Annotated in this window: 46 protein-coding genes and 1 pseudogene; 25 read left to right on the forward strand and 22 right to left on the reverse strand. The window is 74.0% G+C overall.

The features are described 5' to 3' along the window. Positions 1–566, reverse strand: a 566-nt coding sequence (locus tag HLB15_RS07065; RefSeq protein WP_171104598.1) for a UdgX family uracil-DNA binding protein, incomplete at its 3' end; no start/stop codon positions are given. 128 nt (positions 567–694) lie between these two features. Between HLB15_RS07065 and HLB15_RS24745 the strand changes: the two genes are divergently transcribed. From HLB15_RS24745 to HLB15_RS07095, 6 genes are all read left to right on the forward strand, one after another. Continuing rightward, positions 695–2,203, forward strand: a complete 1,509-nt coding sequence (locus HLB15_RS24745; RefSeq protein WP_171104599.1) for a BadF/BadG/BcrA/BcrD ATPase family protein — start codon at positions 695–697, stop codon at positions 2,201–2,203. Between the two features lie 53 nt (positions 2,204–2,256). Beyond that, a complete protein-coding gene (locus HLB15_RS07075; protein WP_171104600.1) occupies positions 2,257–3,294 on the forward strand; it encodes a DUF4037 domain-containing protein in 1,038 nt (345 codons plus the stop codon). Between the two features lie 63 nt (positions 3,295–3,357). Beyond that, positions 3,358–3,945 carry a TetR/AcrR family transcriptional regulator gene (locus tag HLB15_RS07080; RefSeq protein WP_171104601.1) on the forward strand — a complete coding sequence of 196 codons (588 nt, stop codon included), beginning with the start codon at positions 3,358–3,360 and terminating at the stop codon, positions 3,943–3,945. Between the two features lie 71 nt (positions 3,946–4,016). Continuing rightward, positions 4,017–5,531 carry a DUF3375 domain-containing protein gene (locus HLB15_RS07085; RefSeq protein ID WP_171104602.1) on the forward strand — a complete coding sequence of 505 codons (1,515 nt, stop codon included), beginning with the start codon at positions 4,017–4,019 and terminating at the stop codon, positions 5,529–5,531. Continuing rightward, positions 5,524–6,195, forward strand: coding sequence for a DUF4194 domain-containing protein (locus HLB15_RS07090; protein WP_171104603.1), 672 nt, complete (start codon positions 5,524–5,526; stop codon positions 6,193–6,195). Before HLB15_RS07085 ends, HLB15_RS07090 begins: the two co-directional genes overlap by 8 nt. After that, positions 6,192–9,566: an ATP-binding protein gene (locus HLB15_RS07095; RefSeq protein ID WP_171104604.1), complete on the forward strand. Its 3,375-nt coding sequence runs from the start codon at positions 6,192–6,194 to the stop codon at positions 9,564–9,566. The genes HLB15_RS07090 and HLB15_RS07095 overlap by 4 nt, the downstream gene beginning before the upstream one ends. A 22-nt stretch (positions 9,567–9,588) precedes the next feature. Here the strand turns inward: HLB15_RS07095 and HLB15_RS07100 are convergent, their stop codons facing one another. Further along, a complete protein-coding gene (locus HLB15_RS07100; protein ID WP_171104605.1) occupies positions 9,589–10,290 on the reverse strand; it encodes an SDR family oxidoreductase in 702 nt (233 codons plus the stop codon). Positions 10,291–10,398: 108 nt separating this feature from the next. Between HLB15_RS07100 and HLB15_RS07105 the strand changes: the two genes are divergently transcribed. Then, the gene (locus tag HLB15_RS07105; protein WP_171104606.1) at positions 10,399–10,866 is read left to right on the forward strand and encodes a winged helix-turn-helix transcriptional regulator; all 468 of its coding nucleotides are present in this window, start codon (positions 10,399–10,401) and stop codon (positions 10,864–10,866) included. Positions 10,867–10,873: 7 nt separating this feature from the next. On the opposite strand, the gene HLB15_RS07110 is transcribed toward HLB15_RS07105, so the two are convergent. From HLB15_RS07110 to HLB15_RS07120, 3 genes are all read right to left on the reverse strand, one after another. Further along, on the reverse strand, positions 10,874–11,539 hold the full coding sequence (locus HLB15_RS07110; protein ID WP_171104607.1) for a GntR family transcriptional regulator: 666 nt from the start codon (positions 11,537–11,539) through the stop codon (positions 10,874–10,876). 57 nt (positions 11,540–11,596) lie between these two features. Beyond that, entirely contained in the window at positions 11,597–12,163 is a 567-nt protein-coding gene (locus HLB15_RS07115) for a hypothetical protein (RefSeq protein ID WP_171104608.1), read from the reverse strand. 188 nt (positions 12,164–12,351) lie between these two features. Next, entirely contained in the window at positions 12,352–13,362 is a 1,011-nt protein-coding gene (locus HLB15_RS07120) for a ThuA domain-containing protein (protein ID WP_171104609.1), read from the reverse strand. A 141-nt stretch (positions 13,363–13,503) separates the two neighbouring features. Between HLB15_RS07120 and HLB15_RS07125 the strand changes: the two genes are divergently transcribed. Then, positions 13,504–14,541 (forward strand): LacI family DNA-binding transcriptional regulator, encoded by a 1,038-nt coding sequence (locus HLB15_RS07125; RefSeq protein ID WP_171104610.1) that lies wholly within the window; start codon positions 13,504–13,506, stop codon positions 14,539–14,541. 80 nt (positions 14,542–14,621) lie between these two features. Here the strand turns inward: HLB15_RS07125 and HLB15_RS07130 are convergent, their stop codons facing one another. Further along, positions 14,622–15,326: a type I restriction enzyme HsdR N-terminal domain-containing protein gene (locus HLB15_RS07130; protein ID WP_171104611.1), complete on the reverse strand. Its 705-nt coding sequence runs from the start codon at positions 15,324–15,326 to the stop codon at positions 14,622–14,624. A gap of 148 nt (positions 15,327–15,474) precedes the next feature. Here HLB15_RS07130 and HLB15_RS07135 point away from each other — a divergent pair, with 148 nt between their 5' ends. Together HLB15_RS07135 and HLB15_RS07140 are read left to right on the forward strand one after the other, a co-directional pair. Further along, the gene (locus HLB15_RS07135) at positions 15,475–15,834 is read left to right on the forward strand and encodes an ArsR/SmtB family transcription factor (protein ID WP_171104612.1); all 360 of its coding nucleotides are present in this window, start codon (positions 15,475–15,477) and stop codon (positions 15,832–15,834) included. A 1-nt stretch (position 15,835) separates the two neighbouring features. Next, positions 15,836–16,348: an SRPBCC family protein gene (locus HLB15_RS07140; RefSeq protein WP_171104613.1), complete on the forward strand. Its 513-nt coding sequence runs from the start codon at positions 15,836–15,838 to the stop codon at positions 16,346–16,348. A gap of 57 nt (positions 16,349–16,405) precedes the next feature. Here the strand turns inward: HLB15_RS07140 and HLB15_RS07145 are convergent, their stop codons facing one another. Next, positions 16,406–17,680 (reverse strand): MFS transporter, encoded by a 1,275-nt coding sequence (locus HLB15_RS07145; RefSeq protein WP_212759593.1) that lies wholly within the window; start codon positions 17,678–17,680, stop codon positions 16,406–16,408. A gap of 75 nt (positions 17,681–17,755) precedes the next feature. Between HLB15_RS07145 and HLB15_RS07150 the strand changes: the two genes are divergently transcribed. The 3 genes from HLB15_RS07150 (at position 17,756) to HLB15_RS07160 (ending at position 21,641) form a co-directional block, all read left to right on the forward strand. Continuing rightward, positions 17,756–18,679 (forward strand): LysR family transcriptional regulator, encoded by a 924-nt coding sequence (locus tag HLB15_RS07150; RefSeq protein WP_212759594.1) that lies wholly within the window; start codon positions 17,756–17,758, stop codon positions 18,677–18,679. Positions 18,680–18,841: 162 nt separating this feature from the next. Then, positions 18,842–20,251: an MFS transporter gene (locus HLB15_RS07155; RefSeq protein WP_171104638.1), complete on the forward strand. Its 1,410-nt coding sequence runs from the start codon at positions 18,842–18,844 to the stop codon at positions 20,249–20,251. Between the two features lie 127 nt (positions 20,252–20,378). Then, entirely contained in the window at positions 20,379–21,641 is a 1,263-nt protein-coding gene (locus HLB15_RS07160; RefSeq protein ID WP_171104614.1) for an ATP-grasp domain-containing protein, read from the forward strand. A gap of 90 nt (positions 21,642–21,731) precedes the next feature. Here HLB15_RS07160 and rpmG read toward each other — a convergent pair whose 3' ends face one another. Genes rpmG through rpsN form a run of 4 tightly spaced genes read right to left on the reverse strand, consistent with a single transcriptional unit; the run spans position 21,732 to position 22,689 of the window. Continuing rightward, positions 21,732–21,899 (reverse strand): 50S ribosomal protein L33, encoded by a 168-nt coding sequence (gene rpmG / locus HLB15_RS07165; protein ID WP_171104615.1) that lies wholly within the window; start codon positions 21,897–21,899, stop codon positions 21,732–21,734. Continuing rightward, the gene (locus HLB15_RS07170; RefSeq protein ID WP_171104616.1) at positions 21,899–22,204 is read right to left on the reverse strand and encodes a type B 50S ribosomal protein L31; all 306 of its coding nucleotides are present in this window, start codon (positions 22,202–22,204) and stop codon (positions 21,899–21,901) included. Before HLB15_RS07170 ends, rpmG begins: the two co-directional genes overlap by 1 nt. 16 nt (positions 22,205–22,220) lie before the next feature. Then, a complete protein-coding gene (gene ykgO, locus HLB15_RS07175; protein WP_171104617.1) occupies positions 22,221–22,343 on the reverse strand; it encodes a type B 50S ribosomal protein L36 in 123 nt (40 codons plus the stop codon). 40 nt (positions 22,344–22,383) lie between these two features. After that, positions 22,384–22,689, reverse strand: a complete 306-nt coding sequence (gene rpsN / locus HLB15_RS07180) for a 30S ribosomal protein S14 (RefSeq protein ID WP_171104618.1) — start codon at positions 22,687–22,689, stop codon at positions 22,384–22,386. 142 nt (positions 22,690–22,831) lie between these two features. On the opposite strand from rpsN, the gene HLB15_RS24505 reads away from it, so the two are divergent. After that, the gene (locus tag HLB15_RS24505; protein ID WP_171104619.1) at positions 22,832–24,070 is read left to right on the forward strand and encodes a GTP-binding protein; all 1,239 of its coding nucleotides are present in this window, start codon (positions 22,832–22,834) and stop codon (positions 24,068–24,070) included. A 13-nt stretch (positions 24,071–24,083) separates the two neighbouring features. Here HLB15_RS24505 and HLB15_RS07190 read toward each other — a convergent pair whose 3' ends face one another. Together HLB15_RS07190 and HLB15_RS07195 are read right to left on the reverse strand one after the other, a co-directional pair. Beyond that, the gene (locus HLB15_RS07190) at positions 24,084–24,599 is read right to left on the reverse strand and encodes a GNAT family N-acetyltransferase (protein WP_212759595.1); all 516 of its coding nucleotides are present in this window, start codon (positions 24,597–24,599) and stop codon (positions 24,084–24,086) included. A 37-nt stretch (positions 24,600–24,636) separates the two neighbouring features. After that, positions 24,637–25,047, reverse strand: coding sequence for a DUF6234 family protein (locus tag HLB15_RS07195; protein ID WP_171104620.1), 411 nt, complete (start codon positions 25,045–25,047; stop codon positions 24,637–24,639). A 186-nt stretch (positions 25,048–25,233) separates the two neighbouring features. Here HLB15_RS07195 and HLB15_RS07200 point away from each other — a divergent pair, with 186 nt between their 5' ends. Next, complete coding sequence (locus tag HLB15_RS07200) at positions 25,234–25,578, forward strand: transposase (RefSeq protein ID WP_171104621.1); 345 nt, start codon at positions 25,234–25,236, stop codon at positions 25,576–25,578. Here the strand turns inward: HLB15_RS07200 and HLB15_RS07205 are convergent. The 3 genes from HLB15_RS07205 to HLB15_RS24510 all read right to left on the reverse strand — a co-directional run bounded on the left by HLB15_RS07205 (position 25,575) and on the right by HLB15_RS24510 (position 27,456). Next, positions 25,575–26,219 carry a LysE family translocator gene (locus tag HLB15_RS07205; RefSeq protein WP_171104622.1) on the reverse strand — a complete coding sequence of 215 codons (645 nt, stop codon included), beginning with the start codon at positions 26,217–26,219 and terminating at the stop codon, positions 25,575–25,577. The genes HLB15_RS07200 and HLB15_RS07205 overlap by 4 nt on opposite strands. 40 nt (positions 26,220–26,259) lie before the next feature. Next, complete coding sequence (locus tag HLB15_RS07210) at positions 26,260–26,919, reverse strand: DUF998 domain-containing protein (RefSeq protein WP_171104623.1); 660 nt, start codon at positions 26,917–26,919, stop codon at positions 26,260–26,262. An 81-nt stretch (positions 26,920–27,000) separates the two neighbouring features. Continuing rightward, on the reverse strand, positions 27,001–27,456 hold the full coding sequence (locus HLB15_RS24510; RefSeq protein WP_189087115.1) for an NUDIX hydrolase: 456 nt from the start codon (positions 27,454–27,456) through the stop codon (positions 27,001–27,003). Positions 27,457–27,509: 53 nt separating this feature from the next. On the opposite strand from HLB15_RS24510, the gene HLB15_RS07220 reads away from it, so the two are divergent. Beyond that, positions 27,510–28,220 (forward strand): NUDIX domain-containing protein, encoded by a 711-nt coding sequence (locus HLB15_RS07220; protein ID WP_212759596.1) that lies wholly within the window; start codon positions 27,510–27,512, stop codon positions 28,218–28,220. Positions 28,221–28,229: 9 nt separating this feature from the next. Next, complete coding sequence (locus HLB15_RS07225; RefSeq protein ID WP_171104624.1) at positions 28,230–29,030, forward strand: PP2C family serine/threonine-protein phosphatase; 801 nt, start codon at positions 28,230–28,232, stop codon at positions 29,028–29,030. Positions 29,031–29,037: 7 nt separating this feature from the next. On the opposite strand, the gene HLB15_RS07230 is transcribed toward HLB15_RS07225, so the two are convergent. Next, complete coding sequence (locus HLB15_RS07230) at positions 29,038–31,743, reverse strand: tetratricopeptide repeat protein (protein WP_212759597.1); 2,706 nt, start codon at positions 31,741–31,743, stop codon at positions 29,038–29,040. A 323-nt stretch (positions 31,744–32,066) separates the two neighbouring features. Here HLB15_RS07230 and HLB15_RS07235 point away from each other — a divergent pair, with 323 nt between their 5' ends. After that, entirely contained in the window at positions 32,067–33,164 is a 1,098-nt protein-coding gene (locus HLB15_RS07235) for a serine hydrolase domain-containing protein (RefSeq protein ID WP_171104626.1), read from the forward strand. A 94-nt stretch (positions 33,165–33,258) separates the two neighbouring features. Then, positions 33,259–34,329, forward strand: a complete 1,071-nt coding sequence (locus HLB15_RS07240) for a nuclease-related domain-containing protein (protein ID WP_212759598.1) — start codon at positions 33,259–33,261, stop codon at positions 34,327–34,329. 145 nt (positions 34,330–34,474) lie between these two features. Here HLB15_RS07240 and HLB15_RS07245 read toward each other — a convergent pair whose 3' ends face one another. After that, entirely contained in the window at positions 34,475–35,104 is a 630-nt protein-coding gene (locus tag HLB15_RS07245; RefSeq protein WP_212759600.1) for a response regulator transcription factor, read from the reverse strand. Continuing rightward, the gene (locus HLB15_RS24750) at positions 35,104–36,243 is read right to left on the reverse strand and encodes a sensor histidine kinase (protein WP_171104628.1); all 1,140 of its coding nucleotides are present in this window, start codon (positions 36,241–36,243) and stop codon (positions 35,104–35,106) included. Before HLB15_RS24750 ends, HLB15_RS07245 begins: the two co-directional genes overlap by 1 nt. A gap of 128 nt (positions 36,244–36,371) precedes the next feature. Here HLB15_RS24750 and HLB15_RS07255 point away from each other — a divergent pair, with 128 nt between their 5' ends. The 5 genes from HLB15_RS07255 to thrS all read left to right on the forward strand — a co-directional run bounded on the left by HLB15_RS07255 (position 36,372) and on the right by thrS (position 41,515). Then, entirely contained in the window at positions 36,372–37,022 is a 651-nt protein-coding gene (locus HLB15_RS07255) for a DedA family protein (RefSeq protein ID WP_171104629.1), read from the forward strand. A gap of 25 nt (positions 37,023–37,047) precedes the next feature. After that, on the forward strand, positions 37,048–38,457 hold the full coding sequence (locus HLB15_RS07260; protein ID WP_171104630.1) for a serine hydrolase domain-containing protein: 1,410 nt from the start codon (positions 37,048–37,050) through the stop codon (positions 38,455–38,457). A gap of 151 nt (positions 38,458–38,608) precedes the next feature. Next, positions 38,609–39,157: a hypothetical protein gene (locus HLB15_RS07265; RefSeq protein WP_171104631.1), complete on the forward strand. Its 549-nt coding sequence runs from the start codon at positions 38,609–38,611 to the stop codon at positions 39,155–39,157. Positions 39,158–39,206: 49 nt separating this feature from the next. Then, positions 39,207–40,088 carry a KPN_02809 family neutral zinc metallopeptidase gene (gene ypfJ, locus HLB15_RS07270; RefSeq protein ID WP_171104632.1) on the forward strand — a complete coding sequence of 294 codons (882 nt, stop codon included), beginning with the start codon at positions 39,207–39,209 and terminating at the stop codon, positions 40,086–40,088. A gap of 161 nt (positions 40,089–40,249) precedes the next feature. After that, positions 40,250–41,515, forward strand: a complete 1,266-nt coding sequence (gene thrS / locus HLB15_RS07275; RefSeq protein ID WP_171104633.1) for a threonine--tRNA ligase — start codon at positions 40,250–40,252, stop codon at positions 41,513–41,515. Positions 41,516–41,520: 5 nt separating this feature from the next. On the opposite strand, the gene HLB15_RS07280 is transcribed toward thrS, so the two are convergent. After that, positions 41,521–42,201: a hypothetical protein gene (locus HLB15_RS07280; protein ID WP_171104634.1), complete on the reverse strand. Its 681-nt coding sequence runs from the start codon at positions 42,199–42,201 to the stop codon at positions 41,521–41,523. A gap of 158 nt (positions 42,202–42,359) precedes the next feature. Between HLB15_RS07280 and HLB15_RS24965 the strand changes: the two are divergent. Beyond that, positions 42,360–42,485: pseudogene (locus tag HLB15_RS24965) on the forward strand (hypothetical protein); the annotation flags it as partial. 60 nt (positions 42,486–42,545) lie between these two features. Here HLB15_RS24965 and HLB15_RS07285 read toward each other — a convergent pair. After that, a complete protein-coding gene (locus HLB15_RS07285; RefSeq protein ID WP_171104635.1) occupies positions 42,546–43,766 on the reverse strand; it encodes an MFS transporter in 1,221 nt (406 codons plus the stop codon). Between the two features lie 69 nt (positions 43,767–43,835). Continuing rightward, on the reverse strand, positions 43,836–44,854 hold a 1,019-nt coding region (locus HLB15_RS07290; protein WP_249359954.1), incomplete at its 5' end, for a DUF1349 domain-containing protein.

Below are 44,854 nucleotides of genomic sequence, written 5' to 3' on the forward strand. Positions count from 1 at the left end.
AGCAGCGCCGACGGGTGGGTGGTGACGAGCACCGCGTGGCGCTCGCCGTCCAGCACGCGGCCGCGCTCCTGCCCGATGCGCACCGGCCGCCCGAGCACGGCGCGTGCCGCCGTCGCCCCCAGGGCGACCACGACGCGGGGCCGCACGGTCGCCAGCTCCGCCTCGAGCCAGGGGAGGCACGCGCGCACGTGCGCGACGTCGGGCGTCCGGTGCAGGCGCCGCTTCCCGCGCTCGGTGAAGCGGAAGTGCTTGACCGCGTTGGTGAGGTAGACGTCGCCGGACGCGACGCCCGCCGCCGCGAGCGCCTCCGCCAGCACCCGGCCGGCCGGGCCGACGAACGGCTCGCCCTCGCGGTCCTCGCGGTCGCCCGGCTGCTCACCGACCAGCGCCAGCGCGGCGCCGGACGGGCCGGCCGAGAAGACGGCCTGCGTGGCGGGCGCCCACAGCTCGCAGCCGCGGCAGCCGTGCACGGCGCTCGCGAGCCGGTCGACGTCCGCGCCGTCGGGCACCCACCGTCCCGCTCCCGGGCGCTCGGGGCGGCTCGTGCTGGACCGGGCGGCCGGCATGCGGGCTCCTCTCGACGCCGTGCGACGGACGTGCTCCCAGCCTGACCTGCGCGGGCGTGGCTCGCGACGGGAGGAGCGCATGACAGCCGCCAGGTGCGGTTTCTCGCGACGGGGGTGAATATGTCCCGGTGCCGAGTGCGACGGGTCAGCGGGGTGGCCAGCAGGGTGACGAGCAGGGTGACGAGCGGGGTGCGGGTGTCGGGTTCGCGGGGGTGGACATCGGGGGCACCGGGTCGCGCCTGCGCGTCGCCGCCGCGCCGGGTGCCCGGTCGTACGAGGTCACCGGCCCGCCTGCCGCCGTCGTGCTCGGGCGTTCCACGGTGCCCGACGTGGTGCGTGACCTGTGTCGCGCCTTCGCCGCGGAGTTCGGTGCGCGCCCGCGCGTGACGGCAGCGGCCGTGGGGATGCGCGGCTTCCGCTCCCAGACCCAGGCGGGCAGCCTCGACGCCAACCACGTGCACGACATCCTCGCCGAGGAGCTGCGCACGACCGCGACGGCCGTGGCGAGCGACGCCGTGACGGCGCACCTCGGCGCCCTCGGCGCGGGCCCCGGCGCCACGCTCGCCGTCGGCACGGGAGCGGTGGCGGTGGCGTGCGACGACGTCGGCCGCTGGCACCTCGCCGACGGCATGGGTCCGCACGTCGGGGACAACGGCGGAGGGGCGTGGATCGGCCGGCGCGGGCTGGATGCCGCGGCCCGCGCCATGGACGGCCGCGTCATGGGCGCGTCCGCGACGCTCGTGCAGGCGGCGGAGCAGCACTTCGGGCGGCGGGAGCGCTGGGCGTCCGTCACGGACGTCTCGCAGTTCGCCGGGTTCGCGCCGCACGTCATCCGCGCCGCCGGGCACGGCGACCTCGCGTGCCGCGAGATCCTCGACGAGGCCGCCCGGTCGCTCGCGGACGGGCTGTGCGCCGTGCTCAACCACCCCGGCGTCGAACCGGTCGCCGCCACCACCGGCCGGCTCCTGGGCAACGCGCCCGCGTTCCGCTCGATGGTGCTGCAGCGCCTCCTGGAGAAGCGCGACGACGTGCGCGTGCAGCCCACCGCGGGCAGCCCGCTCGACGGCTCCCTGCACCTGGCCCGGATGCTCGCGACGCTGCCCGCCGTCGTGCAGGAGCACGTGCCGCTGCTCGCGGTCCGGGTCGGTGCGGCGCCGCGTGTCGACGACTCGATCACGATGCCCAAGGTCGTGCTGCCGGCCGTCAGGCCGCTGCCGGCGCAGGACGTGCCGCCCGCCGCCTGGGCGCTGGAGGTGCGGTCCGACTACCAGTGGTCGGCGGACCAGGTGCCGTCCGACGCGCACGCCCCGACCGGCTCGGCCGACACCGTGGTGCCGCTCACCGGGCAGCGCGTGGTGGTCGGGCGCGCCTCGCGCAGCCGCGGCGTCGTCCCGGACATCGTGTGCGAGGACACCGGCGTCTCGCGCAGGCACTGCGAGATCGCCTGGGTCGAGGGCGGCTGGAGCGTGATCGACCTCGGCTCCGCGAACGGCACGTACGTCGCCGCGCGCGGCGAGGACCTGCCCACCCAGCCGCTGCGGCCGGGCGAGCGGCGCTGGCTGTCCGACGGCGACCGCGTCTACGTCGGCGGCTGGACCTGCCTCACCGCGCGGCTGGTGACGGCGGACGTGCACTGACGTCCGCCGTTTTCCGCTGGACCGTGCCCGGCGCCGCTCCTAGGTTGGGCGCCGTGAACGGCTCCGAGCTCGCCCGCGCGTACTGGACCGACGTGGTGCGGCCCCTGCTGGACCGCGAGCTGCCCGGCGTCCCGCGCGCGGCCGGGCGGCTGGGGACCGGGTCGGACGTGCTCGGCCTCGACGACGCCACCTCGCGCGACCACGACTGGGGGCTGCGCCTCACCCTCCTCGTCCCGGACGCGCACGTCGCCCGCGTGGACGCGGCGCTCGCCGCGCACCTGCCCCGGTCGTACCACGGTCGGCCGACGGCGTTCCCGATGACGTGGGACCCGACCGTCCGCCACCGGGTCGAGGTGACCACGCCGGCGGGCCTGGTGACGGCGCGCACCGGGCTCGACGTCGGCGCGGGGCTCGCGCCCGCGGACTGGCTCTCGCTGACCGGGCAGGCCGCGCTCGAGGTGACGGCCGGTCCCGTCTTCGAGGACGGGCCGGGGGAGATCACCGCGCTGCGCGAGCGGCTCGCCTGGTACCCGCACGACCTGTGGCTGCACGTGCTGGCCGCCGACTGGGCGCGGATCGAGCAGGAGCTGCCGTTCGTGGGCCGCACCGGGCAGCGCGGCGACGACCTCGGCTCGCGGCTGATCGCCGGGCGCCTGGTCACGACGCTGGTCCGGCTCGGCTTCCTCGTCGAGCGGCGCTGGCCGCCGTACCCCAAGTGGGCGGGCACGCTGTTCGCGCGGCTGCCCGTCGCGGCCTCCGCGGCCGGTCACCTGGAGCGCGCCCTGGCTGCCGGGACGTGGCAGGAGCGGGACGCGGCGCTGCGCGCGGCGTGCGACGCGCTGCACGAGCGGCAGCGGTCGGTCGGCCTGCCCGCGCTGGACGGTCCGGCGTGCGGTCCGTTCCACGACCGCCCCTTCACCGGGCTGCGCGACGTGCCGGGGGTGCTGCGCTCCGCGGTCGTCGACCCGGCCGTGCGCGCCCTGCCGCACCGCGGGGGCCTGGAGCAGTGGGTCGACGACGTCGGCACGCTCACCGACGGGAGCGCGCGCGTCCGTCTCGCGCGCGTCTCCGCCGGTGGCGCTCCGGGGTAGTGCGGCACCGCGCCGCCACCACGCGTGCTGGACCGGGCGGTCAAGAATGGCTAGGCTGAGGCCATGGCACGACCGAGACAGTTCGACGAGGACGCGGTGCTGCACGCGGTCTGCGAGCAGTTCTGGGACGCGGGGTACGCGGGCACCTCGCTCCAGGACCTGATGCGCGTCAGCGGTCTGGGCAAGGGCAGCCTGTACGCCGCGTTCGGGGACAAGCACGAGCTCTTCCTGCGCGTGCTGCGCCGCTACACCGACGCGGTCGACCGCGGGGTGCGCCTGTCGGTCGAGGAGGCGCCGCGCGCCGTCGAGGCGCTGCGCTCCTTCGTCGTGTCGCCGGTCGGCGACCCGGACGGGGCGGCCGCCCGGCGAGGCTGCCTGCTCGCCAACACGACGACAGAGCTCGCCGCGACCGACCCGGTCGTCGCGGAGGAGGCCCGCAGGACCTACGCGGGCATCACGCAGGTGCTGGCGCAGGCCGTGGCACGCGCCCAGGAGGAGGGCGACGTGCCGGCGTCCGCCGACCCGGAGGAGACCGCCCGGGCGCTGCTCGCCGCCCAGCAGGGCGTGACCTACCTGGGGCGCACGGGCATGGACGTGCGCACGCTCGAGGCGACGGCGCGCTCGCTCGCGGACCGGCTGCTGCCGGTCTGACCTCCCCCCCCGAGGGGCCCTGTGGACGACGGGCGCGTGGATGTCGGCGGCGGCACGTACCCTGAGCGGCGATGATCACACGTGCAGAGGGTGCTTACCTCGGCGCGCTCCGCGCCTTCCAGGAGCCGATGCTCGACCTGCTGCACCGCAGGTACGCGCCGCTCGTGGTGTCGCTGCTGTCGCTCGTGTTCACGCCCGAGCGGCCCACCGTCCCCGTCGCCGAGGCGCACACCGAGATCGGTGACGCGCTCGACCAGCTCAGGGCAGCAGGTCACGAGCTGCACGCCGACGGCACGCGCGCGATCCCGCTGGGCAGCGCGCGCGAGCTGTGCCGGCAGTGGGCCGACGTCGGGTGGCTGAAGCGGCAGATCGTCGACGGCGACGTCGAGGTGTACCAGCTGTCCGCGCACGCCGTCGGGGCGCTGGAGGTCGCCGGGCGCGCCGGCGGGGTGCGAGCGCGCGTGTCGCAGTCGCGCGTGCGCACGCTGCTGGACGCCGTCGAGCGGCTGGCGCAGGACGCCGACCCGGACGTGCTGGTGCGCATGGCACGGCTCGACACCCAGATCAAGCGGCTGCAGGCCGAGCTGACGCGGCTGCAGCGCACCGGCGTGGTCGACGAGGTCGACGAGGACGAGCTGCTCGAGGAGGCCGAGAACGTGCTGCACCTCGTGCGCGAGCTGCCGGCGGACTTCGCGCGCGTCGCGGAGTCGATCCGGGCCATGCAGCGCGACGTCGTCGCGGCGCTGCGCCAGGACGAGCGCCCGTCGGGCGACGTGCTGCGCGAGTACCTCGAGCGCGGCGAGCAGGTGATGACCGCGACGCCCGAGGGCCGCGCCTTCGCGGGCGCGCTGCGGCTCATCGGCGACCCCGAGCGGATCGACGAGCTGTCGGTGCAGCTCGACACCGTGCTGCGGCACCGGTTCACCGGCCGGCTCCCCGCGCCGCAGCGGGCCGAGCTGCGCGACATCGGGCGGCGCATCGAGCAGGGCGTGGCCGAGGTGATCAAGGCGCAGCGGCAGGCGTCGCACGTCATCACGACGCAGGTGCGCAACCACGACCCGCTGCGGGACCGGCAGGTCGACGAGCTGCTGCGCGAGGTGATGACGGGCCTGCAGGCGTGGGTGCCGGGCACGCGCCGCAGCCAGGAGGTCGTGCCGCTGCGGCGGCTGCCGGTCGCCGACGTCGCGCACCTGCGGCAGTCGACGAGCGACCTGCGCCCGCCGCAGCCGCCCGCGCCGCTGCGGTCGTGGGCCGACGACGCGGACGACGAGCCGGAGGACGGCGCACGCGAGTGGGGCGGCCCGCACTACGCCGAGCTGCGGGAGCACCTCGCGGCTCGCGCGGCGGGCGGGGCGGCGGACCTCGCGACGGCGTTCGAGGCGGCGCCCGCGCGGATCCGGCGGCCCGTCGACCTGCTGGGGCTGCTGGAGATCGCGCACCAGGAGGGCATGACCGAGACGGACGAGGTGTCCGTCGTCGAGGCGGTGCGGCCCGACGGGTCGCGCAGGCGGTTCGCGTTCGGCGGGGTGCGGGTGGCCGTGGGCGGGGAGAGCAGCATGGAAGGTGAGGGCACGACCGATGAGTGAGACCGTCGTCGAGGAGCAGGCGCCGGCCGAGGGGTTCGTCGCGCCGGTCCCGATGGAGGAGGACGAGGCGGGGCAGTTCCCGGGGGACACCGGGACGCTGGACGCCCCGGTGCGCCGGGTGCTGGTCCGCCTGCTGCAGCGCCGGTTCCTCGTGGCCGAGCGCAACCGCGCGCAGTGGCGCACGCTGCTGGAGAACCAGCAGGTCATCGAGTCGCGCCTGCACGACCTGTACGTGCACCTCGTGGTGGACCACGACCGCGGCATCGCGTACAAGCGGCAGGTGCGCTCGGCCGAGTCCGACGTGCCGATCCTGCTCAAGGACGACCCCTACACGCGTGCCGAGACGCTCGTGCTCGTGCACCTGCGCACCGTGTTCCAGCGGGAGCGCGGTGCCGGGGAGTCGTCCGCCCGCGTCGACGTCGAGGAGGTCGAGCAGAGCGTGCTCACCTTCTTCGAGCCCGACGACAGGAACCTCGCGACCCGTCAGACCGAGATCCGCAACGCCGTGCGGCGCCTGGAGAAGGAGGGCGTCATCGAGGAGGAGTCCGAGGGGCGCTACCGCGTCACGCCACTGGTCGAGATCGTGCTGAGCAACGAGCGGCTCGTGGAGCTGCGGGAGTGGCTGCGCGAGCAGAACGACGCGACCGAGGAGGCCGCCCGATGACGATGGTCGACACCCTGTTCGGGATGATCCCCGCGGCCTCGACGGGCCAGCAGTGGGTCGCGCGCGACCTGCAGCTCGTCAACTGGGGCGGCTACGACGGCCACCACCGCGTACGCCTCGCGCCGACGGCGACGCTGCTGTCCGGCGGGTCGGGGTCGGGCAAGTCCACGCTCATGGACGCCTACATCGCGCTCCTCATGCCGCACACCACGCCGTTCAACGGTGCGTCGAACGGCAGCGTCGTCGGGCGGCCGCGCGGCAGGGACCAGCGCAACATCCTGTCCTACGCGCGCGGCAAGATCGACGAGTCCCGCACCGACGACGGCACGCGGCAGCGCGTGCTGCGCGGCGACGGGCGGGACACGTGGACGGCGATCGCGATGACGTGGGCCGACCAGTCGGGTACCGAGTTCACCGCGGTGCGCGCCTGGTACGTGCCCGCGGCCGCACGCACGCTCGAGGAGGTCGCCGCGCTGCGCGCCACCTGCGACGGCCCGTTCGACCTGCGCGAGCTCGAGCGCGCGGCCGCCCAGCGGTTCGCCCGGCCCGCCGTCGCCGCGGCGGGGCTCGCGTCCTTCGACACCGACCGTGAGCTCACCGCGCGCCTGCACTCCACGCTCGGCATCGGCGCGTCGGGCGACGGCAACAAGGCCGTCGCGCTGCTCGGCCGCATCCAGGCCGGTCAGCAGATCACCACCGTCGACGCGCTGTACAAGGCGATGGTGCTGGAGGAGCCCGAGACGCTCGTCAAGGCCGACGAGGTGGTCGAGCACTTCGACGAGCTCGCCGGCACGCGCGAGCAGATGGTCACGGCCCGCCAGCAGGTGGGCGCGCTCGCGCCGATCCGGGAGCACCACACCGCCCTGGGCCGCTCGCGCGAGCGTCTGCGGGTCATCGACCAGGTCGGCTCCTTCGCCGACGCCGCGTCGCCCGCGGCGCTGTGGTGCGCCGAGCGGCGGCTGGGGCTCCTGCGCGCCGTCGAGCACGACCTGCAGGCCGCGCACCGGGAGGCCCAGACGCGTGCGACCGAGACGGCGGCGCGGATCACGGCGGCCAAGGCCGAGCTCGACGGGGTGCAGGAGACGCTGCGCTCCTCGGGCGGCGACCGGCTCGCGACCGCGCAGCGCGAGCTGACCGCCGTGCGCGCCCGTCTGACCGACGTCGGCCGCACGCGGCAGCGCCTCGACACCGCCCTCGCGGTGCTGGGCGCGCAGGCCGCGACGGAAGCGGAGTTCACGGCCGTCGCGGCACGCGCCCGGGCCGCCCTGGACGACGCGGGCGCCAAGGCGGCCGCGCGGGGCGCGTTCGGCGACGCGATGTCGGCACGCACCGCCGCGCGCGCCGAGCTGGCGGAGCTCGAGGCCGAGCGCACGGCGGCGGCCGAACGCCGCGGCAACATCCCCGACCACCTGCACCGGGCGCGCGCGGCGCTCGCCGAGGCGGCAGGTCTGACGCCCGAGGACCTGCCGTTCGTGGGCGAGCTGCTCGAGGTGCGCACGGAGTTCGAGCCCTGGCGCGGCGCGTTCAACCTCGCGCTCGGCGGCTTCGCGACCAAGATGCTCATCGACGCCTCCCGGCTGCGTGCGTTCCGGACGGCGATCGACGGCGTGCCGACGGGCTCGCGCGTCCGGTTCGAGGGCGTGCCGGTGCACCTGCGCGAGGACGTCCGGCTGGACCCGCGCACCCTGCCCGGGCGCCTGGACGTGCGCAGCGGGCCGTTCGCGGGCTGGCTCAGGCACGAGCTCGCGCAGCGCTTCGCGTACGTCTGTGTGGACACGCCGGGCCAGCTCGGCCAGCACCCGATGGCGCTGACGCGCTCCGGGCAGCAGTCCGAGGGGCACCGCGGCGCCCACGGCGGCACGCTGCGCGGCAACGTGCTCGGCTTCACCAACGGCCGCGTGCTCGCGGAGCTCGACGAGCGCATCGACGGCGTCCGGCAGCGGCTGGCGGACGCCGAGCGGCAGGTCGAGGAGGCCGAGGCGAGGCTCAACCGCCACGACGACGAGCTCGACGCCGCCCGCACGGTCGCGGCCCTGACCTGGGACCAGGTCGACGTCGACGCGGTCGAGGCAGAGCGCGCGCGGTGGACCGCCGTCATCGAGGAGGTCACCGCGGGCAACCCCGAGGTCACCCGGCTGCGGGACCAGGCGCGCGACCTCGAGCGCCGGATCGACCGGCTCAACCAGGACCTGGGCCGCACGCGCGCGCAGGCCGAGGACCTGGAGCAGCGCTGGACCGCGGTGACCGACGACGTCGACGCCGCACAGCAGGCGCTCGACGACGCCGACGGAGCGGGTCTCACCGCCGACCAGCGCGCGTACCTGGACGGGCTGTTCGACGGCACGCACGGCGCTCCGGCCGACGGGCCGGACGACGCCGCGGGCGCCGAGCAGGACGCCGGCGCGGCGCTCGCCGCGTTCGACGGCGCGCTGCGTCAGGCCACCGAGCGGCTGCGGGCCGACCGCGAGGCCGCGCAGACCGCCCAGGTCACCGCGCGGGACGCGCTGCGCCGCACGTTCGAGACGTTCACGGAGCGCTGGCACGACCCGAACCTCGGCACCGACCCCGAGGAGTCCTACGCCGACTACGAACGGATCCTGACCGACCTGGAGACGCACGGGCTGCACGAGCTCGAGGCGCAGTGGCGCGACAGCCTGCTGCGGCTGTCGGGCAACGACCTCGCCGACCTGCACAGCGCGCTGGCCGGTGCGGTGCGCGAGATCAAGGAGCGCATCGGTCCGGTCAACGAGATCCTGGCGGACCTGCCGTTCGCCGACGACGAGCATCGGCTGCGGATCGACGCGCGGGACAACCAGTCCGCCGTCGTCGGCGCGTTCCGCAAGGAGCTGCGTGCGCTGCGCGACGCGCTCGACCAGGAGGCGACCGACGCGGAGCGCGAGCGCCGCTACCTGCGCACGGCCCGGCTGGTGGACCGCATCCGGCGCACCGCGCCCGACTTCGCCGACCTGGTGGACGTGCGCAGGCACGTGCGGCTCAGCGCCGAGAAGGTCGACCTGGACGGCAACCACGTGGCGCACTACGACGGGATCGGCGAGAAGTCGGGCGGCGAGTCGCAGGAGCTGGTCGCGTTCATCGTGGGCGCGGCGCTGCGCTACCAGCTCGGCGACGCCGGGGCGGAGCGCCCGCGGTACGCGCCGGTGTTCCTCGACGAGGCGCTCATCAAGGCCGATGCCCGGTTCACCGGGCGCGCGGTCGGCGCCTGGCGGGGGCTGGGCTTCCAGCTCGTCATCGGTGCGCCGAACGACAAGTACAGCGCCCTGGAGCCGCACGTCGACATGAAGTACGTGGTGCTCAAGGACGCCTCGGGCCGGTCGCGCACCAAGGCGGTGGCGGGGGTCGCCGACGGCTGACGCCGGCGCCCCCCCGCCGACGTCAGCGGGCCAGGGCCGGGTAGAGCACGGGGAGCGGCTCCGCCAGCGCCTGCTTGACCTCACGACTCGTGTCGTCGGCGAGCACCTCCAGCTCGCCGGCCTCGAGGCCGGTGTAGATCGCCTCGACGATGTCGCGCGGGTCCTCCTTGGGCACGTCGAGGGCCGCGGTCATGGGCGTGTCCGTGTACCCGAGGTGCGCGCCGACCACCTGGGTGCCCTGCTCGAGCAGCTCCAGACGCAGCGCGTTGGTGAAGGACCAGAACGCGGCCTTGGTCGCGGAGTAGGTGCCCATGGCGAGCCAGCTCAGCGAGGAGTGCACGTCGATGACGGCACCACCGCCGTTGCGCGCCAGGACCGGGGCGAACGCCTGCAGCATGGCGACCTGGCCGAACACGTTGGTCTCGAAGACCCTCCGGACGTCGTCCAGCGGGGTGCGCAGCACGGGCAGGCGCGGCGCGCTGATACCCGCGTTGTTGATGAGCACGGTCACGTCGCCCGCCTGCTCGGCGGCCGCGGCGATCGACTCGGTCGAGGTGATGTCGAGCGCCAGGGGCACCACGCGCTCGTCGTCCCACGTGCGGGGCGTGCGGGCGGTGGCGTAGACCTTGGTCGCGCCCCGGGACAGGGCCTCGGTCACGAAGAGGCGGCCCAGGCCGCCGTTCGCGCCCGTGACCAGGACGACGGCGTTGCGCAGGTCAGTCATCGGTCGTTCTCGCTTCCTGTGCGGGGTCCGCGGACCCCAGCTGAATTGGAAACTCCAACGTAGACCCTCTCGGTTGGAAAAGGCAACCCAGGCCGGTAGGATGGACGCATGGACGTCACGCCCCGCGAACGCAACGACCGGTGCTCCATCGCGCGCAGCCTGCAGATCCTGGGGGAGAAGTGGGCCCTGCTCGTGGTGCGCGAGGCTGTGCTCGGCGTCACCCGGTTCGCCGACTTCCGCGCGCGGCTCGGCATCGCGCCCGACGTGCTGACCGCGCGCCTCGAGACGCTCGTCGCGGGCGGCGTGCTGGAGCGCAGGCCCTATCGGGACGCGGGCAAGCGGCAGCGCGACGAGTACGTGCTCACCGACGCCGGGTGGCAGCTCCAGCCCGTGCTCGCCGCCTTCATCGCCTGGGGCGACGAGCACCGCCCGTCCGGCCACGGTCCCTCGGTGGTCTACGTCGAGAAGGGCACGGACCGGCCTGTGCGGCTGGCCTTCCTGGCCGAGGACGGGCGCGAGCTCGGCCAGGACGACGTCACCGTCGTGCCGGGGCCGGGCTGGCTGCCCGAGGGGTAGGGGCGCCTCAGGGGCGCGCGGTCGCGTCGTCCTGCGTCGGGAGCGTGGTCCACACCGTCGCGGCGATCCGCTCCGCCCGCTCGGCGTCCCGGGCGGCGAGCGCGGCGATGAGCTCGTCGTGCCGGTCGGCCGACGCGGGCCCCGCGACGGACGAGAACTGGAGCCGCTCGGCGCGCCGCAGCACCGGCGTGTACTGGTCGAGCACCGCGGCCAGTGCCGCATTGGCCGCGACCCGGACGCAGACGTCGTGCAGCTCGTCGTCCGCGGCCAGGGCGGCCTCGGTGTCGCCCGCTGCGATCGCCTCGCGGAAGCGGGTGTTGGCCGCACGCATCGCATCGAGGTTCTCGGCGGACAGGTTGCCGACCGACTCCCGCACCGCGAGCCGGTGCATCGCTGCCACGACGTCGCGCGCCTCGCGGACCGCGCGTTCGGACAGTGAGCTGACCACGGTCGACCGCCCCGGCTGCGCCGCGACCAGGCCGGCCTCCGCGAGCCGGAGCAGCGCCTCGCGCACGGGCGTGCGGCTCACACCGAGCCACGCGGCGAGGTCGAGGTCCCGCAGCTGCTCCCCGGGCGCGAGCGTGCCGTCGACGATCGCGTCGCGCAGGCGGTGGTAGACGTCGTCACGGAGCAGCCGGCGGTCGATGGCGGGGGCGTCCTGGGGGATGGGCATGCAATATATTGCTCCCTCCCGGGCGGCCGGCGCAAACCGGCACCGCCCGAGGCCGGCTCAGTACGCGCGGAACGTCTCCACCGTCCGGGTGCGCCAGTCGTACAGCCACGTCCGCGACCGGTCGACGGTGCGGACCTCGACGTCGAGCTCGAGGTCGCGTACCGCCCAGGTGCCTGACCCGCCCACGGCGACGTAGTCGTAGGGACCCACGTAGACCCGCTCGGAGAACGTGGCGTTCTTGTCGGGATTGCTGCCGGTGCGGATGCGCCGCAGGTCGGCCCAGTAGTACCCGGCGGTACCGTCGTGGCTGCCCAGGCTGAAACCGACCTCGCCACCCGCCAGGAGCTTGTGGTTGCAGCGCACCTTGCCCTTGACCGTCACGTGGCCGGGGAGGTTCTTCGCTGCGATCTTGGAGACGTCCACGCGGCACCGAGCCTCGACGTAGCGATCCTGTGCCGGTACGTAGTACGTGTCGCGGACGACGAGGTCGTCCTCCCACGCGGCGGCGCTCGCCGGGGCCGCAAGGGCCAGCGAGGCCGCGCCGCTGAGGGCGAGCGCGCCGGCCAGCAGGGCCGTGAGGCGTCGGCGAGGCCGCGTTGTCCGATGTAGGGGGGAGGTGTTCATGGTCTTCCTTCGGGTCGGTCGTGCTCCGGGTGAGGTGGGCCCTGCCCGCCCCACCAGTCTGGAGGCCGAGGTGCCATTAACGGATACCGGAACCCATGACTTCACCCGGGTGACAGGCGCCCCGAGCCTGTGTCCGGGAGCCCGACGGCATCGCAGAAGGGGCAGGGCGCGGGAGGCACGCCCACGGGTCATCGGCAGAACGGCCGCTCGCCGGCCGCACCGAGGATGCCGCCCACCACGTGCCGCTCGAACGCGTCGGCGCCGGGCAGCGCGGAGTCCTCCGACCAGGCCTCGGGGTCGTGGCCGAGCGACGTCACCCACGCGCGACCGCCGTCGTAGTACTGGCACCACGACACCGGGTGCTCGCCGGGGTGGCCGGGATGCCCGTTGAAGCCCGGGCCGGAGCCGATCGTCCGGGTGTCGACCTCGGCGAGGAACCGCACCCGCGTGGGGAACGGCTCGAGGTGGTACCACTCGTCGCGGAAGTCCCAGCGACGCGGCAGCTCCCGCGTCGAGGTGTCACGGCGGTCCGTCGTGACCACCTGGCCGTCGCGGTGGGGGCCGTGGTCGTAGAAGTGCGTCCCGCCGAGCAGTCCCTGGAACCACGGCCAGTGGTACATCGCGCCCAGCGTGTTGTGGATCGCCACGAAACCGCCGCCCGAGCGGACGTACTGCAGCAACGACGTCTGGGCCGCGTCGTCGAGCATGGTGCGGGAGGTGCTGAGGAAGACGACGGCGTCGTACGGCGCGAGCCGTCCGGGGGAGTCGAGCTCGCGCACGTCCTCGGTCCAGTCCACCTCGAAGCCGTGCTCCCGTCCCCAGCGGACCACGGCGTTCTGCGCGACGTGCTCCTCGGTGAGCGGCGGGTTCATGCCCGGGGGGAGCAGCGGCCCGAGGTGGGCGTGCCGCGACGAGCCGGTCGCGGTGAGCACGAGCACGCGCACGCGGCCGTCGTCCTCGCGGGGCAGGTCCCAGTCGTTGTAGCAGGAGGGGTCGGTGCCGCGGCAGACGCCGTAGTCGGCGACACCGTCGGTGTACGGGTCGGTGTGCGGGCCCGGTCGCGGGTCGGCGGAGCCCGCCGACGGCGGGGTAGCGGGCGCCAGGTCCAGGCCTGCGAGCAGCGCGGCGAGGATCGCCAGGCCGAGCACGACCTGTCCGGCACCGGTGAGAGACGTACGCAGCGAGCTTCGTGGCGACATGACGGTTCTCCCTCGGACGGGTCGCTCGTCCACGTCGTCGTGGCAAGCGCTTTCGCAACCGCTTACGGCACTCTAGGAACCGCGACGCCGGGTGACAAGAGCCCAGCGGCGTCCGCGCACCGACCGATGGTGAGGAGACCTATGCGAAAGCACACCTCCGGGCTGCGTCTGGTCGACGTCGCCGACCAGGCCGGCGTGTCCATCGCGACGGCCTCCCGTGCTCTGTCCGGGGCGGCGGGAGTCTCCGTGGAGATGGCCGAGCGCGTCCGCGCCGTCGCCGCGAGGCTCGGGTACGTCGCCAACGTGCACGCCCGGTCGCTGGCCAGCGGTGCGAGTCCCGGCGTCGGCCTCGTGGTGCACGAGATCGGGGACCCGTACTTCGCCGAGATCGCGAGCGGCGTGCTCGAGGTGGCCGGTGCGCACGACCGCATGGTGCAGATCTGCCACACCGGCCGCGACCCCTTCGCGGAGGTGGCGCAGGTGCGGGCGCTGGTCAACGCAGGCGTCGGGATCGTCGTCGTCGCCGGTTCCGGGCACCTCGACCGGGAGGTCCAGGAGCGGATGAGGGACGAGGTGCACGCCTTCGAGCGCGGTGGCGGGCGGGTCGCCGTCATCGGCCGGCACCCACGGCTCGGCGTCGACGCCGTCGTCCCCGCCAACACCGCGGGCGGCCGGGCGGTCGCCGAGCACCTGCTCGCGCTCGGGCACCGGCGCATCGGCGTCGCGGCGGGCTCCCTCCGGCTGACCACGATGGCCGACCGTCTGGCCGGCGTGTCCGCCGCGCTCGCGGCCCACGGCCTGCGGCTCACCGACCTGCCCCTGGTCGAGACCGAGTTCACGCTCGAGGGCGGCAAGGGGGCCGCGCGACGTCTGCTGGACGAGCACCCCGACCTGACCGCGGTCCTCGCGCTCAACGACGACATGGCGGTCGGCGTCCTGTCGGTGCTGGGCGAACGGGGCGTCGCCGTGCCGGGCAGGGTCTCGGTGACCGGGTTCGACGACGTCACCGTGGCGGGGCACCTCTCGCCCGCGCTCACCACGGTGCGGCTGCCGATGAGGCAGATGGGCCGCCAGGCGCTGGAGCTGGCCCTGCTCCCGCGCGCGTCCCGCCCCCGCCGCCGGGTGGTGTCGCAGCAGCTCATGGCCCGCGCGTCGACGGCCGCCGCAGATCGTCTCTGAACCCGACGTTTCTTGGCTTTGCGGGCCCGCAAAGCCAAGAAACGTCGGGTCCGAAGACGATCGCGATCGATGTCGCCCGTCTACCTCGCGAGCTCCGCGCGGAGCACGGTGTCCCGGACGAGCCGGCCGAGGTCGGCGGCGTCGACCCGGTGTCCCGTTCGTCGTCGGAGCTCCCTCGCGGCCTCGGTGAGAACGGCGTCGGAGACGAGCACCTGCGCCAGCGACTCTGGTGCAGTGGACGCGGCTGCCTTCCATCGCTCCTCGATCTGACCGCGCTTGAGTGATTCCCGCGTGAGGTAGAAGAGCTCGTCGACCTTCTTGTTGAGCGTGCCCTCGCCGAGCAGGTCCACGGAGAGCACCAGGTCGATCGTGACCGGCAGGCCGGGAATGAGCCGGTAGACCTCCCAGCTGGAGCCGTTCGTCAAGATCAGCCATTCCACGCCCTCGTTCACCGCATACATCTCCACCTGGCGGAGGTGGCGCTGACCGAGTTTCGTCGCGGCACGCTTGACCTCCACGAATGCGACGAGCTGCTGGTCGATGCGGAGGCCGTAGTCCGCGAACTCCCCCTTGACGGCGTACTCGGTGGACAGGTCGGCGTACTTGTCGAACCCGAGCGCTTCGCAGAGGACATCGGTAACGAGCAGTCGTGTGTCGCCCTCGTTGGCGTCTCTCGCGACCAGTTCGGCCAGCGGTTTCGCGAAGCGTCGCAGTGACGTCTTGAGACGCTCGCGCGCGACCGTCTCCCATTTCGGTGTCGTACGGGTCGCCGTCGTCTCTCCCATGAGCGTCTCCTCGTTGATTGCTCCGGATCGGCGTCCACGCTATGCCTGGCGTCGCGTGTGGCACGGTCCGACGCGGGTGAACTCAGGGGTGAAGAGTCTCCGGCCACGCCAGGGTTGACGCATGCCGATATAGGTATATGTTTGAGCCATGGCACGAGCAGCGACCACGACCGACGCGTTCAATGCGGTGGCGGAGCCGCGCCGGCGCGAGATCCTCGACGCCCTGGCGGGCGGCGAGCTCGCGGTGGGCGACCTCGTCGAGCTGCTCGGGCTCGCTCAGCCGCAGGTGTCCAAGCATCTGCGGGTGCTGCGGGAGGTGGGGCTGGTGGACGTGCGCGACGACGGGCGCCGCCGTCTCTACCGGGTGAACGGTGCGCCGCTGCGGGCGGTGCATGCCTGGGTCTCTCGCTACGAGCGCCTCTGGAACGAGCGGTTCGACCTGGTCGACGACGTGCTGGACGAGCTCACGCAGGCGGAAGCGCAAGCAGGACCGGACGAAGGAGACTGACATGACCACGACGACCAAGGGCAGCGCCGTCCTGACGCTGCCGAGCGACACCGAGATCCTGGTGACCCGCGAGTTCAACGCCCCGCGGCACCTCGTGTGGCGCGTGCTCACCGAGCCCGCGCTCATCGAGCGGTGGTGGGCGGGGCGGCAGGGGACGGTGACCTCGGCGACCGTCGACCTGCGGGTGGGCGGCTCCTGGCGGTACGTCATGGCGACGAACGACGGCGACGAGGTCGCCTTCCACGGCGAGTACCGCGAGATCGAGGCACCGGAGCGGATGACGCACACGGAGGTCTTCGAGGGCATGCCTGACGGCGACTCCGACCCGAGCCTCAACCACTACACCCTCGCCGAGCACGACGGCCGCACGACGCTCACGGTGCGGACGGTGGTCTCGAGCAAGGAGGTCCGCGACATGATCATCGCCAGCGGCATGGAGGCCGGGATGCAGGAGGGGTACGACCTGGTCGAGGAGATCGCCGTCGAGCTCGCGGGGGAGCAGGCGACGGCGTGACGGGCGGGCGGCGCGCGGCTCGCGCCACGCGCCGCCCAGCGGATCTGGTCGGGCAGGTCAGGTTCGGTCCCGGCTGCCCGAGCGCAGCAGGAACGATGCCGCCGCGAGCAGCACCAGCATGAGCGTGCCGAAGACCAGCACCGCGGTGCCGGTCGACATGACCCGCAGCAGGATCGCGAGCAGGACCACCGGCAGGGACATGCCGGCGTAGGCCGAGAGGAACAGGCCGGCGAGGGCCTCGGCACGCGAACCGCCGGCGGTGACGGAGACCACCGTGCCGACCCCGGCCTTGAACAGGGTGCCCGCTCCCGCACCGGTGACGACGCCACCGACGACGAGCACGGGGAAGACGGAGGCGATCATCGCGCTGACGATGAGGACGAGCCCCGCCGTCAGGAACGTCACGCCGAGCACGTGCTGCGTCCGCACGCCACGCCGGCCGGTGACGATCTGGGCCACGGCGGCCGCGCCGAACACCGTGAAGGAGACGACCCCGGCCACGCCGTGCGACGTGACGTGCAGGTCGTGGGCCAGGAACGACGGCGCGAGCGACGTGAACAGCCCGAACATCGCGAAGCTGACGAAGGCTGCGACGAGGGCGCCCACGTACGGACCGCGTGCGGCGGCCGGCACCGCGACGCGCTGCGGCCGGTAGCGCCAGGGCTCGTCGACGGTGTCGACGGTCTCGGGCACGAACGCCACGAGGAGCAGGCCCAGCACGAGGAGGAACAGGAACACCACGTAGGGCGTGTGCAGCGGTGCGGGCGCGACGTCGGCCAGGACGCCCGCCACGAGGGGGCCCGCGCCGATGCCGCCGAGGTTCGCCGCCGTCGAGATGGTCTCGGCGTGCCTGCTGGCCGGCTTGCCCGCCGCCGTGCGCCCGGCCGCGTGCAGCTCGGTGAGGTGGGCGGTGGCGGTCGCGGTGAGCAGCCCGATGCCGAGCCCGGACACCACGCGTGCGACGAGCAGCGCGCCGAGCTCGGTGGAGCTGATGAAGACGAGGCCCGCGAGCACGTTGAGCAGCACGGCGGGCAGGATGAGGCGCAGGCGGCCGAAGCGGTCCGACAGGTGTCCGGCGAGGAACAGGGCTGCGGCGACGCCGACCGTGTACGCGGCGAACACGAGGGTGACGGCGAGGGAGCCGAACCCCTCGCGCTCCTGGTAGAGGACGTACAGGGGCGCAGGCGCGCCCGCGAAGGCCATCGTGACGGCGAAGAGCGCGGCGACGATCCAGAAGCCGCGGGCGTGGCGCCGAGGCCGGCGCAGCGCGGAGGTCCCGGTCTGTGGCTGGTCCGGCGCACCGGACGGCCGAAGGGTGGTGGAGAGTGTCACGTTTTCGATGATGCGTCGACCGTGCAATCAAGTCCAACGAATCGTGGCGAACGGTGCTATCGCGACCAGCGATGGATGAGCGATACTGGGACCATGCAGCCGCACCAGCTCCAGTACTTCGTCGCGATCGCCGAGACGGGTAGCTTCACCTCCGGGGCGCAGCGCGCGCGGGTGGTCCAGTCCGCGGCGTCGGCCGCCGTCAAGCAGCTCGAGCGCGAGCTCGGTTGCGCGCTGTTCGTCCGCGGACGGCGCATCGCGCTCACCCCGGAGGGCGAGGCCCTGCTGCCCCGGGCGCGGGACGTCCTCGCCGCCCTCGACGCCGCCCGGGCTGCCGTCGCCGCGACGCGCGGGCAGATCGTCGGCACGGTGAGCCTCGGCATGATGAACCACCTGGCCCGCTTCGACGTCGCGGCCCTGCTCGCGGAGTTCCGGCGCGCGCACCCCGGCGTCGTCGTGCACGCGCGCCAGACGTCGACGGGGTCGCGGGGGAGCCTCGAGGCCGTGCGCCGCGGCGACCTCGACCTGGCGCTCGCCTCCACCGTGTCGGAGACCGAGCCCGGCCTCGTCCTGCGCACGCTGGACAGCGAGCCGATCCGGTTCGTGTGCCACCGCAGCCACCCGCTCGCCGGCGCGGGCACCGTGCGGCTGGAGCAGCTCACCGACGAGTCGTTCGTCGAGTCGCCCGTCGGGTGGGGCAACCGCGCCGTCGTCGACCAGGCCTTCGCCGCCGCCGGGCTGCGGCGCGACGTGCACACCGAGGCGACCGACTTCGTGCTCGGCCAGGCCCTGGTCCGCGAGGCGCTGGGCGTCATGTTCGTGCCGGCCTCCGCGGTCTCCCCGGACCCGGAGCTGGTCGCGCTCGACGTCGAGCCGGCGCTCACCTGGAGCGTCCGCCTCGCCCGGTCGGCCGGTCGGCCGCTCTCGGCCGCCGCCGCGGCGCTCGCCGACCTGCTCGCGCGAGCCGCCCCGCACGGCCGCGCGGAGGCGCGAAGCCGTTAGCGCGGGCAACTATGTAAGGTGCAGGTGTTCCCACGCGCCGCGCGGAGACCGCGCCGCGGCTCCGGCGTGCGCGGACGCCGTGCTCCGTCCCCGCCCCGGAGGTTCGCCCGCCCCATGAGGTTCCGCCCGCCCTTCGACAAGGACCGCACCCGGCTCACGCGCATGCCGCGCCCTGGCGCCGTGATCGCCGTGCTCGCGTTCGCCGGTCTCGGGGCGTCCTTCATGCAGACCATCCTGCTGCCCATCCAGTCGGAGCTGCCCGTGCTGCTCGACGCGTCGCGGGACGTCACGGCCTGGGTCGTCACGGTCACGCTCCTCGTCGCGGCGATCTGCACGCCCATCTCGGGCCGGCTCGGCGACATGTACGGCAAGAAGACGGTCGCGCTCGCCCTGCTGGGGCTGCTCGTGCTGGGCTCGGTGGTGGCGGCGCTGTCGCCGTCGGTGGTGCTCCTCATCGTCGGGCGCGGGCTGCAGGGCATGGGCATGGGCGTGGTGCCGCTCGGCATCTCGATCCTGCGCGACGTGCTGCACCGCGAGCGGCTCGGCTCGGGCATCGCGCTGGTCAGCGCGACGCTCGGCGTCGGGGGCGCGCTCGGCCTGCCGATCAGCGCGTACGTGACGGAGCGCTACGACTGGCACGTGGTGTTCTGGGTGGCCGCGGGGATCGGCCTGCTCGCGCTCGGTCTCGTCGCGTGGATCGTGCCCGTGAGCACGCTGCGCACGGGTGGGCGGCTCGACGTCGTCGGCGTGGCGGGTCTCGCCGTCGGGCTGACCGGCGTGCTGCTCGCGATCTCGCGCGGCAACGACTGGGGCTGGGGCTCGCCCCGCACGCTCGGGCTGCTCGCCGTCGGCCTCGTCGTGCTGCTGGTCTGGGGCTGGTACGAGCTGCGCGTCGCCGAGCCCTTGGTCGACCTGCGCGTGACGGCGCGCGGCACCGTGCTGTTCACCAATCTCGCCTCGATCGCGATGGGGTTCGCGCTGTTCGCCTCGAACGTCGTCTTCCCGCAGCTCCTCGAGCTGCCGACCCCCGCGGGCGGCCTGGGCCTGACCCTCATGCAGGCGAGCCTCGTGCTCATGCCGTCGGGGCTGGTCATGCTCGCGATGTCGCCCGTCGCCGGCCGGCTCGAGCACACGGTCGGTCCGCGCCCCCTGCTCGTGGCCGGGGCGGGCGTCATCGCGGTGTCCTACGTGATCGCCGTCGTGGTGGACCTGGACGTGTGGTCCGTGCTCGTGGTGAACGTCGTGGTCGGCGTCGGCATCGGTCTGGGCTTCGCGGCGATGCCCGCGCTCATCATGCGGTCGGTGCCGTCCCACGAGACGGGGGCGGCCAACGGCCTCAACACCCTCATGCGGTCCCTGGGCACGACGTCGGCCGCCGCCGTCATCGGCGGGGTGCTCGCGGCGGGCGGCGCCGAGTACCAGGGCGTGCCCGTGCCGTCCGGCGACGCGTTCCGCACCGCGCTGCTGCTGGGCCTGCTCGCGTCCGTCGTGTGCACGGTGCTCGCGCTGCTCATCCCGCGCGACCGGCCCACCGAGGGCGAGCACCGCTCGCTGCCCGACGGCGTCCTCTGACCCCCCCGGGCCGGTGTTCCCGGCCCGACCGCTGCCTCCGGCGAGACGACGGGCGAGGCGCGTGGCAGGCTGTGCGCCATGATGAGAACGACTCTCGTTCGCATGTCCACCCGTGGGGTGTGCTGACGTGGCGAACCTCCTGATGATCGAGAGCTGGCTCCAGTCGACCGGCCTCATGCTCCCGCCCCTGCTGCGGGACGGCGGGCACGCGTACGTGCTGCTCACCCGCGACCCCGGCCTCTACCGCCTGCCCGACGGCACCGACCATCCCGTGCTCGCGCTCGCCGCCGAGGTGGTCGTCGTCGAGACCAACGACGACGCAGCCCTGCTCGCCGCGGCGCACGAGGTCGCGGCGCGCCACGGCGTCGACGGCGTGCTGACGACCTGCGACTACTACCTGCCCGCCGTCGCGCTCGTCGCGGAGCGGCTCGGGCTGCCCGGCGCCCCCGCCGAGGTGCTGCGCACCGCGACGCGCAAGCACCGCGTGCGCGAGGCCGTGGCGGCCGCCGGAGTGCCCGACGTGCCGTACGCCGTCGCGTCCACCTGGGCGCAGGCGCGCAAGGAGGCGGCGTCGCTCGGCTACCCGCTGGTGGTCAAGCCGGTCGACCTCAACTCGGGCACCGGCGTACGGGCCGTGGCCGACGAGGCGGGTCTGGCGCGGGCGTTCGCCGAGGTCACGGAGCCGGAGCGGAACACGAGGGGTCAGCCGCTGGAGCGACTCGCCCTGCTGGAGCGCGTGCTGGACGGGCCCGAGTACAGCGTGGAGTGCGTGACTCGCGACGGGGTCACCCGGGTGCTGGGCGTCACCGCCAAGTCCGTGGCCGAGCCGCCGGCCGCGGGCGGCACGGGGTTCGTCGAGGCGGGCCACCTGTTCCCGGCGCCGCTCCGTCCCGCGGAGCGCGCGGCGATCGAGGGGCACGTCGTCGCGGTGCTCGAGGCTGTCGGTCTCACCCACGGCATCAGCCACACCGAGGTGCGGCTCACCACGGCCGGTCCGCGGCTGGTCGAGCTCAACCCCCGGCAGGGCGGCGGGTACGTGTTCGAGCTCGTGCGGCACGTCACGGGGTTCAACCCGCTGCAGGTGCTCGTCGACCTCGCGCTCGGGCGCGAGCCCGTGCCGGGGCCGGCGACGGCGACGAGCGCGGCCGTCGCGTTCCTGCTCGCTCCGGCGGCCGGCGTGGTGCGCGAGGTGCGGGGCGCCGAGGGTCTCGTCGATGATCCACGGGTGCTCGCGCACGACCTGCCGTCGCCGGGCCGCGCGGTGCGGCCGGGGGACAACAACGAGCGCACCGGGCACGTCCTGGTCGCCGACCGGACGGGTCACGCGGCCGGGACGTGGGCGGACGAGGTCATGGCCGGGATCGACGTCGTCGTCGAGCCGGGAGCCTGAGCCGTGCGCTGAGGACCGCCCGGAACGCGAGAACGCCCGCCCGGCGCCCCGAAGGGTGCCGGTCGGGCGTCCGTCAGCGTGCCGGTGCGGTCAGCGCTCCTCGCGGAAGTCGACGTGCCGGCGGGCGACCGGGTCGAACTTGCGCAGGACGATCCGGTCGGGGTCGTTGCGCCGGTTCTTGCGGGTCACGTAGGTGAAGCCGGTGCCGGCGGTCGAGCGGAGCTTGATCACGGGGCGCAGGTCGGTGCGTGCGGCCATCAGTCGTTACCACCCTTGCTGTCGGTGCTGGTGCGGGTCTTCGCGTAGCGCTGCCGGAACTTCTCGACGCGGCCTGCGGTGTCGACCACGCGGGCCGAGCCGGTCCAGAAGGGGTGGCTGGCGCTGCTGATCTGGACGTCGACCACCGGGTAGGTGTTGCCGTCGGACCACTCGATCGTCGCCGTCGAGCGGCCGGGGCCGGAGGCGGCGTCGCCGGCCAGCGTGGAGCGGGTCAGGAATGTGAACCCGGCGCTGGCGTCGCGGAACACGACCGGTCCGTAGGTGGGGTGGATGTCCTTCTTCATGGTGTGCTCCTCCCGCTCAGCCCTGACGCGCCTTCCAGCGCGGGTTGAGCCTGTTGATGACGAACGTCTTTCCGTGACGGCGCACGACCTTCGCGCCGGGCTTGTCCTTCAGGGATCGCAGGGATGCGCGAACCTTCATGGGCGGCTCCTCCTCATCGGTCGTGGCTGTCGGTCGTGGCTCACCAGCTGGACTTGGTGACGCCCGGCAGCTCGCCGCGCAGCGCCATCTCGCGCAGCCGGACGCGGGACAGGCCGAACTTCCTCGAGTAGGCGCGCGGCCTGCCGTCGACGGCGTCCCGGTTCCGCAGGCGGGTCGGGCTCGCGTCGCGGGGCTGGCGCCGCAGCTCGCGTGCCGCGGCGGCGCGAACCGCCTCCGGCCGGTCGAGGTCGCGCAGCGTGCGGCGCAGCTCGGCCCGGCGCTCGGCGTACCGGGCGACCAGCTCGCGGCGCCGTGCGTCCGCGGCGATCTTCGACGTCTTGGCCATCGCAGCTCCTCCAAGCACTTCCATGCGGCGTTGTGAGAACCGTTCTCACCACGCGCTACAGTGAACCAGAACTGAGAACGGTTATCAATAATTCCCGGGCGGCCAGGCGTACCCACGGCCCGCCCTCTCGTGAGGAGGCTGCATGTTCCCCACCGCATCCCCAACAGGGCGGATCCGCGGAATCATCCCGGTCACCGTCCTGGCGAGCACCGACCCCGTGCTGCGCGACGCCGCCCTCGCCGGGCTGCTCCTCGACGCACCCGGCGTCGTCGCCGTCCGTCACGACCTCCACCCCGACCACCTGCACCGCGTCGTGCAGGACGCCGGCGGTGTGGTCGAGGACGTGCTCATCCCGCTCGAGCACGCCTGCCTCTCGTGCGCCGTCCGCGAGGACGCCGTCCCCACCGTCGCCCGCCTCGCCCACGACCCCCGGTGGACCCACGTGGTCCTCGCCCTGCCCGTCAGCGCGGAACCCCTCCCCGCCGCCCGGGCGCTCGCGGCCGGGGCCGTGCCCGGCGGCGTCCTCGCGCACACCCGCGTCGCGACGACGGTCGCGCTCGTGGACCTCGACACCGCCGAGCACGACCTGCTCGGCGACGAGGTCCTCCTCGACCGCGGCCTCGGCCTCACCCCGCACGACCCGCGCTCCGTGGGAGAGGCACTCGCCACCCAGTTGGAGCAGTCCGACCTGGTCGTGACCTGCGGCGAGGGTTCAGGTTCGACCTCAGGGTTCTGGGACGGACGACCCTCAGGTTCGACCTCAGGTTCAGGGTTGGCGGCGGGAGCCGCGTCCCGGCGCGGCGCGACGGCGGGGGACCCGACGGCGTCGGGCCTGGTGGACCGGCTGCGCGGTGCCGGGACGCGGCGCGTCGACGGGCTGCACGCGCTGACGGCGGCCGACCTGGTGGTGGGGTGGCACTCCGCGGCGGTGGCGGAGCGACGCGCGCACCCGCTCGGGGCGTCGGTCGCGGCGCCGGACCCGGTGGCCGGCGACCGGAGCTGGACGCTCGCGCTGAGCTCGCCGCTGCCGTTCCACCCGCAGCGGCTGCTGGACGAGATCGAGGACCTCGGCACCGGCCGGCTGCGGTCGCGCGGGGTGTTCCACGTCGCCGACCGGCCCGGGCTGGCGTGCCTCTGGGACGGGGCGGGTGGGCAGCTCGCCGTCGCCGACCTCGGGCCGTGGGGCGAGGTGTGCGCGGGCACGGAGCCGCAGACGCGGATCGTGGTGGTCGGGAGGTGCGAGCCCGATGGGTCGGACGGCGGCCGTCGCCGCGTCCGGGAGGCGTTCGAGCGCGCGCTGTGCACGCCGGCCAAGGCGGCCGACGGCGTGGAGTGGCTGTGGGGCGCCGACTTCCTGGCGCCCTGGCTGGGGGCGCGGTGAGGGTGGGTTCGGGTCAGCGGGGGGAGAGATAGGCGGCCGTGTGCGGGCGGGTGCCCGCCGGGGTCGTCCAGGTGGCCGGGCCGTCCGTGACGCGGGTCCAACCGAGGCGCTCGTAGAGGCGGACGGCGGGGCCGCCGTCGTCGACGACGTCGAGGGCGAGCCGACGGCCGCGGCGGGTCGGGGCGTCCTCGACGCGTTCGAGCAGCGCGGAGGCGACGCCGGTGCCGCGCGCCGCGGGCGTGACGAACAAGCGGCTGATGCCGGCCAGTCCCGTCAGGGAGACCCCGGCGGCCTCGGCGAGCCGGTCGGCGTGCTCGACCAGCTTGCCGTCGACGAGCATCACGTGGCCGACGAGGACGCCGTCCGCCAGCGCCACCCAGGCGCCGAGGGCGCCCTCGGGGGTGAGCCAGGCGTGCGGGTCGTCGGGCCAGGTGAGGGGATAGCGGTCGTGCTCGTGGACCAGCCGGAGGGCCTCGACCGCGCGGTCCAGGTGGGCCGTGTGGCGCGGGGCGATCAGGAGGTCGGGCACGCGGACAACGTAGCGGATCGGTGCGGCAGGGGTCCGGTCAGCCGCAGGGGTCGCCGCCGGAGTAGCACGGATCGTCGTCGACGTACCGCTCCGTGGGCGGCGGTTCCCTGACGGTGTCCAGGTCGACCTGCGGCACGGAGAGCATCGTGACGGCGACCAGCGCGAACACCGCCACCAGGGCGTGCCAGACGTAGGCGAAGCCGCGTGCGTCCCGTCGCCGGGCGGAGTGGAACGTCCACACGACGCCGGCCACCATGAGGGCCGAGACGACGAGGTAGGTCGCAGTGTGCTCCGGCCGGGGGTCGGCAGAGGTCAGGAACCCGTAGGCGTTCCAGAGGTTGACGAGCAGCACCAGCGGGCCGATCAGCGCGGCGAACAGCGAGCCGAGCGCCTCACCCGCGACACCGGGGCGGTCCGCTGCCCGCTTGTCGTCCCGGTCCGTCGGCATGCGCACTCCTGTCGTCGGCAGTCGTGGCCCGGATCATACGCGCCGGGAATCCGTGCGGCGGAAGTTTTTCGTTGCCTCGGTTACAAATTTTCACCTAGCGTTCAGGCAGGGAATCTCTCCCCACGTCGGGGTGGCGAAGGGGTGCGCTGATGTCGAGGCCGTCGGACTGGTCGCCGGTGGGGTTGGATGCTGATCCGGCCCAGGAAGCGTCCGGACCGGGTCCTGGCGGACAAGGCCTACTCCAGCCCCGCCACCCGCCGGGCCCTGCGCAGCCGTGGCATCGCGTTCACCAGCCCGGAGAAGAAGGACCACGCCGCCCACCGGCTCCGTAAGGGCCATCGCGGCGGGCGCCCACCGGTGTTCGACGCGGAGGTCTACAAGGGTCGTAATGTCGTGGAACGGTGCTTCAACCGGCTCAAGCAGTTCCGTGCCTTGGCCACCCGTTACACCAAACGAGCCGCCTACTACCGCACCGAACTCACGCTCGCCGCGATCGTCCTCTGGCTCCGCGAATCACCGGACACGGCCTAGGCCCGGACCCGGCCCTCCAGGGCGAGCCCCGTGCCGAGACCGATCATCGCGATGCCGCCCGCGACGCCGAGGTGGTCCAGCCGCCGGGGCTTGCGCGAGAACCAGGTCCGGGCCTGAGCGGCGAGGAGCGTGACGACGGAGTCTTGGCACAGGGCCATCGCGGCGAAGATCAGCCCGAGGACCAGCAGCTGGGGCGTGGCCGGGGCGGCGTCGTTCATGAACTGCGGCAGGAAGGCCGCGAAGAACACGAGGGTCTTGGGGTTGGTCCCGCCGACCACGAAGCCCGCCCAGAGCGCACGCAGCACACCGCCCTGCCGGTCGGTGGCGGGGGCGTCGAGGGCGAGGCGGGCGTCGGCGCGGTGCCGGATCGCCTGGACGCCGAGCCAGACGACGTACGCGGCGCCCACCAGCTTGAGCACCGTGTAGGCGGCGGCCGACGCCTCGACGAGCGCACCCAGCCCGACCGCCACGCACGCCACCTGCACCAGCAGGCCGATCGCGTTGCCGGACACGGACAGCAGCGCGTCGCGGCGCCCGACCGTGAGGGCGCGCCCGATCGCGAACAGCACGCTCGGTCCGGGCAGCGCGATGAAGACGAACGACGCCGCGACGAACGCGACGAGCTGGGTGGTCGTGGGCATGGGCGGATCGTAGCGAGCGGAAACCTGTGCGGGACAGGGCTTATCGGGCGCTGCTCGGCCGAGGCGCGTCGGGTCGGGCCGCCCGACCCGACCACCCGGCCAGGACGACGACGGCCACGACGTCGAGCCCCACCACCACGCGCTCCACGAGCCCCAGCGACGCGCTGCTCAGCGCCCCCGGCTCGCCGCTCGCCAGCACGACGGCGAACGGCACGACGCACGCCGCGGTCAGCACCGCGACGACGCCGACCGCCGTCGCCGGCGCACGCCACCGCGCGTCCCGCCGGTGCTGCCACCACAGCAGCGCGCACAGCGCGGGCATCGCGGCGAAGTTCACGACGGTGCAGACCATGTGCACGGCGCCCGTGAGGGTGCCGTCGCTGCCCGCCGGGTCCTTGAGGAAGACGGTCAGGCCGAGCAGGCTCAGGCACCAGGCGGCCAGCAGGACGGCGGCCCCCGGCCGCGACCGGAGGATCCCGTGGCGCACCCAGTGGACCCCGAGGATCATGACGGCCACGTTCGCGACGAGCAGCGCCAGCGTGTACAGCGTGCCGACGTCGGAGCGCACCGGGTACTCGGACATGAGCTCGCGCACGGGGTCCACGCCCCCGGCGTCGGGCAACAGGTGCACGCCCGCGAGGGCGGCGAGGGCGGGGGCGGCGAGGTACAGCGCCTGCTTGGGGTATGGCTCGGTCTCCACGCCATCGAACGTACGAAAATGCAGGTCAGCGCCGACACGGGGGTGACCCCCGTCCCGGGTGGGGACATCCCCCGGACCGCGTCAGGCGACGTGCTTGCGGGCGACGGCCGCGGCGACCGCAGCGCGGTAGCCGTCGGGCATCGACAGGCGCGCGACGTCCTCGGGGCGTACGAGCGCGAGCTCCTTGTGCTCGTGGCTGAACGTGGGGTCCTCGTCGCCGTCGTAGGTGGCGAGGTAGGTGACGACGAAGACGTGGCGGTGCGGGAAGATCTCGTAGACCCAGGCGTGGACGGGCTCGCCGACGGCGGTGTGCCAGCCGAGCTCCTCGTGGATCTCGCGCTCGACGCACGACGCCGGGTCCTCACCGGGCTCGAGCTTGCCGCCAGGGAGCTCCCACTCGTCGCGCTCGTTGCGCAGCAGGGGAAGGCGGCCGCGCCACGCGACGACGGCCTTGACCGAGACGGGGAGCTGGTACTCGAACCAGCCCTCGTCGTGGCGGACGAGGTAGGGCTCGGCGGGGGAGCGGGTGATGAGCACGCAGCCTCCGAGTGGCGACGTTGATCGATGAAAAAGTCCGGTATGTTCTCCGCGTGGCAGAACGCTCGCGAGAGATCGTTGCCGCGCTGCTCGCAGCCGCGCTGATCTCGGTGGTCGGTGTGCTGCTGATGCGCGATCGTTTCTCACCCGCTGCGCTCGACGCAACCCTCGGCGCAACCCTTGTTCGAAAGGGACCGCTCCGGTTGCGGCGCAGGAACTATAGAGCGAAGTTTTCTCGTGTGGAAGACGGAGGCTCCGCCGAGTATTTCCGTACCCTGCCGCGCAAACGGATGGCGGCAGGTGTGCTCCTCCGCGACGCCACGGGCCGCGTGGTCCTCATCGAGCCGTCGTACAAGAAGACCTGGGAGATCCCAGGCGGCGTCGTCGAGATGGGTGAGCCACCCTGGACGGCGGCGGAGCGCGAGCTCGAGGAGGAGCTCGGGCTGGTTCGGCGAGGCATGCAGGCTCTCGTCATCGACCACGTCCCCTGTGCGGACGACGGCACGCCCGAGGGGCTCGTCTGGGTCTTCGACGGTGGCTTCCTCACCGACGAGGAGCGCGCCGGGCTGCACGGGACCGACCCCGAGGTGAAGTCCGTGCACCTCCTGGAGATCGGTGAGGTGTCGTCGCTCGCGAAGGACTCGTTGTCCCGGCGGATGCAGGCGGCTCTCCAGGCGGCGCTCGACCAACGGACCAACGTGTACTGCGAGGCAGGCGTGCCCCGTCGGCAGGAGGCGCACCAGGGTGTCGTAGCCATGCCCTAGGGTCGTCGGGTGACCTCGCGAGCAGCTACCCGCGCTGGTGGTGCCGACAACCAGGACCGGCACGTGGTCGGCCGGGGGTTCGCGATGGTGCTCGACGGCGCGACGTCGGTCGCGGGCGACCGCTCGCACGACCCGGGGTGGTACGCCGGGCGTCTGGCTGATGTGCTGGCGCGTGAGCTCCCTGGCGGACGCCCGATTCCCGACCTCGTCGCGGCGGCGATCGCGGAGGTCCGGGACACGGACGGTCTGAAGGCCGAGACGAGCCCGACCTGCACCGTGGCGATCGCGCGCTGGACGGATGACGTCGTCGAGGCCTACTCCTTGTGTGACAGCCTCGTGGTCGTGCTCGGCACGGACGGCAGCGAGGTGGTCCACACCGACGACGACCTCGGGGCGGCGGTCGGCGCACGTCGTGCCGCGTATCGTGCCCGGCTGGCCGCGGGACTCGGTTACGACGAGGGGCACAGGCAGCTGCTCGTCGAGCTCCAGGAGGTGCAGGCGCGCTGGCGCAACCGCCCAGGCGGTTACTGGGTCGCCGGGACGGAACCGGAGGCGGCCTACCACGCGGTGACGAGCACGGTGGCGCGCGTGGACGTCGCCGGTCTGGTGCTCGCCACGGACGGGGTGGACCTCGAACGGCACCCGATCGCGCGCACCTGGCGCGAGGTCTACGACGAGGCGCTGCGGAGCGGCCCGGAACAGGTTCTGCACGACCTGCATGCGGCAGAGGAGGCTGACCCGGACGGCCGGCGTTGGGCACGGTCGAAGCGGCACGACGACAAGACGCTCGTGGTGGTCCCGTTCACGTGACCGGTCGTCAGAGCGCGGCGAGGAATCCGTCGAGAAGGGCTGACCGGCGCCGGAGCTCGTAGGCCTCTCCGGCCTGCCCGGACCGCTCGAGCAGCCTGCTGTACTCCTCGAGCACCGAACGGTGCGCACGGACGAAGAAGACTGCACGCGAGCCGGCGTCGTAGCGCCGGCGGAACAGCTCGAGTGCTGAGGTGAGTGCGTCGCGAGCCCGGTCGTCCAGACCGCGCCGGGACAGGGCGATCCCCGCGCTCCCGAGACTCCACGCGAGGTTCTGCTCGCGGCGTTCCGGGTTCTCGCGGGCCAGCTCGCCGTAGATGGCGATCGCCCTGTCGAAGGCCTGGTCGGACTCGGTGTCGCGATGGAGGTCCGCGTAGACGATGCCGAGGTTGGTCCAGGAACGTGCCAGGCCGGAGACGAAACGGACCGGGTACCGGGCGGCCAGGCCGTTCCAGATGGTGTGCGCACGGGTCTGCAGCGGCAAGGAATCGTCCGGCCGCCCGAGCAGGCCGTGGGTCATCCCGAGGTCGCCGAGCGCGAGAGCGACGTCCTGCTCGTAGCGGGTCGGCGTCCGGGCGTTGAGGTCGAGCCAGTGGTCGAGCGCCTCGACGAACTCCGCGTGCGCCTGCTGGATGTCGCCGAGGTCGAGGTGACACCTTCCGATCGAGCTCAGGGAGCGGGCGAGCGCTGCGCGGTGCCGGTCGTGCTGTGCAGCTAGCAGCCGACGGGCCCGCAGGGCCTCGCGGTGTGTCGTGAGCGCATCGCGGGGCAGCCCCAGATCCCGGTAGGAGACGCCGAAGTTGTGCAGCGACTTGGCGAGGTCCGGGAGGAACCGCTCGGAGTCGACGTGCACGTTCTGCTGCCAGGTCGTCACGGCCTCACGCCTGACCGCGAGGGCCTCGTCGTTGCGGCCGAGGGTCGCGAACGAGTCGCCCAGGTTGTCCAGCGCACGGGCCAGGTGGGGCCAGTGGCGATCGTGGCGCCGCTTCGCGAGCTTGCGGTAGATCCGGGTCGCCTCTTCCCGGGCCTCCAACGACGCCTGGTAGTCGCCGACCGTGAACGCCCAGTTGCCCAGGACGTGGCGTGCGTGCGCGATCCGGGCCGGGCTGGCGGACAGCGTCCCGTTCTCGACAGTGCGCACGAGGAGCTCCGCGACGGCGTGGCCCACCTCGTGGAGCGCGTTCGGCGGGTCCGGCCAGGGGACCTGCTCGTGCACCGTGCTCACCAGGGCCCAGCGGGTGTCGAGCCCGTGAACCAGGTCGAGCGCGAGCCGTGCGACGTCCTCTGCCTCGCGCGGGTCCAGGCGAGCGTCGTCGTTCCGCACCGGTCGACGGCCCGTGTCCCGGTCCCGCGTCCGCGACGGGTCCGAGGCCGCGCGCGTGAGCACGATCATCGCCCGCTCCGCCTGCTGCCTGGTCAGGTCCGTGAGGAGGACGGCCCGGCGCTCCTGGCTGGTCAGGGCACGGGTGGCGTCGCCGACGTCCGCCGCCATGAGCACGGAGACGACAAGGTGCTCGGCGAGGCGGTCGGGGTGCAGGCTCCCGATCCAGCCGGGATCTCCGACGAGCACGGTCCTGTCGTCGCTGTCGGTGAGTCCCGAGGTTGGCGGGTACTGCTCACGCAGCCACCGTGCCGCCCCTCGGGGGTCCAGCTCGCTGCCGGGTGGGCACAGGGGCGCGACGCGACGCACGAGAGCCTCGGCCTCGACCTGGTCCTCCGCGCCGAGAAGACATGCCGCGGCGACGAGGATGCGCAGCGTCTGGCTGTCATCCGGGAGCCCGGCCTCCTGCGCCGACCGCGTCCAGCTCCGGGCCTCGTGGCGGACGAGCTCGTCGAACACGACGTGCATCGACGTGTCCGCGCGCTCGCCGGGCCCGGACGGCTCGGAGCGCAGCACCTCGACGAGTGCGATGGACAGGAGGTCGAGCATCCGCGCGCTCGGCACGACGTCGGGCAGCGTCACCTGGACAGCGCTCCTGCCCAGGTGACGCGCGAAGTCTTGCGCAGCGAGGTCGACGATGCGTTGCTGCTCTGCGAGGGGACCTGGGCCTGCACCGTGGGGGACGACACGAGTGGCCAGCTCGATGGGGTCGTAGCGGCCGACCACCGCTCCGACGTCAGGCTGCTGGCACAGGTCCGACCACCATCGGCCCTCGCGCCGGGCCAGGAGCAGGACGCGAACGGCACCCGGGTCGGCGAGAGCCTGGTCGAGCAGCCGGGTGACGCCCTCGGTGCGGTTCTCTGCGTAGTCGACGACGAACAGCACGGGAGCACGGCCGTGACCGCGCCGCAGCACCTGCATCGCCTCCGCCTCGACCCCGGTCCGCAGGTTGCGACACTCCCAGCCGTGGGTCCGGCGCATGACGGTCTGGAGCTCGTGCGCCAGCCGTGTCTTGCCGACACCGCCGGGCCCGGTGACGAGCTGGACCCGTAGAGAGCGCTTGCCCGGTCCGTTGCTGTCCAGGCACCAGTCGATTAGTCGTTGCAGGACGTCCTCGCGGCCGAAGAACCGAACGATCTGGTCCTCGCCCTCACGAACGGGAGAGAGCAGGCGCCCGGGTGCGTCGTTGTCGTCGGGCGGGCGGATACCCAGGTCGCGCGAAGCCCGGCGGTCGTCCGCCTCGCGGCCCGCCGCCTCGTTGTGCCGGTCGCGCAGCGTGAAGTACCGCTCGAGCAGGGTGGCTCCCAGGAAGGTGCTGGCCGCGGCACCCACCACGAGCGGTTGACTGAGCCAGCTCGGGAGGGTATCGGGAAGGACTGTCGCGCCGACGCCGACCACGATGGCGAGGGTCGATGCAAACCCATAGATCCAGAGGCGGCGTCCGCCCGGGTCGCCACCGCGTCCCGGACCCGCCTCCGCCACGAGGTCGAGACTACGAGGAATCGGACAATCCGGAAAGGTAAGTCTGGGAGGGCGTCATGGGCTGGGCTTGGTGGCAGGAAGGTGCGGGCTTGGGGCGGGAGTTTCGACGGACCTCCGCACCCACCCCTCCGGTTTCCCGCAGTCCCCGCCCCACCGCGGTTTCCTAGGTTCGACGCATGACCACCCCGCTCCGCCGCGCCGTCGCCGCCGTCCTCGTCACGCTCCTCGCCCTCACCGCCGCTGCGGCCGCCGCGCTGACGCTCGCCCGCCCGCAGCTCCTGTCCGTCGTCGCGTCGTCCGCGGCGCCGTCCACCACGGCGGCGCTCGTCTCGGTCACGGCACCGGGCCCGGCCGGCACCTGGACCTCCGGCAGCGCCGAGCCCGACGCCGACCACCCCCTCACCGGCGACGAACGCTTCCGCATCGGCAGCATCACGAAGACCTTCGTCGCGACCGCGATCCTCCAGCTCGTCGACGAGGGCCGCATCGACCTCGACGCACCCGTCGAGCGGTACCTCCCCGGCGTCGTGCCCGGCGGCGACGCCGTCACCGTGCGCCAGGTGCTCAACCACACCAGCGGGCTGTACGACTACATGAAGGGTGACGGCTGGTCCACCAACCGCTGGCGCGGTGACGCCCGCTTCACCGCGTACACGCCCGACGAGCTCCTCGCCGAGGCCTTTCGCCACGACCCGTACTTCCCGCCCGGCACCGACTTCCGCTACTCGAACACCAACTACGTCGTGGCCGGCCGCCTCATCGAGGCGGTCACGGGCAGGCCGTACGACGCCGTCGTCCGGCGCCGCATCCTCGACCCGCTCGACCTGACCGGCACCACCTTCCCCGACGACGCCGGACTGCCCGCCCCGGCGGTCCGCGCCACGGCCACCCTGGACGACGGGGCGACCGTCGACGTCACCGACCAGGACGTCTCCCTCGACTGGGCCGCGGGCGAGATGACCTCCACGACGGCCGACCTGCAGACCTTCTTCGACGCGCTGCTCGGCGGTGACTTGATCAGCGACGAGTCCCTGGCCCAGATGCGCACCACCGTGCCGATGGGCATGGGCTTTCACTACGGGCTCGGCCTCGAGCGCTTCGACCTCCCGTGCGGCGGCACGCTCTGGGGCCACGGCGGCCAGCTGCTCGGCTACGTCACCTACGCCTACCGCCGCGACGACGGCCGCGCCCTCACCGTGCTGCGCGCGTCCGGCTCGGGCGACGGCTTCGTCTCCTTCGCGGCCGCGACGACGGCGGCGTACTGCCTGACGTGAGCCGGGATGCCCGAGGTCGGCCCGTTCCCTCGACGACGAACCCGGCAACACCCTGGTGATAGGCGCTCGGCGTCTCGCTGGTTAGCGTGCCGGCATGAGCGAGGACAGTCGCCCCGAGCCCACGCCGAGGGTCACCACGACCGTGTGGTCCAGGTACGGCAGGCCGGCCAGGCTGTACCTCAAGGTCGACGGCGTGCAGATCGGCTACTGGGACTCGGCGCGCCAGCAGGCGGTCGTCGCCGGAGATTCCTCGGACACCGGGACGCACCGCCGCCTGATCGAGACCGTCGGCAGCGGATGGCAGGTCAAGCACGAGGCAGAGCGTGCCGCGAAGGACCGCGCACAGCAGTTGGCGGCTCCGGCGTCGCACGGGACTGCCGTGTCCGCACCCGCCCAGCGACGTGCGCCCGAAGCGCGCCCGCCCGAAATGCCGTCCGCGCCCGAAGCACGACCCGCGTCGCAGCCCGCCCGTCAGACCGCCGTCCCGGCGCAGCCCGAACCACCTCAGCCCGCGGACCGGGGGCGCGACATGTCCTCGATCAAGGCGGGCGAGACCGTGGGCGAGGTCGCGCGCGCGACGTTTCGCGAGGCGCCGCTGCGGAACGCCGTGCGTCGGCTGCTGCGGAACAGGGATCGTGGCGACTGGTCGTGGAGCCAGGGCGAGCGCGGTGAGAAGACCGTGGGCCGCCTGCTGGAGCGCGCGATCGAGGCCAGGCGGGGCTGGTTCGTGCTGCACGGGATCACGCGCGACGCGCGGGGCACGGACATCGACCACCTGCTCATCGGTCCCGGTGGGGTCTTCTCGATCAACACGAAGCACCACGAGGGCAAGAAGGTGCACGTCGGCAGGAGCAAGGTGTTCGTCAGCGGCGTCTCCGTGGACTACCTGAAGTCCGCCCGCACGGAGGCTGCTGCCGTGACGACGGCGCTGCGCCGAGCATGCCGGACGCCGCACGCGGCGACTCCGGTCATCATCGTCGTGGGCGCACAGCGCGTCGGGCGCGATGCCGGAGCGCCGACCGACGTCGTCGTCCTCGAACCGGACCATGTCCGGGCGTGGCTCGACGGCCTGGACGACACCCTCGGCCCCGGAGAGGTCGAGCAGCTCTACAACGCGGCGCGCTGGGAGTCGACGTGGCTGCCACCAGGAGGCCGCTCGTCGTAGGCGACCCTCAGAGGTCCCCGCCGAAGAGCACGCCGTCGAGCGCACGTCGCGGTACGCCGACATCGTCTACCCACCGCAACACACGGCCGGAGACGTCGCCGTCGGGAGACCTCCCACGACCCCGAGCGACCCCCGCACGGCCGGGTCACACCCCCAGATACCGCAAGATCGCCAGCACCCGCCGGTTGTACCCGTCCTCGGCGTGCAGCCCCAGCTTGTCGAAGATCGCGTTCGCGTGCTTCTCCACCGCCGACACCGACACGTACAGTGCCGCCGCGATGCCCGCGTTGGTACGGCCCTCGGCCATGAGCCCCAGCACCTCGCGCTCGCGGTCGCTGAGCACGCCGAGCGGGTGCGGCGTCGACCGGAAGAGCTGGCCCACCACCTCCGGGTCCAGCACCAGCCCGCCCGCGGCGACCCTACCCAGCGCGTCGAGGAAGTCGTCCACCCGCATCACCCGGTCCTTGAGCAGGTAGCCGACGCCGTGCGCCTCGTCGCCCAGCAGCACCCGCGTGAACTCCCGCTCCACGTACTGCGAGAGCACGAGGATCCCCACCTCGGGCCACCGCTCCCGGACCTGCACCGCCGCACGCACGCCCTCGTCGGTGTGCGTGGGCGGCATGCGCACGTCCAGCACGACGACGTCGGGCCGCTCCGCCTCCAACCGCGCCAGCAGGGGTTCCGCGGAGCCGTACGCGGCGACGACGTCGTGCCCCTCGTCGGTCAGCAGGCTCCGCACGCCCTCGCGCAGCAGAGCCGAGTCCTCGGCGAGCATCACGCGCACGGCAGCGTCACCCCGATCCGGGTCGGGCCACCGGCCGGGCTGTCGACCGACAGTGTCCCGCCCGCCGCGGCCACGCGGCCGGCCAGGCCGGCCAGCCCGTGCCCGGGCCGCGTCTGCGCCCCGCCGACGCCGTCGTCGCCCACGGTCACGTGCACGACGTCGGACGCGCGCACCTCCACCCACGCCGACCTGGCCCCCGCGTGCTTCGCCACGTTCGTCAGCGCCTCCGCCACCACGTAGTACACCGTCGTCTCGACACCTCCCGGCAGCCGCTCGGCGCAGTGCCACGCCAGCGTCGTCGGCACCGCCGCCCGCTCGGTGAGCTGCCGCAGCACGGGCTCCAGGCCGTGCGTGTCCAGCGTCGTGGGCCGCACGCGCCAGGCGACCGCGCGCAGGTCGTCCACGAGCAGTGCCACCTCGCGCGCCGCCTGCTCCAGCAGCGCGCCGCCCCCCGCGCGTCGCGCCCGGTCCACGAGCAGGCCCACGGCCACGGCGCGCTGCTGCACGCCGTCGTGCAGGTCGCGCTCGATGCGCCCGCGCTCGGCGTCGAGCGCGGCCAGCAGCTCCGCGCGGCTGACCGTCAGCGACTCGACCTGCGCCGCCAGCCGCTCGTTCCGGCTCGGCGCGAGCCACCGCGCCGCGGCGGCCCGGTCCAGCACCCCGACGCCGTACAGCCCCATGAGGTCGAGGTACAGCAGGACGGCGCCGAGGGGCACGAGGGTGAGCATCGACGCCGTCGTGACGCCGGGCGGCGCGGAACGGACGGGCGCCTCGACCGTGAACCGCACGTCGAACAGCCATGACGCGAGCCCCGCCACCGCCGCGAACAGCCCGTACGCGAGCAGCGCCAGCACGATCAGGCCGAGCAGGCCGCCCGCGACGCGCTCCGCGAGGTACCCGGCGGCCCGGGACGAGGTGAGCGGCGCGCCGTCGTCCGCCCACGCCAGCAGGCGCGAGGTGCGCCGGCGGTGCGCCCCCACGAGGGCGGCGACCGGACGCACCGGTGCGGGGCGCCGCGCCGTCCCGACCGCCACGAGCGCGAGGGCCACGTCGGCGGGCCACGTCAGGGCGCCGAGCGCGGCACCGCCCAGCACGCGCAGGGTCCGGCGCAGGGCGGGGGAGCGGCTCACGCGCCCAGCATAGGAAGGCCCGGCGCCGCCCGGACTGCGGAAAACCACACCGGACCTGCGGAGGACCGTCACGTCCGTGCGGACCACCCCAGGTCACCGGCACCTCCCGCAGCGCATAGCGTTGGGCCATGACGACACAGAGCTTCGCCACGACCGTCGCCGACTGGGCCATCGGTCTCATGGAGACCCTCGGAGCCCCCGGCGCGGGCGTCGCGATCGCCCTGGAGAACCTCTTCCCGCCCCTGCCCAGCGAGGTCATCCTGCCGCTGGCCGGGTTCACCGCCTCGCAGGGCTCCCTGATCCTGTGGCAGGTCCTCGTCTGGACGACGGCGGGCTCCGTCGTCGGTGCCGCCCTCCTGTACGGGCTGGGCGCGTGGCTCGGCCGGGACCGCCTGCGGAGCGTCGTCGACCGCATGCCCCTGGTGAAGCTCGAGGACGTCGACAAGGCCGAGGACTGGTTCAACCGGCACGGCTACTGGGCGGTGCTGATCGGCCGCCTCATCCCCATCGTGCGCAGCCTCATCTCCATCCCCGCCGGCGTCGAGCGCATGCCCGTGTGGCGGTTCCTCGCCTTCACGACCCTCGGCTCGGGCGTGTGGAACACGATCCTCGTCGGTGCGGGTTACCTGCTCGGCGACCAGTGGCACATCGTCGAGGAGAGCGTGGGCGTGTTCCAGAAGATCGTCATCGTCGTCGCCGTCCTGCTCGTGGTCTGGTGGCTGGTGAAGACCCTGCGCGGCCGCGAGGACCAGGACACCCCGCGGCACGCGCGGCGCTGACGCCCGGCTTGGCATGATGCTCCCCGTGACCGACGACCGCACCGCACGCGTCCTGCGCTCCATCGCCCCGTACCTCGCCGAGTGGGCCTCCTTCCAGGCCGGGTACCACGGGCTGCCCGGCCTCCAGCTCGCCGTCGGCCTGCGCGGCGAGGTGCTCGTCGACCTCGCCTGGGGCACGGCGGACGTCGAGACCGGCGAGAAGTTGACCAGCGACCACCTCTTCCGCATCGCGTCGCACTCCAAGACCTTCACCGGCGTGCTCGTCATGCAGCTCGTCGAGCGCGGCGAGCTCCGCCTCGACGACCCCGTCGGCACCCACGTGCCCGAGCTCGACGGCACCCCCGCCGCGGCCGTCACGGTGCGCGAGCTGCTCGGCCACCAGGGCGGCATCATCCGTGACTCCTCCGACGGCGACTTCTGGCAGCACGGCAAGCCCTTCCTCGACCGCGACGAGCTGATCGAGTGCGTCCGCACCGAGGGCGTCGTCCTCGCGCCCAACGAGCACTTCAAGTACACGAACATCGGCTACAGCCTGCTCGGCCTCGTCATCGAGAACGTCACCGGCCGCACCTACGACGACGTCGCCCGCGCCGGGATCGTGGAGCCGCTGGGCCTGACCCGCACCGGCACCGAGCTCGACCCCGCCCGCGCCGCCGAGTACGCGGCCGGCCACACCGCCCGCCTCGCGCACGACGACGCCCGCCGCGTCGTCCCCCACGTCGACACCCGCGCCATGGCGCCCGCCACCGGCTGGTACTCCACCGCGCGCGAGCTCGTCCGCTACGGGACGGCGCACGTGCTCGGCGACACGACCCTGCTGAGCGACGCGAGCAAGCGCCTCATGCAGCGCGAGGAGTCCCGCGTCGTCGTGCGCGGCACGGAGCGCGGACGGTACGGCGTCGGCCTCGAGGTCGGCGTCGTCGGCGACCGCAGGCTCGTCGGCCACTCCGGCGGCTACCCCGGCCACATCACCCGCACCTGGATCGACCCCGCCGACGGCCTCGTCGTCTCCGCGCTGACCAACGCCGTCGACGGCACGGCCACACCCCTCGCCAACGGGGTGATCACGCTGATCGACCTGGCGCTCGCGGCCGCGGACGAGGTCGCGCGGCTCGCCGGGACCGACGGCGCCCTGGAGCCCGTCCCCGCCGACGCGCCCGTCGGCCGCTTCGCCAACCTGTGGGGCGTGTCCGACGTCGTGGACCTCGGCGGCATCCTGCACGTCGTCAACCCGCGCGCCGCGTCCCCGGCCGACCAGGCCGTGCGCCTGGTCGTCCGCGACGGGGACCTGGTCCAGGAGGCGGTCGACGGGTTCGGCACCGTGGGCGAGCCCGTCCAGGTGGAGCGCGCCGCCGACGGCGCGGTGACGGCGGTGCGGCTGGGCGCCATGCGTTCGTGGCCGGTCGAGGAGTACCGGCGGCGCACGGCCGGGTGACCGGCGCACAAGAGCGCCCGCCGGGGTGAAAGATACGTCCGGCGGGCGTTTTTCGGGCTGCGCCGAACGCCCTGGGGCGCCCCCGCGCGGCGACCTACGCTCGCGATCGGCCTGAGAGGCAGGCCGGTCGTGAGGACAGGGGAGTCGAGCGATGAGCAGGACGAGCACGAGCAGGGGAACAGGCAGGCGGGCGGTCCGTCGACTGGTCGGCGGGCTGGTGGCGCTGGTGTCGGCGGTGGCCGTGGGCATGTCGCCCGCGGTCGCGACCCCGGCCGACGGCGGTCCGGGCGGCGGCGGTGGCGGCGGCAGCTGGTCGGTGACGGACGGGTCGGCGTCGGACATCACGGCGTCGTACGCGCCCGCCAAGGGCGACCCGTCGATCTGGCCCAAGCCGAACGAGGTCCGGGTGAACCTCAGCGACGCGCAGTCGCGGCAGATGGTCGAGGACTGTCCGCTGTACAGCCTGTGCGTCCGCAACCAGGAGGCCGACGGCCTGTGGTCCGCGTACGCGCTGTACTACTGCCTGCCCGCCGGGCAGTACTACGAGCTGACGAACTTCACGGGCACGGTCTACGCGCAGAACAGCCAGACGGTGACGGCGCGGTTCCTCGCGCAGAACGACGCCGAGCTCGACCGGATCGGGGCGAACAGCGGCAAGAACATCTCCTGGAACCCGGTCTGGAAGATCGACCTCTGCTGACGCGGCCCGCTCGCGGGTGACGCGCCCGCCCTCGCGGTAGGTTGGCCGTGTGACGTTCAACGAGGGCGGTCAGTTCGAGGGCGGGCGCGTCCGCAAGGGCGGTCGGCGCGGCGCGGTCGGCGCCGGGGTCGGCGGCGGAGCGACGATCATCATCGCGCTGCTGTACATGGTGCTGACCGGCAACAGCCCCGCCGACCTCCTCGGCGGCACCACCGACGGGGGTGGCGGCGAGCAGGGTTACGTCGGCGACTGCACCGCGGAGCAGGCCAACACCGACCCCGAGTGCCGGCTGAACGGCGCCGTCCAGTCGCTCGACGCGTACTGGGCCGCCACGCTGCCCGAGCAGGGCGGCGTCGAGTACCAGCTGCCCGAGGTCGTGAGCTTCACGCAGGCCGTGAGCACGGGCTGCGGCAACGCGACGTCGGCCACCGGGCCGTTCTACTGCCCCGCCGACACGACCGTCTACGAGGACCTCTCGTTCTACGACCAGCTCTCGAGCCAGTTCGGCGCCGAGGGCGGCCCGCTGGCCGAGATGTACGTGACGGCGCACGAGTTCGGCCACCACATCGAGAACCAGCTCGGCCTGTTCGAGCGGGCCGACCGCTCGGGCACCGGGCCGGAGTCCGACTCGGTGCGCATCGAGCTCATGGCCGACTGCCTCGCCGGCATGTGGGCGGGCAACGCCGCGACGACCGAGGACCCGGACACCGGCGTGACCTTCCTCGAGCCGATCAGCCAGGACGAGCTCGAGCAGGCGCTGTCCGCCGCGGCCGCCGTCGGCGACGACAACATCCAGCGCCGCTCGGGCGGCGACGTGAACCCCGAGGCGTTCTCCCACGGGTCCAGCGAGCAGCGCGTGCGCTGGTTCACCATCGGCTACGAGGGCGGCACCATCCAGGACTGCAACGCGCTGGACGCCTCCCGCCTGTGAGGCTACGGTGAGCGGCATGCACCTCAGCGCACGCACGACGACGCCGGACCCCTCCGGCGCGCGCTGACCTGCACCCACGCATCAGGCCCCGGAGCTCGCTCCGGGGCCTTCGTCGTGCGACGGCGGGCGCGGGGCGGCTCCTTCCACCGAAGGAGAGCACCATGAACGCGTCCCTCGACCACCGTGACCTCGGTCGCGACCTACGGATCTTCGACACCAGCCCGCTGGTCGGCCCCGGTCTGCCGCTGTGGCTGCCCGCGGGCGCCGCCGTCCGGTACGAGCTCGAGCGGTACGCGCGCGAGGTCGCCCTGCGCACCGGGTGCGAACCGGTGTACTCGCCGGTGCTCGGCAAGCGCTCGCTGTTCGAGCGGTCCGGGCACTGGGCCAAGTTCGCCGACGACATGTTCCCGCCGATGAGCGCGGGCCCCGACGATCCCGACCCGCTCGTGCTGCGCCCCGCCAACTGCCCGCACCACGCGCAGATCTACGCGTCCGAGCCGCGCTCCTACCGCGACCTGCCGGTCCGGTACGCCGAGCTCGCGCCGATGTTCCGGGCCGAGCGCTCCGGCGTGCTGACCGGCCTGAGCCGGGTACGGCAGATCAACCTCGACGACGCCCACGTGTTCTGCCGCCCCGACCAGGTCGAGGCCGAGGTGCGCACCGCGCTCGGCGCTGTCCTGGAGGTGCTCGGCACCCTCGGCATCGAGGTGGCCTACCTGCGCCTGTCGGGCCGTGACGACTCCGACCGGTGGCTCGGCGAGCCCGCGCGGTGGGCGGCGGCCCAGGAAGCCCTGCGCGCCGTCCTCGACGACGTCGCGGGCGACCTGCCCTGGCGTGCCGAGCCCGGCGAGGCGGCGTTCTACGGGCCCAAGGTCGACGTCCAGGTGCTCGACGCGCGCGGGCACGAGGAGACCCTCGCGACGGTGCAGCTCGACTTCAACCAGCCCGAGCGGTTCGACCTCACCTACGTCGCGGCGTCGGGGGAGCGGGAGCGGGTGGTGATGATCCACCGCGGCACCGTCGGGGCGATGGAGCGGATGGTCGCGTTCCTGCTCGAGCGGTACGCCGGACGCCTGCCGTTCTGGCTCGCGCCCGTCCAGCTGTGCCTGCTCCCCGTGGGCGACGGCGCCCCCGCCGACGCCGCCGACGCGCTGGCCGCCGACCTGCGGGCGCAGGGCGTGCGGGTGCGCGTCGAGCGCGAGGGCTCGCTCGGCAACCGGATCCGGCGGGCACGGGGGCGGCGGGACGCCCTGCTCGGCGTCCTCGGGGACCGGGAGGTCGCGGCGGGTGAGGTCGCGATCACCGACCCGGCGTCCGGCGAGCGGCACGCCGTCCCGCTCGCGGACCTTCCGCCGCTCCTGGCCGAGGCCGCCGGCTCCCGGGCGCTGCGCCCTGACCTCGCTACCTCCGCCCGCCCGGCCCCGTGAGTGGGTCAGCGGGTCCAGGTGCGGCGGTCGCGGGCCGCGAGGTGGACGATCTCCAGCTCGCGGTCGGTGAGCATCGGGCGCCGGGACGCCAGCCACGGCGTCAGCTCGTCGTCCGTGAGCACCTCGACGTCCTCGCGCGGGCCCTCGACCCGCACGTGGTCGGTCCGGACGAAGACGACCAGCGCGCGCACGGTGACCGGCACCCGCGTCGCGCCGGCCAGGACCTCCTGGACCCGCCGGCCGCCGTCGCGCGCCGCGTCGGCGGTCACGTCACCGACCGGGCGGTACACGGCCTGGATCGTGTACACGCCGGCCGGCCCCAGCACCACCTGGTCGAGGTCGATCGGGCCGCCGCCCTGGCCCGCCCGCGTGGGCACGTCCGTGTGGACGGAGTGCAGCACGCGCCAGGACGGGTGCTTGGCCGTCAGGTCCCACAGCTCGTTCGCGACGCCCCGCACCCCCGCGATGCGGCGGCTCAGCGCGCGGTGGCGTGGGTCGTACCCGCCGCGCAGCCTGCCGCGCACGAGCGAGGCGAGGTGCGCACGCCGGTAGGCGCGGCGCTGGGCGAGCAGGTGCATGGCGGGCCGGTTCCGGGTCAGGTCGTCGGCGCGGGACAGGCGCCCGGCGCGCAGGTTCGGCAGCGCGTCGGAGACGGTGACGGGGACGCTCGACGTCTCAATGCCCATGAGCGGACCGTACGTGCGGCCGCACCGGTGCGCGCGCCCAGGGGGTGAACCCGCCGCGACGCGCCCGGGCAAACGGGTTCGTATCCCCTCAGGCGGGTCCTGACGGATTAATCCGCCGAAGTGCTGTGACATCAGGACGGTCCGGGCGTCTGAGGTGCATGAGTCCCACCGAACCGGCGCGCGACACGACGGCGTGCGACGCGACCCGCACCGCGCTCGACGACTTCCTCCGGCACCGGCTGCCACCCGGCCGCCGTCGCCGGATGGAGGACCACGTCGTGCGCTGCGTGGCGTGCATGCGGGACTTCATCGACGTGCGGGAGTCGGTCTGGACGGCGGTCGCGTCACGCGTGCGGCCTGCCCTGCGCCTCGTCGCGGACGCCGGGGAACGCACGCCGGGCCAGGAGCACCACCAGCAGGGCGGCGCCGACCAGCACGGCCCCGGCGTACGGCACGGCGCCGCGGCCCGCGCCGTCGAGCACGAGGGCGCCGAGAGCCGCCCCGCCACCGATGCCGATGTTGGCGCTGGCGTTCACGAGCGCGCCGACGACGTCGGGTGACGCGCCCCGGGTGCGGATGGCCGCCGTCTGGAACACGGCGGCGACGGCGCCGAAACCGATGCTCCAGACCGCTGCCGCGACGAGCGTGCCCACCGTCCCGGGGTACGCGACGCCGAGCGCCAGGACGCCGCCGCCCACCACGACGAGGGTCACGACCGTGGTCTGGCGCAGCCGCGCGTCGAGCCGGGCGGCGGCGTACGCGGCGCCCAGCAGCCCGAGCCCGCCGATCACCAGCAGGGCGGGCCCGACCGCGACGGCGGCGAGCCCCGCGCCCAGCAGCAGCACCGAGACATAGGTGTAGACGGTGTAGTGGCCGAGGTAGACCAGGGCGTTCGCCGAGGTGGCGCCGGCGAGCGCGGACCGGCGCGCGCCGCGGGCGCCGTCGTCCGGCGGTGCCCCGCCGCCCGGCACCGGGGGCAGCAGCAGCGCGGTGAGCACGCCGGACAGGGCACACGCACCGGCGAGCACGACGAAGGCGGTGCGCCAGCCCACGGCGGTCCCGAGCGAGGTGGACAGCGGGACGCCGAGCACGAACCCGGCCGACGCCCCGAGGGTGACCAGCGCGAGCGCGCGCCCGGCGAGATGCGGCCGCACCAGGCGCGAGGCGTACCCGATGCTCACCGAGAAGAACACCGCGTGCGACGCCCCGCCCAGCGCCCGGGCGACCGCGACGACGGCGAACGTCGGCGCGAGCGCCACGAGGACGTTGCTCAGGGTGTACACGGTGAGCGACCCGAGGAGCACGGCCTTGCGGGGCAGGCGCCGGGTCGCGGTCGTGAGCGGCACGGCCAGCACGGCGACCATGACCGCGTAGGCCGTGACCAGCAGCCCCGCCGTCGACTCGGCGACGGACAGGTCGGCGCTGATCACGGGGAGCAGGCCGACGGGGACGAGCTCCGTCGTGATCGCCACGAACGTCGCGAGGCCCAGGGCGAGCAGCCCGCCCGCCGCGTCCCGCACGGCGCCGGGCTGCCAGGGGGCGGGGTGGTGGCCGGGTGCGGTCATGGGCCCATCCTCGTGCCGGGCGCCCGGGTCGTGCGAACCACCCGGGCGCCCGGCACGCGGAGGAGCGGCTCAGCCGAGCTCGCGCACGAGCACCTCGTCGAACACCGCGGTCACCGCGGGCGACGCTCCGCCGCCCGCGTAGATCCCGATGCGCGGGTCGGTGTCCGCCGGCAGCGTCCACGTGGCGCCGGGCCGCCAGTTCCGGCCGTCGCGCGACGACGCCGCGCGGAACCGGTGCTCGCCCGTCGCCGGGTCGGTCGTGTGGAACAGGCGCAGGTGCATCGTGTCGGCGACCGGGCCGGACAGGTGCCCGCCCCACCAGCGGCCGTCGGCGGTGAGCTCCTTGCCGAACTCGACCTGGCGCGTCTGCCAGATCGAGACGGGCGACAGGCGCAGGAAGTCGTCGTCGCCCGCGTGCACCAGCAGGCCGGCCTGCTGGTAGTTGCGGACCGTGTCCTCGCCCAGCGGCAGGGTCACCGTCGTCTCGAGCACGTAGTCGCCCTCGGGTGCGTCGCGCAGCAGCGCGGGCGCGTCGTTGGCCTCGCCCACCAGGTCGTGGCCGGTCAGCGGCCAGGCGAGCGACCCGTCGCCGAGCGTGACGTCGGCCGGGCCGTGCAGCCACGCCCAGCCCGCGTCGAGCTCGCCGCTGAAGTCCTCCGCGAACGTGACGGCGCCGGCGCGCGGCTCGGCCACGCGCTCCGTCACCGGGTCGTGTGCCGCCACGACGGTGAGGTTGTCGAGCTGCGCCTCGGCACCCGTCGCGGCGAGGTGCACCGGCGCGCGGCGCGGCAGCCCGGCCACGGGCAGGCGTACCTCGGCGTCGGCGTCGCCGAGGCCGCTGGAGGACAGGCGGGCGACGACGGCGCCGTCGTCGGCCGTCACGGTCAGGACGTGCCACGTGGTGAGGTCGGCGCCGTCGGGCAGGGCCGCGCGCCGCACACGGTGCCCCTGGGTGACGACGAGCTCGCGCGCGTCGGCGTCGAGCCGCACGTCGACGCCGGGCCGGCCCGGTCCGCCGACGGTGGCGGTGAACGACCCGGCGTCCTCGGGCAGCCGGACGTCGGCCTCGAGGCGCACGTCGCGCGGGG

Source organism: Promicromonospora citrea (assembly GCF_013004695.1).
GTDB lineage: Bacteria > Actinomycetota > Actinomycetes > Actinomycetales > Cellulomonadaceae > Promicromonospora > Promicromonospora citrea.

What these genes read in the sequence shown, in the direction of transcription:
- HLB15_RS07240 (WP_212759598.1), top strand. Translation starts at nt 33,259, where the DNA reads ATGAGCGAGGACAGTCGCCCCGAGCCCACGCCGAGGGTCACCACGACC.
- HLB15_RS07245 (WP_212759600.1), bottom strand. Translation starts at nt 35,104, where the DNA reads ATGCTCGCCGAGGACTCGGCTCTGCTGCGCGAGGGCGTGCGGAGCCTG.
- HLB15_RS07200 (WP_171104621.1), top strand. Translation starts at nt 25,234, where the DNA reads ATGCTGATCCGGCCCAGGAAGCGTCCGGACCGGGTCCTGGCGGACAAG.
- HLB15_RS07280 (WP_171104634.1), bottom strand. Translation starts at nt 42,201, where the DNA reads ATGGGCATTGAGACGTCGAGCGTCCCCGTCACCGTCTCCGACGCGCTG.
- HLB15_RS07095 (WP_171104604.1), top strand. Translation starts at nt 6,192, where the DNA reads ATGACGATGGTCGACACCCTGTTCGGGATGATCCCCGCGGCCTCGACG.
- HLB15_RS07115 (WP_171104608.1), bottom strand. Translation starts at nt 12,163, where the DNA reads ATGAACACCTCCCCCCTACATCGGACAACGCGGCCTCGCCGACGCCTC.
- HLB15_RS07090 (WP_171104603.1), top strand. Translation starts at nt 5,524, where the DNA reads ATGAGTGAGACCGTCGTCGAGGAGCAGGCGCCGGCCGAGGGGTTCGTC.
- HLB15_RS07150 (WP_212759594.1), top strand. Translation starts at nt 17,756, where the DNA reads ATGAGCGATACTGGGACCATGCAGCCGCACCAGCTCCAGTACTTCGTC.
- HLB15_RS07125 (WP_171104610.1), top strand. Translation starts at nt 13,504, where the DNA reads ATGCGAAAGCACACCTCCGGGCTGCGTCTGGTCGACGTCGCCGACCAG.
- HLB15_RS07110 (WP_171104607.1), bottom strand. Translation starts at nt 11,539, where the DNA reads ATGCCCATCCCCCAGGACGCCCCCGCCATCGACCGCCGGCTGCTCCGT.
- thrS (WP_171104633.1), top strand. Translation starts at nt 40,250, where the DNA reads ATGAACGCGTCCCTCGACCACCGTGACCTCGGTCGCGACCTACGGATC.
- HLB15_RS07265 (WP_171104631.1), top strand. Translation starts at nt 38,609, where the DNA reads ATGAGCAGGACGAGCACGAGCAGGGGAACAGGCAGGCGGGCGGTCCGT.
- HLB15_RS07235 (WP_171104626.1), top strand. Translation starts at nt 32,067, where the DNA reads ATGACCACCCCGCTCCGCCGCGCCGTCGCCGCCGTCCTCGTCACGCTC.
- HLB15_RS07140 (WP_171104613.1), top strand. Translation starts at nt 15,836, where the DNA reads ATGACCACGACGACCAAGGGCAGCGCCGTCCTGACGCTGCCGAGCGAC.
- HLB15_RS07170 (WP_171104616.1), bottom strand. Translation starts at nt 22,204, where the DNA reads ATGAAGAAGGACATCCACCCCACCTACGGACCGGTCGTGTTCCGCGAC.
- HLB15_RS07135 (WP_171104612.1), top strand. Translation starts at nt 15,475, where the DNA reads ATGGCACGAGCAGCGACCACGACCGACGCGTTCAATGCGGTGGCGGAG.
- HLB15_RS07155 (WP_171104638.1), top strand. Translation starts at nt 18,842, where the DNA reads ATGCCGCGCCCTGGCGCCGTGATCGCCGTGCTCGCGTTCGCCGGTCTC.
- HLB15_RS07105 (WP_171104606.1), top strand. Translation starts at nt 10,399, where the DNA reads ATGGACGTCACGCCCCGCGAACGCAACGACCGGTGCTCCATCGCGCGC.
- rpsN (WP_171104618.1), bottom strand. Translation starts at nt 22,689, where the DNA reads ATGGCCAAGACGTCGAAGATCGCCGCGGACGCACGGCGCCGCGAGCTG.
- HLB15_RS07195 (WP_171104620.1), bottom strand. Translation starts at nt 25,047, where the DNA reads ATGCCGACGGACCGGGACGACAAGCGGGCAGCGGACCGCCCCGGTGTC.
- HLB15_RS07085 (WP_171104602.1), top strand. Translation starts at nt 4,017, where the DNA reads ATGATCACACGTGCAGAGGGTGCTTACCTCGGCGCGCTCCGCGCCTTC.
- rpmG (WP_171104615.1), bottom strand. Translation starts at nt 21,899, where the DNA reads ATGGCCGCACGCACCGACCTGCGCCCCGTGATCAAGCTCCGCTCGACC.
- HLB15_RS07080 (WP_171104601.1), top strand. Translation starts at nt 3,358, where the DNA reads ATGGCACGACCGAGACAGTTCGACGAGGACGCGGTGCTGCACGCGGTC.
- HLB15_RS07205 (WP_171104622.1), bottom strand. Translation starts at nt 26,219, where the DNA reads ATGCCCACGACCACCCAGCTCGTCGCGTTCGTCGCGGCGTCGTTCGTC.
- ykgO (WP_171104617.1), bottom strand. Translation starts at nt 22,343, where the DNA reads ATGAAGGTTCGCGCATCCCTGCGATCCCTGAAGGACAAGCCCGGCGCG.
- HLB15_RS24505 (WP_171104619.1), top strand. Translation starts at nt 22,832, where the DNA reads ATGTTCCCCACCGCATCCCCAACAGGGCGGATCCGCGGAATCATCCCG.
- HLB15_RS07285 (WP_171104635.1), bottom strand. Translation starts at nt 43,766, where the DNA reads ATGACCGCACCCGGCCACCACCCCGCCCCCTGGCAGCCCGGCGCCGTG.
- HLB15_RS07255 (WP_171104629.1), top strand. Translation starts at nt 36,372, where the DNA reads ATGACGACACAGAGCTTCGCCACGACCGTCGCCGACTGGGCCATCGGT.
- HLB15_RS07100 (WP_171104605.1), bottom strand. Translation starts at nt 10,290, where the DNA reads ATGACTGACCTGCGCAACGCCGTCGTCCTGGTCACGGGCGCGAACGGC.
- HLB15_RS07120 (WP_171104609.1), bottom strand. Translation starts at nt 13,362, where the DNA reads ATGTCGCCACGAAGCTCGCTGCGTACGTCTCTCACCGGTGCCGGACAG.
- HLB15_RS07130 (WP_171104611.1), bottom strand. Translation starts at nt 15,326, where the DNA reads ATGGGAGAGACGACGGCGACCCGTACGACACCGAAATGGGAGACGGTC.